Source organism: Pantoea sp. BAV 3049 (assembly GCF_009765445.1).
Taxonomy (GTDB): Bacteria; Pseudomonadota; Gammaproteobacteria; order Enterobacterales; family Enterobacteriaceae; genus Erwinia.
In genome coordinates this window covers 3620662-3674884 of the sequence record NZ_WHOY01000031.1, presented here as the reverse complement: position 1 = coordinate 3674884, position 54223 = coordinate 3620662, and the positions used below count along the sequence as shown (strand labels likewise).

Sequence of the window (54223 nt, the reverse complement as noted above, 5' to 3'; positions counted from 1 at the left end):
TTTTCCATAAATGTGAGTTCGTGGGTGAAATGACCACTTTACAGATGATGCAGCAGACTCTGTACCTTGAATGTTACGAGAAGATTGAAGACGTGCTGCGTCAGTGTATGGCCGCTGGTCAACTGCCGGAAAACCTGGATACCCGTCGTACGGCGATAGTGATACGTGGCTACATCACCGGCATCATGGAAAACTGGTTGTTTATGCCGGAAAGCTTTGACCTGGTCGCGGACACTCCGCAACTGGTGGAAGTGCTGATCGATATGCTGAAACACAGCCCTTCATTACGTATTCTCCTGGCCTGACAGGGGGAGCGCTTAACTTTTATCGGCTAATTTTTTTTCAAAATCCCTCTGTACAATAGCCAGCGCAGCCAGCACGGTATGGGGCGCAATGGCATTCTCTTCCAGCAGCATAATCAAATCTACGGCCAGCTTTACTTCTTCCGGGGCGGTTTCAAGCGACATGGCGTTCCTTAATAACTTCAGATCCGCAGTTTTCTGACCAGCAGCACCATAATCAGCGCACCGGCCAGGGCAATCAGCATCGCTCTGGGATCCATTCCGGCCAGCGTACCGTAATCAAAGAAGGCGCTGATATAGCCGCCGATCAATGCACCGACCACAGCGAGGACCAGTGTGGCGACCAGTCCGCCGGGGCGTCCGGGGAAAAAACGCCGGGTGACAAAACCCACCAGTAACCCGATGATGATCCAGGAGAGAAGTCCCATCCGTTGTCTCCAGTCAAAAATGGTATGCAGCTAGTATAGCTAGTGTTCACGTTTTTCAATGGCGCGTTCAATTCTCTTCAGCGCCTGCTGACAACGCTGTAAGCGGCCCTCCTGAGTGGCGATCTCCCGTTGCAGCGTTTGCTGCTGGGCCAGCGTCTCCTGCAGCGCCAGCTGGCTTTCCCGGTCCGCAATCATGGCGCGCAGGCGGCGCTCATAATCCTGATGTTTCGCCAGTTTTTCATAAAGGTTTTCGCTTTCCGGCTCTTCTCGCGTCTCTCCCTTGCGCAAAGTCTGGGTCGCCAGCTCCCGCTGAAGTGCGCCCATCTGCAACACCACCCGTTCAGCCATCCAGGCTACGCGCTCCGTTCGCTGGGCGCTCACACTCTGTTTCAGCTGGTTCAGACTCTGGCGTACTTCCTCCAGATAATCGCCCAGTCGGGTACTGTGGCTGTGGAACAGCTGGCTGTCGAAACGGGCCTTTGGCGTTCTTTTATTCGCATGGGGCGCCACAGCCTGTGCCAGCTCTTCCAGCTTTGCTTCTAACTGCGCCAGCAGGTGGGCACTTTTCATCTTGTTCTCTCCGGTAATCAGCCAGAATATGATACCCTTATCTGAGCTACTTTTGCTTTCCGCGGTTGCATTTACCGGCCGGTTTGCATAGATTTGGTCGTTTTCGTGCGCGGCTTCCCCCCAGATGGTCCGTCAGGCTCTGCGAATCAGTTCGCAAGAGCCTCTGAAGCTGCGCGAGTCAGATTTGTATTTACCAGGCATAACATTATGACCGCAACTGCTCAGCAGCTTGAATTCCTTAAAAACAGTATCAAAAGCATCCCGGATTATCCAAAGCCGGGCATTCTGTTCCGCGACGTGACCAGCCTGCTGGAAGATCCAAAAGCGTACGCACTCAGTATTGAACTGTTGGTTGATCGTTTCCGTGATGCTGGCATCACCAAAGTGGTGGGAACCGAAGCCCGTGGCTTCCTGTTCGGTGCTCCGGTGGCGTTAGGACTGGGCGTGGGTTTTGTTCCTGTGCGTAAGCCGGGCAAACTGCCGCGCAAAACGTTTGCCGAAAGCTATGAGCTGGAATACGGTACCGACCAGTTAGAGCTGCACTGCGATGCGATCGCGGAGGGTGATGTTGTGCTGGTGGTGGACGATTTGCTGGCAACAGGTGGAACGATCGAAGCCACAGCGAAACTGATCCGTCGTGCCGGTGGTGAAGTGAAAGATGCCGCTTTTATCATTAACCTGTTCGATTTGAGCGGGGAAGCGCGCCTGAACGCGATGGGGATTGAGTGCTTCAGCCTGGTGAATTTCCCGGGCCACTAATATCTTCTGGCAGCGAGCTGCTGAAAAAGGCTGGTTACTTTGCGTAACCAGCCTTTTTTATCATCAGAACTTCAGGTTGAATGAAGCAGAAACGGCCTGAGACGTTTCATTGGATGACTTCTGGACGCCGTAGCCCAGACCGTAAGTCATATTGCCTTTCTGCAACTGAATACCGGCGCTGGCCGCGTATGCCGAGCTGTCAGCGATACGGGATTCACTCCATGCTGAGCCGCTGACGCCTTCCATTGACACTTTGGTGCCACTGGTTGTGTCACCGCCGGTCGCGATGTAGGAGAAATCCAGTGCCGGTTTCAGCGTGTAGCCAGAGTCATTCTTGTACTCTTTGCTTAAGCTGACACCCAGCGGCACAGACCACAGAGACAGAGAGTTAGACCCGTTTTTAAACAGCGTTTTCCCTTCACTTGTGGCATTGAAACCGTCGTTTTTCAGCAGGGTATAACGAATGCCAAGGTGCGGCATAATGTCGACGTATTCGGTTTCAAACACATACTCGCGGGTCAGACCGGCGCTGATAATCGTCGATTTTGCATCCCCGGACAGGGTTGAATAACCGGTCACCGGGTCGAGCGATTGCTTCATGCTGTGGCTGACGCTGGAGAAGTTCAGGTCGCCAATCAGGTTCCAGTTCTCTTTGATCCAGCTGCCGTACAGGGAAGCGCCCCAGAAATCGATGTCGTTCTTCACCGGGTAGAGGTTGCCGCTGGCTTTGCTTTTCCCTTTACCAATGTTCAGTGATCCGCCCGTTTTCAGGATCCCACCCGCCTCGGTGATCAGTGTATCCTCACCGCCAATAAAGATGCCACCCAGCCATGTTTTGGTTTTGGCATCAAAGCCTCCAGAGTTATAGCCAGACAGGCGGCTGTTGTCATACAGCAGGGAAGTCCACAGGTTGAACCCTTCTTCAAGCGGTGTGCCTTTGAAGAAGTGTTGTCCCTCTGACAGATGCCTGGACAGGGTTTTCGCGGTGGCTGACATGACCTGGAAGCTGGTTCCGGCCACGTTGGCAATTGAGGCCATATTCACCGCTGATTCGATCAGACGTGCAGCCGTTCCGGCATCGCTGACATAACGGACATCCATCGCTTTCGACACGAATTGCTGTGCCGCATTGTCAGCATTTACATCCACCCCGATCTGGCTGCTCATTGCATTCATCAGGCTGGCCGTCCTGAATGAGAGTCTTGGGAGGCTGGTGCTGAGATCGGCATTTTCAATGGTGATCTGCGTGGCATCCGTTCCGGCGGTCTGTTTCGCGGTCAGCAACCTGCTGGTGGTACTGATGTTGGCATCCTGCCAGGCTGGAGAAACCTCCCCCTGCAGGCCAGACCCGGTTACCGCCGTGAACGTCTCTCCGGCCGTAACGCCGCCATCCGTCATCACCAGCAGGTAGGCGTTTTTATCAATCTGGCCATAACCCAGAGAGAGCGCCGCGTTGCCGGAATCGATATAGGAACGGGCATTGACCACGGTCAGGGAAGAGTCCCCCAGGCCGTAAGTGAACTCATCGCCGCCCACGCGCCAGTTCAGGTCAGGGCTGGAGAGATCCAGAGTCGTGTCGCCGCTCAGGATCAGCTTGCCGTTAAAGGTCAGTTGGCGATCCTGCTGCATCAGCGCCACGTTTTCCTGCCAGTTGTTGGCGTCCAGTTCAGTTGAGCCAAAGATGGCGGTACCGTCACCACTGACGGTCAGCGTGCCCTGATTCGCTTCCAGGGTCTGGCTGGCGTAAGTACCATTGCTGATAGTCAGGCTACCATTATTCAACACGGTGCTGCCAACCTGGAATGTGCCACCACTCTGCAGGAACTGATTTTCTGCGCTGGTCAGGGTATCTGTCAGTGCACTCCACAGATTTGCCACCCCCAGTGTCAGCGTTCCGGCGGTGAAGGTGCCACCGCGGATTTCCAGCAATCCGGCACCGCCCAGTCCCGCTGACTGTACCAGCGAACCGCTGTTCAACACGCCATCTTTGCTGCCATTCAGACCGCCGATCTGGACATCACTACCAATCTGCCCACTGCCGCTCTCAAAGATAGCAGTACCGTCGCCGCCATTGCCTGCCGCGCCGCCGTTGCCCGATCTGCCTCTGGCTCCGTTGGTAATACCACCGTCACCGGCGCTGCCACCCTGGCCCCCCAGCGTCAGCGTACCTTTGTTATTGATGACGCTGTTGGTGAAGGTCAGGGTACCGGATGCACCATCGGAACCATTGCCGCCGGTTCCGGCTGCGGAGCTGCCCTGCAGGGCGCCACCATTACCACCGTTACCGCCGACGCCACCAACCTGGATCCCGCTGGTCACATTGAGCGTACTGCTGCTGACAACCAGTGAGCCTGCACCCGCTGTGCCGCCATTGCCTGCGTTACCGCCTTTGCCGCCCGCTGCACCGGCACCTGCTGATGCAGTGACGTCAACGGCACCGGATTTTCCGTTCGTCCCGCTGTTTCCGCCGTTGCCACCGTTGGCACCATTGCCACCAAGAGCAACTGACTGCGCGGTTACGGCGCTGTTAGTCAGCGTCAGTGTACCTGCGCCGCCGTTGCCGCCGTCAGCACCCTGGCCGCCGTTGCCACCCGCTCCGGCCGTTCCGCCGTTTCCGCTGTCACCCACTTCACCGGTGATATTGGTGTCAACGTAATCCTCAGAGGTTTTACCTGCATCGCCGCCCTTACCGCCGGTCGCGCCGTTGCCGCCGTTGGAACCTGCACCGGCATTACCACCAAGTGTTAACGCACTTTTGACGGTCATCGTGGTGCTGTTCAGCGTCAGGCTGCCAGTGCCGCCTGATGCACCGTTTGCACCACTGCCGCCGTTACCGCCTTTCCCGCCGTTGCCGCCTTTCCCACCATAACCAGGCAGACCACCTGCGGCCTGAAGGCCATCCACACCAGCTTCGCCGCCGCTGTTACCTGCGCCGCCGTTTCCGCCAGCCTGGCCCGCTTCTCCGCTACTGGCATTGCCACCTGTTCCGCCAATCGTGGCCGTCGTGGTGGTAAAATTACTGGAGGTGATGGTCAGGTTGCCGTTACCGCCAGCAGCACCGACGCCGCCGTTGCCGCCATCCGCGCCATTACCGCCGTTACCGCCATTTCCTCCGTCGCCGCCATCGCCACCGGAACCTGTCGAGCCACCATTGCCACCGTTACCTCCCGCGCCGCCGGTTCCTCCGGCCGTTCCTGCTGAGGCCTGGCCTGCGGCTCCGCCTTCACCACCGGCACCGCCAATTTGCAGTGTACCGAGCTGGCCTTTTACATTGCGTAAAGCAGAGGTTGCATCCGTTCCGGCAGCACCATCATTACCGTTGATGCCTGAAGTGCCACTGGCGGCATTTCCGCCGGTTACTCCATTACTGCCGTTACCTCCGCTGCTGGCACCATTGGCATTAGCCCCGCTGCTGCCATTGCTTCCGTTCGTGGCCCCCCCTGCGCTGCTGGCTGAGCTTCCGCTGCCGCCACTTCCACCCTGAGTCCCGATGGCCACATCTTCACTGGCATAAGTGATATTCATCGTTCCAAGAAAAGGAAGACTGATAATGGCGATCGTATTGATAGCTTTAATAAAGGGATGATGGGAGCTTACAGCGAGAAGGGTGGGGCCCTTTTTGGCATTTTGTTTTTGCATTTTTATATTCCATTATCTTTTTGTTAACAAGGTATTAAGTGTATCCGTTACACTGATTATTATAAAAATCGACTATTATCATAGGGTAGTAAAAAACATTAAAATCGAAAATATACTATTCACGCTGATTTCAAAGGGTAATTTATTTTATCATTCCGATGTCTTTTTGGGTCCAAAATAAAATAACACCTTTTCTTTCTTCTTTGATTTTAATTAGGACAGTTAGAAATTGATACTGTTTATTTTAATGATTATCAGGTTATTATTGGGTTTATTTGGTTTGAATTTGTGAATCAGGTTCTGATTGTTGTTAAATGTGCTTCCTGAAAGTCTGGGGTGGTGGCCTTCATTGGCATGATTTACTCAAAGGTATAGGAATGGCATCAAACGTACTGGTACACTGTCGCGAAGTAACGAATCAAGGCTAAACTGCGGTTTAACGAGGTTTAGGTCAATTATTTATCCATCAACGATGAAGTGTTAATGAGCTATCAGGTACTGGCCCGCAAGTGGCGTCCGCAAGCGTTTACAGATGTTGTCGGTCAGGAGCACGTTCTGACCGCGCTGGCTAATGGCCTCTCCCTTGGCCGTATTCATCACGCTTATCTGTTTTCCGGTACGCGCGGCGTGGGCAAAACCACCATTGCCCGGCTGCTCGCTAAAGGGTTGAACTGTGAAACCGGCATCACTGCCACCCCCTGTGGGCAATGCGATAATTGTCGTGAGATCGAACAGGGTCGCTTCGTTGACCTGATTGAGATTGACGCCGCCTCACGTACCAAAGTTGAAGACACCCGGGACCTGCTGGACAACGTCCAGTATGCGCCTGCCCGCGGCCGCTTTAAGGTCTACCTGATCGATGAAGTTCATATGCTTTCGCGGCACAGTTTCAATGCGCTGCTAAAAACGCTGGAAGAGCCTCCGGAGCACGTGAAATTCCTGCTGGCAACCACCGATCCACAAAAACTGCCGGTTACCATTCTTTCCCGCTGTCTGCAGTTCCATCTTAAGGCACTGGATGTGGCGCAGATCCGTGGTCAGCTGGAGCACGTTCTGCAGGAGGAGAAGATTGCAGCGGAAGCTCGGGCGCTGCAACTGCTCTCCAGAGCGGCCGACGGCAGCATGCGTGATGCGCTGAGCCTGACGGATCAGGCGATTGCTATGGGGCAGGGGCAGGTGACCACGGCCACCGTAAACGATATGCTCGGCACGCTTGATGACGAACAGCCGCTGGCGATGATTGAGGCGCTGGTCAATGCTGAAGGCGAGCAGGTGATGTCACTGCTTAACCAGGCCGCTTCGCGGGGCGTGGAGTGGGAAGCGTTACTGGTGGAAATGCTGACGTTGTTGCACCGTGTGGCGATGATCCAACTGCTGCCCTCGGCGTCCGGCGACGATTTTGCCGCTGTAGAACAGCGTCTGCGCGAACTGGCCAGAGTATTACCCCCTGCGGATGTCCAGCTTTATTACCAGACTCTGCTGATGGGGCGTAAAGAGCTGCCGCTGGCACCGGATCGTCGTATGGGTGTGGAGATGACGCTGTTGCGTGCGCTGGCCTTTCATCCTAAACAGGTGATTGCCGAACCGGTGGCCCGCCCTGCAATGATCCCACAGGCCCAGCCTTCACCAGTTCAGAGCAGACCTGCCGTCGCCCCGGCCGCCGATACGCCGGCCCATACGGTGCAGGCGGCAGAGCCTCAGGCGAATTTGCCTGATACCACCAGCCAGCTACTGCAGGCGCGAACACAGTTAATGCGCCAGCAGGGAGTGACCAAACCAAAAAAGAGTGAGCCGGCAGCGCAGAATGCGCGGCCGGCAAGTTCGGCACTGGAGCGGTTGGCTTCAGTTACCGAGCGCGGTCAGAAGCGGCAGGCTGCCGCTGAGCCTGCCGTGCCGGTAAAAAAAGAAGCTTATCGCTGGAAGGCGCAAACCGCCGAAGTGAAGCCAGAACCGGTAGCCACGCCAAAGGCTTTACGCACGGCGCTGGAGCATGAAAAGACCCCGGAACTGATGGTGAAACTGGCGGCAGAATCGCAGCAGCGTGATGCCTGGGCGGCGGAAATTGCCGGGCTGACGCTGCCGAAACTGGTGCAGCAACTGGCGCTGAACGCCTGGAAAGAGCAGACAGAAAGCGGTATCACACTGCATCTTCGCTCCAGCCAGCGCCACCTGAATACCCCTTCGGCACAGAAAGTTCTTACCGAGGTGCTGAGCGAGGCGGCAGGTCAGCCGGTTGAATTAACGCTGCTTGAAGACGATAATCCCGCGGTGTTAACTCCGCTGGAGTGGCGTCAGAAAATTTATGAAGAAAAGCTGGCGCAGGCGCGTCAGTCAATTATCGCGGATAATCATATTCAGACGCTGCGTCGGTTTTTCGATGCAGATGTGGATGAAGAGAGTATACGGCCCCTTTGAAACGCTGCGCTTCCGGGCGCGGCCCGATCTGAGAGAGAAAACTATGTTTGGAAAAGGCGGACTGGGTAACCTGATGAAGCAGGCCCAGCAAATGCAGGACAAGATGGCGCAGGTGCAGGAAGAGATCGCGGCGCTTGAAGTCACCGGCGAATCAGGCGCGGGCCTGGTGAAGGTCACCATCAATGGCGCACACAACTGCCGTCGCGTGGAAGTGGATCCCAGCCTGCTGGAAGATGACAAAGACATGCTGGAAGATCTGATTGCTGCAGCCTTTAACGATGCAGCACGTCGTATTGCTGAAGCGCAGAAAGAAAAAATGGCTGGCGTATCTAACGGGATGCAGCTGCCGCCTGGCTTCAAGATGCCGTTCTGATGCAAACCAGCCCGCTCCTTGAAAGCCTGATGGAGTCGCTGCGGTGCCTGCCCGGCGTCGGGCCGAAATCGGCCCAACGCATGGCCTTCCAGCTACTGCAGCGTGACCGCAGCGGCGGGATGCGCCTGGCGCAGGCCCTGACACGTGCGATGTCTGAAATTGGCCACTGTGCTGACTGCCGGACATTTACCGAGCAGGAAATTTGCACCATCTGTGCCAATCCGCGCCGTCAGCAAAACGGCCTGATCTGCGTGGTGGAAAGTCCGGCGGACATTTATGCCATCGAGCAGACCGGGCAGTTCGCCGGTCGCTACTTTGTGCTGATGGGCCACCTTTCCCCACTCGATGGTATTGGTCCCAATGATATCGGACTGGACCGGCTGGAACAGCGGCTGGAGAAAGAGACGATTCAGGAAGTGATCCTCGCCACCAATCCCACGGTGGAAGGGGAGGCGACCGCAAACTACATCGCTGAAATATGCGGGCAGTATGGCGTTGAAGCCAGCCGCATCGCTCACGGCGTACCGGTTGGCGGCGAGCTGGAGATGGTTGATGGCACCACGCTGTCGCACTCTCTTGCCGGGCGACACAAGATTAGATTTTAGTCATTCAGCGGCACGATCCATCGTGCCGTCTTGAAATCCTGCCAACTGCCCCCATTCTTCACCTCAACCTATACCAATACGTTTCCGATGAGGTAGCAATGACCATGAAAGGACAAGAGACGCGTGGCTTCCAGTCAGAGGTAAAACAGCTTCTGCACCTGATGATCCATTCCCTCTACTCAAACAAAGAAATCTTCCTGCGAGAGCTGATCTCCAACTCCTCTGATGCCGCCGACAAGTTGCGCTTCCGCGCTCTGTCAACGCCGGATCTCTATCAGGGCGACGGCGACCTGCGCGTAAGGGTTTCTGTTGATAAGGAAAACCGGACCCTGACGCTGAGCGACAATGGCATCGGGATGACACGTGACGAAGTCATTGAAAACCTGGGCACTATAGCCAAATCCGGCACCAAATCCTTCCTGGAGTCGATGGGCTCGGATCAGGCGAAAGACAGCCAACTGATCGGTCAGTTCGGCGTCGGTTTCTACTCCGCGTTTATCGTGGCCGATAAGGTTTCCGTGCGTACCCGTGCAGCCGGTGCCAGCGCCGATGAAGGTGTGTTCTGGGAATCAGCGGGCGAGGGTGAATACACCATCGCCGATATCAGCAAAGATGAGCGGGGAACCGAGATCACCCTGCACCTGCGTGAAGGTGAGGATGAATTCCTCGATGCCTGGCGCGTGCGCAGCATCATCAGCAAGTATTCCGACCACATTGCGCTGCCGGTGGAAATCGAAACCCGCAACGAAGAAGACGACACCACCAGCTGGGAGAAGATCAACAAAGCCCAGGCGTTGTGGACCCGCAACAAGTCGGACATCAGCGAGGAGGAGTACAAAGAATTCTACAAGCACGTCTCCCATGATTTTGCCGATCCGTTGACCTGGAGCCATAATCGGGTGGAAGGGAAGCAGGAATACACCAGCCTGCTGTATATCCCGACCCAGGCTCCGTGGGATATGTGGAACCGCGACCACAAGCACGGCCTGAAACTGTACGTGCAGCGCGTGTTTATCATGGACGATGCCGAACAGTTTATGCCGAACTACCTGCGTTTCGTACGTGGCCTGATAGATTCCAGCGATCTGCCGCTGAACGTCTCCCGTGAGATCCTTCAGGACAGCCGCATTACCCAGAACCTGCGTAACGCCCTGAGCAAGCGTGCGCTGCAGATGCTGGAAAAAGTGGCGAAGGATGACGAAGAGAAGTATCAGCAGTTCTGGCAGCAGTTCGGCCTGGTGCTGAAAGAAGGCCCGGCGGAAGATGCGAATAACATCGACATCATCGCTAAACTGCTGCGTTTTGCTTCCACCAGCAGCGAAGGGGCAGTACAGACCGTGTCGCTGGAAGACTATGTCAGCCGCATGGTTGAGGGTCAGGATAAGATTTATTACATCACTGCTGACAGCTATGCGGCAGCGAAAAGCAGCCCGCACCTGGAGCTGTTCCGCAAGAAAGGCATCGAAGTGCTGCTGCTGTCCGATCGCATTGATGAGTGGATGATGAGCTACCTCACCGAGTTTGACGGCAAGTCGTTCCAGTCCGTCAGCAAAGCGGACGAGGCGCTGTCTAAGCTGGCCGATGAGGAAGAGAGCGAAGAGCAGAAAGAGGCACAGAAGGCGCTGGAGCCGTTCGTGGAGCGCGTGAAGGCGCTGCTGGGTGACCGCGTGAAGGAAGTGCGTCTGACGCATCGCCTGACCGATACTCCGGCGATTGTCACCACCGAAGCCAACGACATGAGTACCCAGATGGCGAAGCTGTTCGCTGCTGCGGGTCAGGACGTACCGGAAGTGAAGTATCTGTTCGAGCTAAACCCGGATCACGCGCTGGTTAAACGTGCTGCGGACACGCAGGATGAAACCCGCTTTGCGGAGTGGGTTGAGCTGCTGCTGGATCAGGCGATGTTTGCCGAGCGCGGCACGCTGGAAGATCCAAACCTGTTTATCCGCCGCATGAACCAGCTGCTGCTGGGCTAATTGTCGCCGGCACCTGAGTGGGCGAACAAATTCGTCCACTCAGGGAGCAATAATTGATCCACGGGCGGCGTTTATTCCGCCCGCTTTCTCAGCCGACCATCCCCGCTTCTTCCAGCAGCCAGCGCCGGAACATCTCAATTTCCGGCTCATCTTTGCGCGTCGCTTTCACCATCATCCAGGTCGCCCTGTCCACTTCAGCAAACCCCAACGGCGCAATCAGCGTACCTTCCCGGATCTCTTTCTTCACCAGAATCTGCGGCGTCATGATAATTCCCAGCCCGTTTCGCGCGGCCTGGATCCCCAGGGTCAGATTATCGAAGTGTTTTCCCGCCCAGAAATCCCCCTTTGCCCCGGTTTTCTTTGCCCATTCCGCCCAGGCATGCAGTTTGGTATCGGCATGCAACAGAGGCAAGGTGGAGAAGTCGCTGGCATAGGTGACGTGATAGCCAAAATCTGGCGAGCAGACCGGCCCGATATAATCGACGGTGATCAGCGTGGCGGCAATATCCTCCTGCACGCTCTGTTCATGGCTGAGGATCAGCACATCGGTCTGTTTGCTGCGTACTTTGTCAATCTCCACATGTGTCTGAAAGGTCAGGGCAATATTTTTGTGCCGTTCACTGAAGCGGCTGATGCGCGGGATCAGCCGTTGAGCCAGGAAGCTGGGCGCGCAGGAGACCGAGAGGCTGTTGAGATTGCTGGCGCGGATCTTCTCGCAGGTCACCTCAATTTCCCGAAAGGTCTGTATACAACACACTTTCAGGCGTTCGCCCTCTGAGGTGAGCTGCACCCGCCCGCTGGCCCTCAGAAACAGCGGCTTACCCAGCCACTCTTCCAGTTGCTTGATTTGATGGCTGACGGCGCTGTGGGTGACGTTCAGCGACTGGGCAGCCTGGCTGAAACTCTGGTGCAAAGCTGCCTGATGGAAGTAGTGCAGGGCGCGGAGTGAGGGAAGGTCGGGCATCATCGATCTCTGTGAGAAAAACTAACAGGGAGTGTCTGTTTATATCAATTTAAAGTCCAGCCTCTTTTCCTTACTCTGGCCTGCGTGACGGGGATACCTGCACGACAGCGAAACGACACCATCCGGGAAAGGGATCGCACACAGCACCCAATTTCCTGATATCTCGTCAATGACAGCCAGTTGCAGGTTGAAGGAAGGTAAAAATGAAAAAACACTATTCCGGAAAACCATGGCCCGTCATTTTTTTGGGTGGTGAAGGGAAACAGTCAGTGGCATGTTATTTGATGTTACAAGGTATCCCTGTTCACATCACGTCGGTACATCACTTTTCCCGGTTGCAGCGTAGATGAGCATTCTCGTCCGCTGTGCCGCCATCATTATTCAGAATCGCTCCCTGTTGCTGGTTCGTAAGCCAGATTCGCCGCTTTTTATGCTGCCCGGTGACCAGCCTGCTGCCGGTGAAGATCACCTCAGCTGCCTCAGGCGCGAGCTGTACGAAACGCTGAGGGGAGAGATCCAGACCTTCCGGCCCTTTGGTTTGTTTTTCAGCCGTGACGCGCAGGGATCTCTGACGATCGAAAATCACGTTTATCAGGTTGGTCTGAGTGGTCAGCCCGCGCTTGACATAAACATCCTCGCGATGGCCTGGGTCAATCACCGCCAGCCACCTTGCGAAATCCCGATCGGCCCGGTTTATCGCGACAACGTTATGCCACTACTTTATCAACAAGAGTTAATCGACTAATGGACGCTTCTTCCTTTTCTCCCCAGCTGCGTCAGCGCCACGGTGAACACTTTTACCTGCAGGCACGCATGAAAAGAGATGAGCTGCGGGAAAAGCTGTCCCGGCTCTACAAGCTGCAGGATTACGATATTTTTTTTGTTCAGTCGGTCCGGGTCGGGCTGGTGATCCTTTCACACCTGTTTCATAAGCAGGAGACTACGCTGTGCCTGGCGAAACACGCCCATTTTCAGACGGTCAGCGAGCTGTTTCACCACCCGGCTTCGCAGTTTAACGAGCCAGGTAATGCGCCAATCATCACCCATGTGAACCCTTACACCGGCACGGTGAACTCACTGAGTCACTGCAAAGGAAAGGGTGTCGTGGATGCTTCGCAAAGTTTCGCTACCAACCTGCACAGTACTCTTACTGCACACAGCTCCATTTTTGTCGCGCCGCTGCACAAGCATGCTTCACTGGCCGTCGGTCTGGCGATTATTGCGCTGCGTCCGGGAGATTTCAGTACGGTACTGCGCAGTGAGCTGAGGCTGTTTGAAGAGTCAACCGCCTCCAGCAAACCACTGGATGAAGCGCTGTGCACGATTCAGAGCGGGAGCTGGCTGCCTTATAACGTGGCCCAGGTCAGAAAAGTTCAAATGAGGGATGTGGCGGGGATGGATTTTGTCTCCATCAGCGATCCCAATCTGCCGTTCAGCTGTTTCACCGTGCCTTCACTGAGCGAGGTTTTGCAAAAGCAACTGAAAGCAGCAGGGGCCAGCTACTTTACTCACTCGCGCACGCTTCGCCTCTCCTGCTGGTCCAGAGGGGAGGGTAAAAGGCGTGTCGATATGACCGATGAGGTTGAACAAACCCTCAGCCGCTTGTGGGCGCTCTGAGCGAGCAATTTATAGCCGATTTTCCGAAAAGTGTATTTATCTCCTTTTGATCCCTTACGGGAGGACAGGTGTGGCAATCAAGCGTTGGCTATGCCTTCAGACCTGCAGAGGGGAGCATCCAGAGGCTGTCACCGTGGAGGATAACCGCCGGGTTCCTTGTGGATAAAGGGCCGAGATGGTATGTTCTTGGCCTGGATAAATTGATCATTTAAGCGATTCGCAAGGGGATTTACGCAATGCGTATTATTCTGCTCGGTGCACCGGGTGCAGGTAAGGGGACTCAGGCTCAGTTTATTATGGAGAAATACGGTATTCCGCAGATCTCTACGGGCGACATGTTGCGTGCAGCAGTCAAGGCAGGCAGCGAACTGGGTAAACAAGCCAAAGAGATCATGGACGCCGGTAAACTGGTAACCGACGAACTGGTTATCGCGCTGGTGAAAGAGCGTATCGCTCAGGATGACTGTCGGAACGGCTTCCTGCTGGACGGTTTCCCACGCACCATTCCTCAGGCCGATGCCATGAAGGAAGCCGGGATTAAAGTTGACAACGTGCTGGAATTTGCCGTGCCTGACGAACTGATCGTTGAGCGCATTGTGGGCCGCCGCGTGCATGCTCCATCTGGCCGCGTGTATCACGTCACCTTTAATCCACCAAAAGTGGAAGGCAAAGATGATGTGACCGGTGAAGAGCTGACCACCCGTAAAGACGATCAGGAAGAGACCGTGCGTAAGCGCCTGGTGGAATACCATCAGATGACTGCTCCGTTGATTGCTTACTACAGCAAAGAAGCGGCCGCCGGTAACACCGCGTATCATAAAATTGACGGTACCCGTAAAGTCTCCGAAGTCAGCGCTGAGCTGGCGAAGATCCTCGGTTAAGAGATCGGGGGCCAGGCCTGCCTGGCCCCTACTGCAGCAATTGGTTTTCCCCCCGCCGTTTTCCGCTAGAATAAGTCTCGTTTTCATCACCTGAGATGCCCAGACAAGGAAAAATAATGAGGCAAGATAAACCCGGCGTGCTGCTGGTGAACCTTGGCACACCAGATGCTCCGACCACGCCCGCCGTTAAACGCTATCTGAAACAGTTCCTCAGCGACAAGCGAGTGGTGGATACGCCACGCTGGCTGTGGTGGCCGATACTCAATGGTGCAATTCTGCCCATTCGTTCTCCGCGCGTTTCCAAACTTTATGCCTCTGTATGGATGGACGAAGGGTCGCCGCTGTTGGTTTACAGCAAGCGTCAGCGTGATGCGCTGGCGGCACGTCTGGATATGCCGGTTGAGCTGGGCATGAGCTACGGCAACCCCAGCCTGAAGTCGGCTATGGATAAACTGATGGCGCAGGGGATCACCCGGCTGATCGTGCTGCCGCTCTATCCACAGTTCTCCTGCTCGACCGTGGCGGCGGTGTGGGATGGCATTACTCAGGTTTTTGCCGGGTACCGCAGCCTGCCTTCGGTGCAGTTTATCCGTGACTATGCGGAGCACCCGACTTATATCGCGGCGCTGAAAGCCTCCGTCGAACGTTCATTCGCGAAGCACGGCAAACCGGATCTTCTGGTGATGTCCTTCCACGGCATTCCTCAGCGCTTTGCCGATGAGGGGGATGACTATCCGCAGCGCTGCCGCGATACCAGCGAGGCGCTGATAACTTCTCTGGGCCTGACCAGCCAGACCGCGATGCTGACGTTCCAGTCGCGCTTTGGCCGTGAACCCTGGCTGTCACCTTATACCGATGAGACCATGAAGTCGCTGCCCGCCAAAGGCATCAGGCACGTACAGATCATGAGTCCTGGCTTCTCGGCAGACTGCCTGGAAACGCTGGAGGAGATCAGCGAGCAGAACCGGGAGTTCTTTATGCACGCGGGCGGCACACGGTTTGAATATATTCCTGCGCTGAACGATGACGAGCTGCACATTGATATGATGGTGGATCTGGTCAACAGCCAGCACTGACTCCTGCAACAGGGATGCGCGCACTCTGCAGCATCCCTGTGATACTATTTCCCGCCTGTTCCCTTTCCTGAAGCCCGCTCTATGAAATTTCCCGGTAAACGTAAGTCCAAACACTACTTCCCTGTCAGCGCCCGCGATCCGCTGTTACAGCAGGTTCAGCCGGAAAACCCCGAAGCGGGCAGTAGCTGGATCGTAGGGATCGATCAGACGCTGGTGGATATTGAAGCCAAAGTGGACGATGAGTTTGTCGCCCGCTATGGCCTCAGCATGGGCCATTCGCTGGTGATTGAAGACGACGTGGCCGAGGCGCTGTACGCTGAGCTGGTACGGGAAAATCTGATCACCCATCAGTTTGCTGGCGGCACGATTGGCAATACCCTGCATAACTACTCGGTGCTGGCCGATGACCGCTCGGTGCTGCTTGGGGTGATGTGCAATAACGTGCAGATCGGTGGCTATGCTTACCGCTATCTTTGCAACACTTCCAGCCGTACCGACCTGAATTATCTGCAGGGCGTGGACGGGGCGATTGGGCGCTGTTTTACCCTGATTGGCGAGAATGGCGAACGGACTTTTGCCATTAGCCCGGGAATGATGAATCAGCTGCGCAAAGAGAGTATTCCTGAAGAGGTGATTGCCGGGGCTTCTGCGCTGGTGCTGACCTCCTATCTGGTGCGCTGTAAGCCAGGCGAACCGATGCCGGAAGCGACTATGCAGGCTATCGCCTGTGCCAAAAAGCACAACGTACCGGTGGTGCTGACGTTGGGCACCAAATATGTGATTGGCGATAACCCTGCTTTCTGGCGTGATTTCCTGCGCGACCATGTTTCCATTGTGGCAATGAACGAGGATGAGGCGGAAGCGCTGACCGGCCTGAGCGATCCGCTGCAGGCGGCCAATATGGCGTTGGACTGGGTGGATCTGGTGCTCTGTACTGCCGGGCCAAACGGGTTGTATATGGCCGCCTTTACCGAAGAGGATGGAAAGCGGAAAACGCAGCATCCGTTACTGCCCGGTGCGATCCCGGAATTTAACCAGTATGAGTTCAGCCGCGCCATGCGCCATCAGGACTGCCAGCAGCCGCTGCGAATATTCTCGCATATCGCGCCTTATATGGGCGGACCCGAAAAGATCATGAACACCAACGGCGCGGGGGATGGCGCACTGGCGGCGATGCTGCACGATATCACCGCAAATAATTATCACCGCCTGAACGTGCCGAACTCCAGCAAGCATGGCCGCAGCTATCTGACCTACTCTTCGCTGGCACAGGTATGCAAGTACGCCAATCGCGTCAGCTATCAGGTGCTGAATCAGCATTCACCGCGTCTGAGCCGTGGGCTGCCTGAGCGGGAAGACAGCCTCGAAGAGTCTTACTGGGAACGTTAAAGGTTTCAGGCGGGAGCAGAGGATCAGTCCCCTGAGTTGGGGACTGATCCGCAGGTATTACTCAGATCGGGCACTCTTTTGGCGCTTCAGCCATCTCCACCGCCATCAGGTTCAGCATGCTGTTAGCAATCTCACGCTCGCCCATCACCACCTGGTTGGCTCCACGTTCGGTAATGTACTCCACCTCATCGTCATAATGCGCGCGGGCAATAATCTCAATGTTCGGATGCTTTTCTCTGGCAGCCGTCACTATCTCTCCGGCCTCGTAGCCGTTAGGAATGGTCAGCAGCAGCCAGCGAGCACAGTCCAGGCGGGCCAGCTCCATAGTGTCTGCGCGGGCAGCATTGCCCAGCACCGCGCTGATCCCTTGTTCTCTCAGCGCTTCGACTCGCGGACGGCTGTTTTCCACCACGACAATCGGCACGCCGCTTTCAATCAGCTTGCGCCCCAGCAGGCTTCCCACGCGGCCAAAACCCACCACAATGGCGTGGTTGCAGATATCTACCGGGATCTGTTTCTCTTCCTCTATGGTATCGATCATCGTTTGATCATTGATGATTTCAGTTTTGTCGAGATAGCGCTGCAGAGCGGCGAAGAGAATGGGGTTAAGCATAATCGACAGGATCGCTCCTGCGAGCACCAGATTGCGGCCTTGCTCAGACACCAGATTGAGCGAAATCCCCAGGCCCGCAAGGATAAAGGCGAATTCACCAATCTGCGCCAGGCTGACAGAAATGGTCAGGGCAGTGCGGCGTGAGTGGCCAAACATGCGCACCAGCACCAGTGCCGCAAGTGATTTGCCCAGCACGATAATCGCCAGTACGCCAATCACTGCCAGCGGCTCATTAACCAGGATCATCGGGTCAAACAGCATTCCCACCGAGACAAAGAACAGGACGGCGAAGGCATCACGCAGTGGCAGGGTATCGTGTGCTGCGCGATGGCTGAGTTCGGATTCGTTCAGCACCATTCCGGCAAAGAATGCCCCGAGCGCGAAGGAGACGTCAAAGAATTCCACCGCGCCGAAAGCGATCCCCAGCGCCAGGGCCAGTACGGAGAGCGTAAACAGCTCGCGGGAGCCGGTAGCGGCACTGCGCGCCAAAATCCACGGCACCACGCGGCGGCCTACCACCATCATCAGCACCATAAAGGCCACCACTTTACCGATAGTGATCAACAGATCCAGCAGCAGCATACTGACGCTGGCGCTGCCATCCTCAAACATTCCGGCAATGGCAGGCAGCAGTACCAGCGCCAGCACCATCACTAAATCTTCCACAATCAGCCAGCCAATGGCGATTTGCCCGCGCTGGCTGTCAATCAGCTGTCGTTCCTCCAGCGCGCGCAGCAGCACCACCGTACTGGCTGTGGAGAGACAGAGTCCGAACACCAGGCCAGTCAGCCAGGACCAGCCCATCGCCCAGGAGAGACCCATTCCCAACAGGGTGGCGACTGCAATCTGCAATACCGCACCGGGAATGGCGATAGCCTTTACCGCCATTAAATCTTTCAGTGAGAAATGCAGGCCCACGCCGAACATCAGCAGGATAACCCCCAACTCGGCCAGTTCCGGTGCCAGATTGGTATCGGCAACAAAGCCTGGAGTGAAGGGGCCAGCCAGCACGCCCGCCAGCAGATAACCGACCAGAGGAGAGATGCGCAGCTTGTTGGCCAGCATACCGAGGAGGAAGGCAAGAACCAGGCCTCCTACGATGGTGGTGATTAGCGGGGTGGTGTGGTGCATGCCTCTCTCCTTAGGGTTATAAATGTGTCCGGATGTAAGAATTAAGTGTATGGCATAATGCTCGTCTGCGCTTGCACTAAATGGCGATAAGGGCAATAAAAATCAATCATTGAAGAAATGTTGATCGTGAGAGGGATTTTCCTCAGTTATCTGACGGCAGGCTTGATTTATTGCAGAAATAATACGGCGTGGATCTCAATTATCCACGCCGTGAAGGGTTATTTAGCCCGATTGTCTGGCAGGAATACGGTAAGAATGCCCAGAAGTGGCAGGTAAGCACAGATTTGGTAGACAAAATTGATGGAGGTATGGTCGGCTACCACGCCCAGCACCGCAGCGCCTAACCCACCCATACCAAAAGCAAAGCCAAAGAACAGCCCGGAAACCATGCCGATACGGCCCGGCATCAACTCCTGAGCATAAACCAGGATTGCCGAGAAAGCCGAAGCGAGGATAAAGCCAATGATCACCGACAGCACGCCGGTCCACATCAGTGAAGCATGAGGGAGCAGTAACGTGAAGGGGGCAACGCCAAGGATTGATACCCAGATAACGCGCTTACGGCCCACTTTATCGCCAATCGGTCCGCCAATCACCGTACCCGACGCGACGGCAAACAGGAACGCGAATAGATGGAACTGAGCATTCTGCACCGAAAGGCCGAACTTGTTGATCAGATAGAAGGTGTAGTAGCTGCTCAGGCTGCTGAGATAGAAATATTTGGAGAAAATCAGCAGCAGCAGGATAGTGATGGCGAAAGCCACTTTGCCGCGCGGCAGCGTGGTGATTTCTGCCGGCGCAGAGCTGGCTTTTGCCACACGATGCTGCGCCTGATACCAACGGCTGACCTGCAGAAGCACCACAATCGCCAGCAGCGCGGCCAGCGTAAACCAGGCGACATTGCCCCGGCCATAGGGTGCGATAACCAGCGCGGCCAGCAGCGGCCCCAAAGAGCTGCCAAAATTACCGCCGACCTGGAACAGTGACTGCGCCAGGCCGTGGCGGCCACCGGAAGCCATTCTCGCCACGCGGGAGGATTCAGGATGGAACACTGAAGAACCTGTGCCCACTAAGGCAGCAGCCAGCAGCACCACGTAGAAATTACCGGCCACTGCCAGCAGGATAAGGCCACAAAGCGTGAAGGTCATACCGATCGGCAGTGACCAGGGCTTGGGGTGTTTATCGGTATAATAACCAATCAGCGGCTGCAGCAGAGAAGCTGTCACCTGGAAGGTCAGGGTAATAAGGCCGATCTGAACAAAGCTGAGGGAGAATTCGCCCTGCAGCAGGGGATAGATCGCCAGGATCAGCGACTGCAACATATCGTTCAGCAGATGCGCGACGCTGATGGCGCCAAGAATGCCAAAAGAAGTGCGCCGCACAGGCGCGGAGGAGGAGGGAAGAGTCTGTTCGCTTGCCATTAAGTTAACCTGTCGTTAATTTTGTTTATCACTTTACGCTAAATGCTTTCGATGTTGTTTAACAAGGAGAATCGTTATGCCGGTTATGAAAAAAAAGGCACTGGCCCTGTTGACGCTGGTCATTCTTAGTACACCGCTGGTGGCTCAGGCCTGGGTAAAAGACCGGGTTTATAAATTTACCGTATTGCATACCAACGATCACCACGGGCGCTTCTGGCCGAACGACCATGACGAATACGGTCTGGCGGCGCAAAAAACGATGATGGATCAGATTCGCTATGACGTGCAGGCGCATGGTGGCGCAGTGTTGATCCTGTCCGGAGGCGATATTAATACCGGCGTGCCGGAGTCTGACCTGCAGGATGCTGAACCTGACTTTCGCGGCATGAATTTGATCGGCTACGATGCGATGGCCATCGGTAACCACGAGTTCGACAATTCCCTTTCCGTATTACGCCAGCAGCAAAAGTGGGCCAAATTCCCGCTGCTTTCCGCCAATATCTACCAGAAAAGCACCGGAAAATGGCTGTTTCAGCCTTACGCGCTGTTTAACCGGATGGGGCTGAAAATTGCGGTGATCGGGCTGACGACTGACGACACGGCAAAGATAGGTAACCCGGAATACTTCACCGATATGGAGTTTCGCAAACCGGCAACCGAGGCCAAAGCGGTGGTGGAACAGCTGAGGAAAAAAGAGAAGCCGGATGTGATTATCGCTGCGACTCATATGGGGCATTACGACAACGGCAATCATGGTTCTAACGCGCCGGGCGATGTGGAGATGGCGCGTGAACTGCCCGCTGGCTATCTCAGTATGATCGTTGGCGGCCATTCACAGGATCCGGTCTGCATGGCGAAAGAGAACCTTAAACAGGCGAATTACGTCCCGGGCACTCCGTGCCAGCCAGACCGCCAGAATGGCACCTGGATTGTTCAGGCCCACGAATGGGGCAAGTACATTGGCCGGGCTGATTTTACCTTCCTCAACGGTAAGCTGACGCTGGTGCATTACGAGCTGGTGCCCATCAACCTGCGGCATAAGGTGAAAAATGCAGATGGCAGCTCGACCTGGGTGAACTACACCAGGGAGATAGTAAAAAACCCGGCAATGATGAAGCTGTTGACGCCATTCCAGAAAAAAGGCGAAGCCCAGCTGGGAGTAAAAATTGGCAGCGTGAAGGGAGAACTGCAGGGCGACCGCAGTCAGGTGCGTTTTGAGCAGACCAATATGGCGAGGCTGATCCTGGCAGCGCAGATGGAGCGTACAGGGGCTGATTTTGCGGTGATGAGCGGCGGTGGCGTACGGGACTCCATCGAGTCCGGTAAAATCACCTATAAAGATGTGCTGAAGGTGCAGCCATTCGGCAACACGCTGACTTATGTCGACATGAAAGGCAGCGAAGTGGAGAAGTATCTGGCGGTAGTGGCGAACAAGCAGGTGGATTCGGGGGCCTATGCGCAGTTTGCCAACATCAGCCTGGTGGCCGACGGGAAGGGGGTGAGCGAGGTTAAAATAAAAGGTGAGCCAGTACAGGCGGACAAAACCTACCGCATGGCAACGCTGAGTTTCAATGCCACCGGCGGAGATGGTTATCCGGTGGTAAATACGTTGCCTGGCTATGTGAACACCGGCTTTGTCGATGCGGAAGTGCTTAAGCAGTATATTCAGAAGCATTCCCCACTTGATGCGGCGGCCTATGCGCCGAAAGGCGAGATCGTCTATCAGCAGAAAGTGGCTGAGCAGGCAAAACCGGTTGAAGAAGCGGCCTCGCCGCCGGAAAAACCCGCGGATACCACTCAACAGCAGACAAAACCGGAGGATAAAGCTGCTCCACAGCAGGCCAAACCAAAGGATGAAGCTGCTCCTGCGGCACCAGCGCAGCAGGCACCGGCAAAGCCTGAGAAACCGAAAAAGTGGCGTCAGGCAAGGATCGAGACTGCGATGCTTTAAAAATGTAATGGACCGGCAGCAGGGTCTGGTGCTTCTGCCTGGAGTTGTGACGTTGCTGGCGGGGTCGCTGTTGACTGTGCCTTTGCCGGAGGGGTTATTAAAGTTGCTGGCAGGGGCGCTGTTGACTGTGTGTCTGCTGAAGGGGTTGTCCGGAACATGGAAATGCCGTAAATACGTCCATGTAGGCTTGATTGCCGCGTCCCTTCGCTCAACAGCCCGTTTATCCGGATAACCCTCCAGCCAGAGGCAGTAGAGTTGCTGTTTACTTATCAACAACTCAGATGCCAGAGGGGGATTTGACTGACACCGATCACCGGAGTCGGTTTTGACCCTACCGATGCGAAACACAGAGGCAGATTTTGATCCCGTCAAACCTATGCCCGGCACTCCCGGCGCTGAACCAGCTTCTCGCGCAGCCAGTCATACAGCCAGTTATAGGCCACCGTGTAGGGCAGGAAGAACAGGAAGAAGGCCACTTCCACCATAAATGCCTGCCACAGCGTAATGCCCAGCATTTTGGCTGCAATCGGCAGGCCGATGACGATAAACCCCCCTTCAAACCCCAGCGCATGCAGAATGCGTAGCGGCCAGCCGCGCACCACTTTGTCTCGCGGAAAAAGGCGATCAAACAGCGTGTTGTATAACATGTTCCAGAACATCGCCACGGTAGACAGCATGATGGCTAAAGCGCCCACCTGAAACAGCGGCTTCGCCATAATCCAGGCCGCCAGAGGAGAGACCAGCAGGATCGCCAGCACCTCAAAGCCTGCAGCATGATAAAAACGTTCTTTCAGTGTACGGGTACGCATAAATGCTCCTTAGTGATTTCAGGGCGCTATTTTCCGCTGAAATACTGCTAAGATAAAATGAGCACCTATCGAGAAAAGCGATACTTAAATGCGTTACTCACCGGAATCATTGCTGGCATTTGTGCAGACCGTGGAAAGTGGTTCATTTTCCGCTGCTGCCCGTGCGCTGCGAAAAAGTCAGTCCACCATCAGTACCGCCGTGGCAAATCTCGAAACTGACCTCGGCTTTGCGCTGTTCAGCCGCAACTCCCGCTCGCCAGTGCTGACCGAAAATGGCAGGAGGGCGCTGGCACAGGTCAGGGAGATCCTGACTGCCAGCGCCCAGCTCGATGAACTGGCCGTCAGACTGGCGGGTGAGGTGGAACCCTGCCTGAGCCTGGCGATCTCCGACTTCTGGCAGGCGGATTATCATGAATCCCTGTTGAAACGTTTTGCCGCCCGCTATCCGGATATCGAATTTGAGTGCATGATCGCCGAAGATGCTGATGTGATCGATCTGCTGCAGGCGGGCAGGGCACATATCGGAGTGATGAGGGTGCAGCCTGAGTATCCACAGGATATTGCCACTTCGCGGCTGCAGGTTGAGGCACAAATGGCAATTTACCTGCATCAGGATCACCCGCTGGCGCAGCAGCCGGAAATCAGCGAAGCAGAGTTAAAAGCGGTGCGGCAGCTGTGTCTCAATACCTGGATTGAAAACGAGCGCTATCCGTCGGGCAAAGGCATCTGGTCAGCCCCATCCTACTTACTGTTGCTTGAGATGGCAGAACAGGGATTCGGCTGGAGCATACTGCCGCGCTGGCTGGTGGAGCAGTTTGGTCATCAGGTGTTGTGCGAACTGCCGGTCAGCGGCTGGCCGCAGCGGATATCGGTGGATGCCGCCTGGTCCCGCAGTACCCCACCGGGACCAGCAGGGCGCTGGATGATTGACCAGCTACTGGCTCAGACGCCGGATTAATCCCGGCGGGAAATATCCGCGAAGGTGGCGTTAAGTTGCTGCACCAGATCCTGTGCGGCCAGTTCAATCTCCAGCCCGCGCTTGCCGCCGGACACAAAAATGGTCGGGAATTGCTGAGCCGACTGATCGACTACGGTAGGCAGACGCTTTTTCTGGCCGAGCGGGCTGATGCCGCCCAGCAGATAACCGGTGGTGCGCTGGGCAATCTGCGGATCGGCCATCTCCACTTTCTTTGCTCCCAGCGCCTTTGCCACGTTTTTCAGATCCAGCTGCCCGGCAACCGGCGTGACCGCCACCGCCAGGGTTTTATTGTCGCCATTCAGGGCCACCAGCAGCGTTTTATACACCCGGTTGGCATCCTGATTCAGCCTGGACACCGCCTCTTCACCGAAATGGGTATCGCTGCTGTCATGCTCGTATGAGTGTAACCGGAAGCTGACCTTTTGTTTTTCGAGGTGTTTTACTGCAGGGGTCATTGGATCTGTCCTTCTGAAATAAATATGCGATTAACCGTCTGTCGCTGATGAAGAAAAATAGTGGCGAAAATCCAGGCTTTAGGCGACAATCTGCCCCCCGTCAGCAACCCGATTGCTGACGGATAACTAAAATCATAAAAAAATTCCTCTTTGACGGGCCGATAGAGATATTGGCCTTTTTTTTATCTGCTTTTCAGCAGATCGGGCAAATTCCCCTCGCCATAAAGGTGCAGAGCGCCTACCGCCACCACATATTTCCCTGGTGGCAGCGCATGCAGAGACTGGCACCAGCGCTGGTTACGCTGCAGCATCAGGATATCATTCAGCGCGCTGTTAAAGGTGCTGGGCAGTGCAGTCTGATTGCTGGTCGGGGGGCTTTCCAGCCACCAACTGACCATGGTCTGCAACAGCCGCGCGTTGGTATGCCAGTGAGTTAAGGTATCTTCCAGCAGCGTGATGCCGTTATCCGGCAGCGCTCTCAGTAAGGCCAGTTGAGTTTCCGGCCCTTCCAGCTCAATCACCTCTTTCTGCTGCGCCCGGGCGGCTTTCAGCAGTTGAAAATCGATACCGTAATCCGCGCGCAGTCCCAGCCGCTGTGCCTGCTGCGCCTGTAGCATCAGCGCCACCTGCCAGGCAGGCAGCGTATCAATGACCTCGCTGTCCACCGCCACTTCTTCACACAGGCGATGCAGACGGGTCATTTGCTCAGCAGACAACCGTTCCGCCAGCGGTGCGCAGACCTCACTCTCACTGAACGGAGAAGCACCTGAAGTTATATCTGCTTCAACAATCAGCGCATCCGCACGATCCAGCTGCGACTGCAGCGCGGCAGGCAGTGGCATCATCGTCTGCGTACCCATATGAATGCTGCCGACCAGATGCAGCTGGCTGTGACCGAGCGTGACGTCCTGTGCCGGATAGGCATAGCGTGCCGGCGAAAATTTTCGCCACAGGGACGCCACCTTATGCATTAGTTTTCCCATAAGCACCGCCTTATCTGTTATCGCCCCATGCTAACGCTTTAAGTCGCTGAGGAACAGGGAAAAACGGGCCTTACGCCTGGGCCAGGCAAGGCTTACTCGCTGGCGGGAGGCTGATAGCGGATCAGCCGGTTGGCGTTGCTCACCACAGTGATTGATGAGAGCGCCATGGCGGCACCCGCGACCACCGGACTGAGTAATGTGCCGGTCAGCGGATAGAGCACACCAGCCGCAATCGGGATGCCACAGGCGTTGTAAATAAACGCGCCCAGCAGGTTCTGCTTCATATTACGCAGTGTGGCTTGAGCAATAGCCAGCCCGTCGGCCAGCGCTGTCAGATCGTGTCGCATCAGCGTGATACCCGCGGTTTCAATCGCCACATCGCTGCCGCTTCCCATTGCAATCCCCACATCGGCCTGGGCCAGTGCCGGAGCATCATTAATGCCATCGCCAATCATCGCCACCTGCTGACCCTGCTGTTGCAGGCTACGGATGGCGTCCGCTTTGCCTTCCGGCAGAACACCGGCTACCACCTTATCCAGCCCTGCTTCATCCGCAATGGCTCTGGCAGTGATCTCGTTGTCGCCGGTCAGCATCACCAACTGATAGCCGCGTTTCCGCAGCCGCTTCAGCGTCTGTATGCTCTCAGCCCGCAGCGGATCGCGCACTGAAAAAATCGCCTGAATTTTACCGTTGGCGGCGAGCAACACAGGCGTGATGCCTTTCGCGGACTGCGCGGCAATCTGGGCATCAGCTTCAGCGGTGGCGATGTTTTGCTGTGCCAGCAACGTGCTGTTGCCCAGCCACACCGTCATGCCGTTTACATTACCGCTGATGCCCAGCCCGCGTATTGTACGAAATTGCGCAATGCCAGGAAGACTCAGCGTACCGGCGCGCTCAAGGATGGCATGGGCCAGAGGATGCTGTGAACCCTGTTCCAGCGCGGCTGCCAGTCTGAGCACCTGCTCTTCACTGGCCCCGTTGAACAGGGCAATTTCGACTACGCGGGGTTTGCCTTCGGTCAGCGTACCAGTTTTGTCGAACACCAGAATGGAAAGGGTACTGGCACGCTGAAGGGCATCGGCATCGCGAACCAGTACGCCGAACTCCGCAGCCCGACCAACACCGGCAATAATCGACATGGGCGTTGCCAGTCCCAGCGCACAAGGGCAGGCGATAATCAGCACGGTGGTAGCGATAACCAGGGTGTAAACGATTTGCGGAGCAGGACCGACGAAATACCAGATTGCAGCACTGAGCACGGCGACAGCCACCACCGCAGGCACAAATACTGCTGAAATGCGATCTGCCAGCTGGCCGATTTCCGGCTTGCTGCTTTGTGCCTGGCGAACCAGATTGATAATGCGCGACAGCGTGGTGTTTTTACCCACTGCGCTGGCGGTGAACAGTACGCTGCCATCCTGCATCACCGTACCAGCATGTACTTTATCCCCTTCGTCTTTCTCCTGTGGCAGCGCCTCGCCGGTCAGCATCGCCTCATCCAGCCAGGCCTCGCCCTGAGCAATGATGCCATCCACCGGCACGCGATCGCCGGTGGTCAGGCGCAGCGTCATGCCCGGCTGCACCTCTCTTAAATCGACAATTTTCTCTCCGGTTTCTGTGACCACTCGTGCGGTGGGCGGCGTCAAATCCAGCAGCCGCTCCAGTGCCTGCGAGGAGCGCTGGCGTGCCCGCTGCTCCAGCATATGGCCGAGGTTAATCAGCCCGATAATCATCGCGCTGGCTTCGTAATAAAGATGGCGGGCCTCGTGCGGGAAGGCATCAGGCCACACATTCACGGTGATTGAATAGAGCCAGGCCGCAGCGGTCCCCAGTGCGACCAGCGTATCCATGGTTGCTGTGCCTTTCAGCAGGCTGCGCCATGCACTACGGTAAAAATGGCCGCCCGCAACGATCATCACCAGCAGAGTCAGCACGCCAGCCGTCAGCCAGCCGCTACGGTTGCTCTCAGTGAGCATCATGTTGTCGCCGATCGTTCCCCAGATCATCAGCGGAATGCCCAGCGTCAGCGCCATTACAGCCTGCCAGCGGAAGCGGCGCATCGCCTGATCTGCTGTTTGCTGCTGTTTCTCACGGCGCTCGTTATCGTCTTCGATAATTTCCGCACCGTAACCGGCATCCGATACCGCCTGGATCAGCGCATCCGGTGCTGCTTCACCCAGTACCAGCGCACTGCGTTCTGCAAGATTGACGCGGGCCTGGCTGACACCCGGCACTTTCTGCAGGGCGCTCTGCACCCGGCTGACACAGCTGGCGCAGCTCATGCCGTCAATCAGCAGGTGGAAACTTTCTGTCTCCTGAGCCGGAAGCTGAGTAGGTTCCGCTGTCAGCGCTTCCGGCTGGGTTTCTGATACTGTCAGCGGATCAGGCTTTGGGTGAGCAGCACCCTGTGCCAGCGTGGCGTGGTAGCCCGCTTGTTCAACTGCGGCGATCAGTTCATCTGCGCCAGCAGTGCCGCTGATGCGCGCTTCGGTGATTGTCACTTCAGCCTGATCCACATCGGCGCGTTGCTCCAGCGTCTCTTTCACCCGTTTAACGCAGTGGACGCAGGACAAACCTTCCAGCGCCAGTAATGTAGTCTGTGACATGGTATTAACTCCTGATATTGCGGTTTGACCCCAGGGGCCTTTTACAGTAGTTATGAAGGTTAAACCCTCCATCAAGGGGAAGGTCAAGGAGACAGCATGAATATCAGCGATGTGGCCCGTAAAACCGGGCTGACCAGCAAAGCGATCCGTTTTTACGAGGAGAAAGGGCTGGTCACCGCGCCGTTACGCAGTGAAAACGGCTACCGCAACTACACGGCCAGACACCTCGAAGAACTGACTTTATTGCGCCAGGCGCGGCAGGTTGGTTTCAATCTGGAGGAGTGTCGGGAAATGGTGTCGCTGTTCAATAATCCTCAGCGCCACAGTGCAGATGTCAAAGCGCGGACGCTGGCTAAAGTGGCCGAGATTGAATCGCATATCCGTGAGTTGTCGCTGATGCGTGAACGCCTGCTGACGCTGGCCGAAAGCTGTCCTGGCGATGACAGCGCCGACTGCCCGATTATCAATAATCTGGCGGGATGCTGCCACAACAAAAACACTGTCTGAATCAGCTCAGGCGCACCAGCCACGGCGGCAGACTCGGCACCGGCAACACTGACAGCACTCTAAGTTTTTGCAGCGTCCGGACCTGGGAACGTTCAGGATGCTCCCGCAGCCCCAGGGCGGCCAGCTCCCTTTCAGCAGCATGTCATACACCAGTTTGTGTTCATCGACGATGGCCGCGTCCAGCGGGATTGCCTGTATCTCATAAAAAATTCGCGTAACGATCAGCGGCGACTGACCCTGGCGCAGGATCTCCATCATCGTGCGGTTACCGGCAGGTTTCAGGCAGTGCAGATGCAGATCGTCTTCGATCTGTTCCAGCATCGCCGGGCTGATATGCCAGTCAGCAATCAGCTCCAGCCTGCCGGGCGGATCAGCATGCTGCCATTGACCCATAACGCCAACAGTTTTGCCTGTCACGCCGATTGCTTACCGCCAGCTTTAAGCCGTGAAGAGGAGAGCTGGGGCTGGCTGTTGCATCCGGCTTTTGCCGGTAGGGCCGCGTTGCAGGACGATGCGGCGATGGGCGCGCTGGATGAGGTACTCGCCGTGCAGGGAGCCGGATTGGTGAATTCAGCAATGTGGGAAATCTGAGCCTGTGGGCGCCCACTTACTTCCGCAACCATTTCCGCCAGAGCGGTTACAAGCTGGCGACCCCACGAGAAGGTTATCGCGCCTGGTACGTTGGTTTGTCTCTTTCACGCTGTGCTACAGGGAAAATCTGCGATGCAGCTTATGCCTGTCTTAACTGGTGGCAGTCGGGCTGGCCGGGCGCGATTATGGCCCGTCAGGGATACTACATCTCCAATCCGGAGAGAACGCGGGCACGTCTTTCGCCTGCCGAGTGGGATTTCTGGTAGGGCGGAAAACCGGCCAGCGTAGTGTTGCCGGATGCCGCCGGAAACCTCCTGATTACCAAAGGGGAGATCCGTGATGGCGGCAGTTACGAACAGCGGATGAGCCACATCGGCGTATGGAACTCAGTGATGAATGACTACAACTATCTGGTCAGACGCTGGCAGGATTTTCTGTAAGCCTGATAATCCGCAGGGTAATTCCTTCAACGGCCACCACGGTGACGTGCGTGCCAGCCGGGAAATCATCCGTAGCCTGCACACGCCAGCTGCTGTCGCCAATTCTGACATGACCAAAGCCGTCCACCAGCGCTTCATCCAGCGTCAACTTACGGCCAATCATCTGATGGCCGCGCTGATTAAGTGAGGAGGGCGGTTCGCTGCGATCGCGGCCTTTCAGCCAGCGGTACCAGCCCAGCGCGGAGAGCACCGTCAGCACCGCAAAACTGATGCACTGCCATTCCCACGACAGCGGCACCAGCCACACCAGCAGGCTGACCAGCAGCGCGGCCACGCCGCTCCACAACAGATAACCGCTGGTGCCCAGCATTTCTGCCGCCAGTAATACGCCCCCGATCGTCAGCCATAACCACCAGGGGTTTGCGATCAGTTCGGCGACCATCAGGCACCCCGGTCTTTTTTAGTTTCGCTCAGCAGTTCGGAGATCCCGGCGATGGAGCCCATCAGGCTGGTGGCATCCAGCGGCATCATCACCATTTTGCTGTTATTGGCGGTGCCAATTTTCTGCAGGGCATCGGTGTATTTCTGCGCCACAAAGTAGTTAATGGCCTGGATATCACCGGCAGCGATGGCTTCTGACACCATTTTGGTCGCCGCGGCTTCTGCTTCCGCGCTACGTTCACGCGCTTCCGCCTGTAAGAATGCTGACTGTCTTTCCCCTTCGGCTTTCAGGATCTGAGACTGCTTCTCCCCTTCGGCACGCAGGATAGCGGCCTGACGTACCCCTTCCGCTTCCAGAATATCGGCGCGTTTGGTCCGCTCCGCCTTCATCTGTGCGTTCATTGAGGCAATCAGCTCGGCCGGTGGGCGCACGTCGCGGATCTCGATTCGGGTGATTTTAATCCCCCAGGGGTTGGTTGCCTCATCCACAATACGCAGCAGCCGGGTATTGATATTGTCACGTTGCGACAGCATCTCATCCAGCTCCATCGAGCCAAGCACGGTGCGCATATTGGTCATGGTCAGATTGATAATCGCCAGTTCCAGGTTGCTGACTTCATAGGCTGCACGGGCAGGATCAACGGCCTGGATAAAACACACCGCATCAATGGTGACGCTGGCGTTGTCTTTGGAGATGATCTCCTGCGAGGGGATGTCCAGTACCTGTTCCATCATGCTGATCTTGCGGCCCACACGATCCATAAACGGCACCAGCAGATTAAGGCCAGGCTGCAGGGTTTTGGTATAGCGGCCAAAGCGCTCAACCGTCCACTGATAACCCTGAGGGACAATTTTGATGCCGGACCAGACGACGATCAGCGCCAGAATGATAATGACAGGAATAACAGTCAGCATATAACCTCCGGATTGTTGTTTTTGGGCTGAGTCATTCAGCCATCCGCTGTAGTGTTCGTGTTGCAGCCGCGTACTGCAACACGAATGTTAAGCGGATCAGATAACTCTTTGAAATCAGTAGAGCAAAGAGTAGAGCTGACGGCGGTATTTCGCCGCCAGCGCATCGCCGGTTCCCAGCGCGGCCAGGATCTCCTGCAGCATTTTACGCACCTGGCCGTCCGCTGCACTCAAATCTTTCTTCAGATAGCCGAACAGCAGTTCCAGCGCTTCTTCATTACGGCCAACCTGATGCAGTTGCAGGGCCAGCTTGGTCGCCAGCTCTGCATTGGTTGGGTCCGCTTCAATCTGCTGCTGCAACTGCTGAATTTCCGGCGTATCGGCCGCCTGTTTCAGCAGGTCGATCTGCGCAATCAGCCCCTGATAGCGTGTATCCTTATCCTGCAGCGGCACCACGTCCAGCACCGCCTGCGCTTCATCGCTGCGGTTGAGGTTGATCAGCGCTTCAGCCAGCAGGAAGCCTATCTCGCTGTTCTGGTTGCTCAACTGCCAGGCCTCTTTCAGCAGCGGCAGCGCTTCCAGTACTTTGCCTTCTTCCATCAGTTGCCTGGCCTGCTGAGCTTTCAGCTCTTCTTCTTTCGGCAGCACCTTGTGCAGCAGCGCGCGGATCGCTTCTTCCGGCTGCGGGCCCTGGAAGCCGTCGACCGGCTGGCCGTTCTGGAACAGATACACGGTCGGGATGGAACGCAGGCCAAACTGCTGGGCCACGGCCGGTTCAGCATCACAATCCAGCTCAGCCAGAATAAACTGACCGGCGTACTCCTGTGCCAGACGCTCCAGCACCGGGGTCAGCTCCTGACAGTGCTGGCTGCGACCAGACCAGAAATAGAACAGGACCGGGATCTGCATCGACTGCTCGAGCGTCTGTTGCAGGTTGGTTTCGTTAATACTAATGATGGCAGCTTGTGGTGACATGAATTCGTCTCTTTTACAGGGTTTCTTACTCTATTGGGGCAGCAGCCCGTGCTTCAAGGTTTATTACCGTTATCCGTTTATTTACCTCGCAAAATGCGATCCAGTATCCAGCCCGGAAGTAAACGTCGCAACAGCCCCATCGTATGGGCGACCAGGGTCACGGGGTAACGCAGGCGTGGCCTTTTACTCTCCAGCGCATGATGAAGTTTAGGCAAAATGGCTTCCGGTGGCAGGGTAAAACGGGCAGCGATGCCGGGATTTTTTACCGGTTTATCCTGCTGCGCCTGATTGACGTTGTCGGTGAAACGGGTCTTGATCGGGCCTGGCTCGATCAGGCTGACGCGAATGCCACTGCCATGCAATTCCATGCGTAATGCGTCTGACCATGCCTCCAGAGCATATTTGCTGGCGGCGTAAATGCCCCGGCCCGGTGTGGAGATCAGCCCCAGTACCGAGCTGGTATTCACAACCCGCGCATCGCCGCTGGCCCGCAGCGCAGGCAGGAGTAACATGGTCAACTGGTGGGTGCCGAATACATTGGTGGCAAACTGCTGTTCCATCTGTTCCCGGCTGATTGATTCCAGTGGGCCGTAAACGCCATAGCCACCGTTGTTAAACAAGGCGAACAGGCGATTATCACATAATTCAAGGATCTCAGCCGCTGCACGGGCCACGCTGTCACGATCGTTAAGATCCAGCTCAATGCCGGTAAAGCCGAGTTCGCCCATGCGTTGAACGTCTTCCTGTTTGCGGCACGCGGCGAAAATACGGTAGCCGCGACGCAGCAAATCGTTGGCGGCAACCAGACCAATACCACTGGAACATCCGGTTATTACTACTGTTTTTTGCATAACTTTACCTGTCAAAGGTCTTCAAATCCGGTCACTCATGCTTAACTAATGGGGCCAGCTCTTTGGCCATCAGTCCGGCAATAAACGGCTGAGCATCGGGATTGGGATGGATCCCATCCTGTTGCATCCACTCGGGTTTGAGGTAAACCTGTTCCATGAAAAAAGGCACCAGCGGGACAGAAAACTCTTTTGCCAGTCTGGGGTACATCCCGCTGAAAGATTCAGTATAACGGCGGCCATAGTTGGCTGGCAGACGGATTTGCATCAGCAGCGGCTGAGCGTTCGCAGCTTTCACCTGGGTAATGATTTTACTGAGATCCTGCTCGATATTCTGCGGTGGGAAGCCGCGTAAACCGTCATTACCCCCCAGTTCAATCAGTACCCAGCGCGGTTGATGCTGCTTCAGCAACGCGGGCAGGCGAGCCAGTCCCTGCGTCGCGGTATCTCCGCTTATGCTACCGTTAATAATGGCGGGGGTTTTCTGCCATTTATCATTGAGTAACGCAGGCCACGCTGCGGTTGCGGACATCCGGTAACCGGCGCTCAGGCTGTCGCCGAGCACCAGCAGGGTGTCTGCCGCCGTCGCGCGGAGCGTCATCAGCGCCAATAATAACAGGACAGGGTAATGCCAGCGGAAAACATTCTTGAAGTTCATCGTCTTAGTAAGTCCGTCGGTCAGGGTGAGCATCAGCTTTCCATCCTTACCGGAGTTGAGCTGGTTGTCAAACCGGCCGAAACCATCGCCCTGATCGGCGAGTCGGGTTCCGGTAAGTCGACGCTGTTGGGGATTCTGGCAGGTCTGGATGACGGCAGCGACGGGGAAGTGTTTATGCTCGGCTCTCCGTTACACCAGTTGAATGAAGAGCAGAGGGCAGAGCTGCGGGCAAAGAGCGTTGGCTTTGTCTTCCAGTCTTTTATGCTGGTCCCCACCCTTAATGCTATCGAGAATGTTCAGCTACCTGCGCTGCTGCGGGGCGAGAGCGATCGCCAGAGTCGTGAACAGGCCCGCACTCTGCTGGCACAGCTTGGTCTGGCAGAACGTCTGACCCATTTACCCTCCCAGCTGTCCGGCGGTGAGCAGCAGCGCGTGGCGCTGGCAAGGGCGTTTAATGGCCGCCCGGCGCTGCTTTTTGCCGATGAGCCAACCGGCAATCTTGACCGAAACACCGGCGAGCGCATTGCCGACCTGCTGTTCTCCCTGAACCGTGATTTTGCCACCACGCTGATTCTGGTTACTCATGACGAGCAGCTGGCAGCCCGCTGCGACCGCCGTCTGCGGGTTCGCGACGGTAAGTTGTGGGAGGAAGCATGATCTGGCGCTGGTTCTGGCGGGAGTGGAAATCTCCCTCGCTGCTGATTGTCTGGCTGGCGCTGACCCTGGCGGTGGCCTGCGTGCTGGCGCTGGGCTCGCTCAGCGACAGAATGGAAAAGGGGCTGACCCAACAGAGTCGTGACTTTATGGCGGGCGACAGAACGCTGCAAAGCTCGCGCGAGGTACCGCAGGAGTGGCTGGATGAAGCCCGCCGCGACGGATTACAGATCGGCCGCCAGCTGACGTTTATGACCATGACCTTTGCCGGAGAGACACCGCAGCTGGCCTCGGTGAAGGCGGTGGATGACCTCTATCCGATGTTTGGCGCGCTGGCGACCGAACCAGCAGGGCTGAAACCGGCAGCCGGAACGGTACTGGCCGCGCCACGCCTGCTGGCATTGCTCAATCTGAAAGCTGGCAGCAATCTGGATGTGGGCGATACCACGCTTCGCATTGCTGGTGAGGTGATTCAGGAGCCGGATTCCGGCTTTAACCCTTTCCAGACTGCACCCCGGCTACTGATGAACCTGACGGACGTGCAGAAAACCGGCGCAATTCAGCCCGGCAGCCGCGTGACCTGGCGCTATAAATTTGCCGGGACGCCAGAGCAGCTCGCACGCTATGACAGCTATATCGGGTTCCATATCAAACCGGATCAGCGCTGGATCAGCGTGGAAAACTCTGAAGATGCGCTCGGCAAATCGATGCAGCGTGCCCGGCAGTTCTTGCTGCTCTCCGCGCTGCTGACGTTGATGCTGGCGATTGCTGCGGTGGCGGTGGCGATGAGCCACTATTGCAGCAGTCGTTACGATCTGGTGGCGGTGCTGAAAACGCTGGGCGCTAACCGTGCTGCTTTGCGCAAACTGATTGTCGGGCAGTGGCTGGCAGTGCTGTTGTTGGCAGCGGTGTGTGGCAGCATTATTGGCGTGGGTTTTGAGGTACTGCTACTGAGAATGTTGAAGCCGGTGCTGCCTGGTGAACTGCCCGCTGCCAGCGCCTGGCCGTGGCTGTGGGCGGTAGGGTCGCTGGTTATTATCTCGCTGCTGGTGGGACTCAGACCTTATCGCCTGCTGCTGGCGACCCAGCCGCTGCGGGTTCTGCGACGGGATGCCGTGGCGAACATATGGCCGCTGAAATATTACCTTCCGGCGATGGCGCTGGTGGTGGTGATCCTGCTGGCGCTGCTGGTGGGCGGCAGCAAGCTGCTCTGGGCGCTGATCGGCGGCATTGTGCTGCTTTCGCTGTTGCTGAGCGGCATTGGCTGGCTGGCGCTGATGATGTTGCGTCGTCTGACCGTACGCAGTCTGGCTTTCCGGCTGGCGGTCAACCGGCTGCTGCGCCAGCCGTGGACCACGCTAAGCCAGCTGGCGGCTTTCTCGCTCTCCTTTATGCTGCTGGCGCTGCTGCTGGTGATGCGCGGCGATCTGCTGGATCGCTGGCAACAGCAGCTTCCTCCGGGAAGCCCGAACTACTTCCTGCTTAACCTGACTCAGGATCAGGTACCGCAGGTGAAAAACTTCCTGCAACAGCATCAGGTCGAACCGCAGACTTTCTATCCGATAGCCAGAGTGCGGTTGACCGGAATCGATAATAAACCGGCCGATCCCTCGCTGGATAATTCGCTTAACCGCGAACTTAATCTGACCTGGCTGGAACAATTGCCGGATCATAACCCACTCACTGCAGGGAGCTGGCCGCCGAAGAAGGGCGAAGTTTCCATGGAGGAGGCTCTGGCGGGGCGACTGGGGGTGAAGCTGGGCGATACGCTGACCTTTACTGGCGACACTCAGGCGTTTTCGGCAAAAATCACCAGCTTCCGCAAAGTGGACTGGGAGAGCCTGAAACCGAACTTCTTCTTTATCTTCCCGCCTGGCGCGCTGGACGATCAGCCACAGACCTGGCTTACCAGCTTCCGGCTGGATAACAACAATGCGCTGCTGGCTCAGCTGAACCGGGAGTTTCCGACGCTAAGCCTGCTGGATATCGGCAGCATTCTGCGGCAGATCGGCCAGGTGCTGGCGCAGGTCAGCCAGGCGCTGGAGATTATGGTGGTGCTGGTAACGGCGTGTGGCGTGTTATTGCTGCTGGCACAGGTACAGGTCGGCATGCGCCAGCGCAGGCAGGAACTGGTGGTGTACCGCACGCTGGGAGCCAGTAAAAAGCTGCTGCGTGGGACATTGTGGTGCGAGTTTGCGCTACTGGGGGCCGTTTCCGGCATTGCCGCCGCCATCGGGGCTGAAGCCGCGCTGTGGGGTCTGCAGCGTAAGGTTTTTGACTTCCCGTGGGAGCCCGATTTCCTGCTGTGGCTGGCGTTACCGTTAACCGGAGCGGTGCTGCTGTCGGTTTGCGGTGGCTGGCTGGGCATCAGGCTTCTCAGAGGTAAAGCCCTGTTCAGAAGCTATAACGCCGCGTAATATAGAGGCCGGTAGAGACCGGCCTCAGTCATTATCGTCCTTTTCTTAATCAGCCTTCGGAAACCGCTCCGCCAGGAAACTTTTGGGTGCACCGAAGGCGTTACTTATTACGAAAAGGAGAGAATGGGGATGTGTATATTAAAATCAGGGAATAATAACAATGTTGGATTTGCTTGATGTCAGTTACCCGCTCCTCTCGGAAGTCAGAAGCAGGGAGTTGTTTACTCTGAGAAAAGAAGTCTTCAAGGACAGACTTAACTGGATGGTGAGCAGCGAGAATAATATGGAGTCTGATGAGTATGATAATCAACAGACTACTTATATCTTCGGTGTGTATAATAATGTTTGTGTGTGCAGTCTGCGTTTCATCGAAATTAAATACCCCAATATGATTACGGGAACATTTAAATCCTGGTTTAAAAATATCGAACTGCCTGAAGGTAATTATGTTGAGGCGAGTCGGCTATTTATAGATAAGAATCGGGTTCAGGCGCTGGAGCTTCGTCAGCAGCCCATCAGTGCGCTGCTGTTCCTGTCGATGATTAACTACGCCAGACATAATCAGTACGAAGGGATTTATGCCATTGTCAGCCACCCAATGTACCTGATTTTCAAAAAATCAGGCTGGGAGATCTCGGTGGTTGAGCAGGGATTCTCTGAGAAGAAGCAGAATATCTATCTGATTTTTATGCCAGTAGATAAACCGAACCAGCAGCGGCTGATTGATAATTTGCACGCAAAGGCACCCGAACTGGAGTGCCAACTGGATGGCTGGCCGCTGTCATTCCCCGTCAGAAAGAACGGGCCTGATAAGTTGTAGTTCAATTCCCAGCCTGATCGCGTGTTTTGCATTGGTAACGCCCAGCTTTTTGACGGCGTTGCCGATGTGATATTTTACGGTCGTGAGTTTGATGCCCAGGATCAGGGCAATCTCCTGATAGGATTTACCGACGCTGGCCCAGTAGATAATCTCATTTTCCCTTTTTGAGAAAATTTCCCGGTTGTTCATCTGATCAAAATCTTTTTTACTGGTCAGCTCCTGATAAAGTAAGGTCAGCTTTTCATGGGTCTTGATCAACAACATCTGAATTTTGTGTTTATTATCTTTGATCAGCTCTTCAGTATTATCGTCACAATGCTTATCCAGCATAATCGAGAGCACGACGAGATTATTATTGTGATCGTGAAGGACAAACGTATAGCCGTTAACGATGTTGTGGTTCTTCGCCATATCAAACAGCTTGGGAACCTTAACACCTTTATTCAACATGATGTTTTCATCCCAGGAAAATGGGGTGATACGGTAAAGCGCTGTGATTAAAACCGGGTCGATAAACTGAAAATTATTTTTGGTATAAACTTCGAACCACTCTTTACGATTGGAGATAATCGAAAAGTCTGCCGGGTTCCGTTTGCTCATGATGGCATAGGCATACTTGATGTTGTTGTACTGGCTGAGTTTTCTTTCCAGATAATCCTGAATAGATGAATTAATGGCCGGGTTACCAAAGAATAGTTTCGTCATATTACTGTCTCCCTGGGAAAGTAAATCCTCCGTAGTTGAGAAATGTTAACATATATTTAATTTTCCAGCCACGTTAATGGTACGGGAGTGGGTGAGAGAAGCTGAAGCAACGGACAGGAGAGGTAAGGTGAACCAAAGCATATCAGGCTAAATATAGTTGTAAGGAAAACTAATATTTAAAATGCAAGAACTGATAGCAATGGTTCCCTTGGTGTTGGCAAAAAAATAACTAACTAGCTGAAATTACTTTGTATTTGTTTTAACTGCTGGGTAATACAATACGAAATTTTAGGGATGAAAAAAAGCCATACTTAAGTACAGTTAAGCACTGTCCTTTTTGACCGACCGGATCCGCAGGCGAGGCGTTGCGGGGGAGAGGGAGTGTTCAGATAATGAAAAAGAGGCAAATTAGCTTGCCTCTTATGATTTGCATTTACCCTGGTTATTTATCGATCACTGCCGGGATGGTGCAGAACAGCACATTTCTTAGCTGAGTCGCTCTACTGCCCAGGCAATTCCGCTGGCGTACTCTTCAGGAAGTTGAGGGACCAGCGCGTTCAGCGCCTGTTGCAGAGAGCTGGCGCTGACATCAGACAGGTTCAGGTGGCCAACTTTGCGGCCAGGGCGGACTTCTTTCTCATACCAGTGCAGATGAACCAGCGATTCGTTCAGCCAGGCTGTGTTTACCGCAGTGCCGATCAAGTTGACCATTACGGAAGGGGCACTGACAACCGGCTTCGGCAGCGGCAGGCCCAGAATGGCACGCAGATGCAGCTCGAACTGACTGATCGAGGCACCGTTTTGCGTCCAGTGTCCGCTGTTGTGCACGCGCGGGGCCAGTTCATTGATCAGCAGGCCTTCCGGCACTACAAAGCACTCCATCGCCATAACGCCGACATAGTTAAGTTCGTTCATGATGGCAGACAGCATTGACTCAGCCTGCTGCTGGCGGACCGCATCCGGCTCTGGCAGTGCCACGCTGGTGCGCAGAATGCCGTCCTGATGCAGGTTATGGGTCAGCGGGTAAAACACGGTGTTGCCATCGTGCCCACGGGCTCCTACCAGCGACACTTCGCCAGAGAAGTTGATCCCCTGCTCGACGATACATTCGCCATAGCAGTCGGCTGGAAGCGCATCAGTCTCACCGTCGCGAAGGCGCCACTGACCACGGCCATCATAGCCACCCGTGCGGCGCTTAACGATGGCCAGTTCACCCAGCGAGGCAAACACCTGCGGCCATTCGCTGACATCTGCCAGCAGCTGCCAGGGGGCGGTAGCCAGACCCAACTGATCCAGTAACTGCTTCTGCGTCAGTCGATCAGCCAGGCGCGGGAAGATATCGCGGTTAACAAATGCAGTGTGGTCAGCCAGCTCGCGCGTCAGTGCCGTTTCCGGCCAGCGCTCGATTTCTGCGGTAATCACGCTCTGATGGATCGGCAGCGCTTCAGGCTCGGCATCCAGCCCGACAGGGTAAACCGCGATGCCCAGCGGCTCACCGGCCTGGCGCAGCATACGGCCCAGTTGACCGTTTCCTAATACGCAAACTGGCTTCATGCTTCCTCCCGCGGATCCGGATTGTTCAGCACTTCATCGGTCTGAGTCTGACGCCAGTTGGCGAGCCGTGAAGCCAGATCCGCATCGTGCAGCGCCAGAATCTGGGCTGCCAGCAGCGCCGCATTAGCAGCACCCGCTTTGCCAATCGCCAGCGTTCCGACAGGAATACCGCGCGGCATCTGCACGATGGAGTAGAGGCTGTCGACGCCGCTCAGCGCTGCGCTCTGCACCGGCACACCCAGTACTGGCACCAGCGTTTTGGCCGCCAGCATACCCGGAAGATGAGCCGCTCCGCCTGCACCCGCAATGATCACCTGAAAACCGTTCTCTGCGGCCTGTTCGGCAAAGCTGAACAGTTTGTCCGGCGTGCGGTGCGCTGAAACCACTTCGCTATGGAAAGGAACGGCCAGGCTGGTGAGGATCTCCGCGGCAAATTGCATGGTTGCCCAGTCACTTTTGGAACCCATAACAATAGCAATGCGGGCCGGTGCGGCGTTGGATGACATGCGGGTCTGACTCCTGTGATTGTACAAACGTCATCTGAAGGCCGGTTGGGCAGTCAGATGGGAAGGGCAGAGAGAATACCATGACTCCACGGTGAGGAAAACGGTTGCGTGGGCGTCAGCAGGAGCTAAGCGGCACTTTTTAGCCGCTGAACGGAAAGGAAATGAGCGCAGTTTCGCTGTCACTCACCCGGATCATTGAGCCTTCAGTATGCCAGGCTCCCAGAACCAGACGTTCTGCGGGTTTGCCCTCAACGGTCAGTTGATGGACGGCAGGACGGTGAGTGTGACCATGGATCAGGCAGTGAACATGATGGCGCGACATCGTCTGGTTCACGGCATCCGCGTTGACGTCCATGATGGCGATATCTTTGCTGCTGTTGGCCTGCTTGCTGCCCGCACGCATATTTGCTGCTATACGTTTGCGGATAAACAGCGGCAGGGCGAGAAACAACGTTTGCAACCAGGGTTGATGCACTTTGCGACGGAAGCGCTGATAACCTTCATCATCCGTACATAGCGTATCGCCATGCATAATAAGGAGACGTTTTCCGTATAGCTCCAGCACTTTCTCTTCCGGCAGCAGAGTCATGCCGCTGGCACGGGCAAAGCGCTTGCCAACCAGAAAATCACGGTTGCCGTGGATAAAATAGCAGGGGATACCCGAACGGGTTAAGGCCAGCAGTTCTGCGGCAATTTCAGCGTGCAGGAGCACCGGGTCATCATCGCCAATCCAGGCTTCAAACAGGTCACCCAGGATATATAACGCTTCGGCCTGTCGTGCATCACGCCTTAAAAAAGCAAGAAAACCGGCAGTGATTGCCGGTTCTTCTTCGCACAGATGTAAATCTGCGATAAACAGCGTGTGTGGCATTATTCGCTGACGGTGACTTTCTGGATCACAACGTCATCTTTCGGTACGTCCTGGTGCATACCGCTGCGACCGGTAGAGACGGCTTTGATTTTCTCAACCACATCCATGCCTTCGACCACTTCAGCAAACACGCAGTAACCCCAGCCCTGCAGGCTTTCGTCGCGGAAGTTCAGGAAGTCGTTGTCAGCTACGTTGATAAAGAATTGCGCAGTCGCCGAGTGAGGGGCCTGAGTACGAGCCATTGCCAGCGTACCTTTGGTGTTCTTCAGGCCGTTGTTAGCTTCGTTACGGATTTCGTCTTTGGTGCCTTTCTGCAGCATGCCAGGTTCAAAACCGCCGCCCTGGATCATAAAGCCGTTGATAACACGGTGGAAAATGGTGTTGTCGTAAAAACCTTCACGGCAGTAATCCAGGAAGTTTTTAACGGTTGCCGGCGCTTTGTCATCGAAGGTTTTGATAACGATATCGCCATGATTAGTCTGGAAAGTGACCATATTCTCATCCTGTAAAGGTTGAAGTGGTAAACGTAAGCCGGTGCTGTCAGCCCGCAGGCGTCAGCACGCTTTTGACAGACCGTTCTTATATCACAAAATGTGATGACGAGTCAGCACTGCCGCATAAACACAGACCTGCATAACCTTGCTTTGCGTGGCGCTTACGTTAACAATACGTCAGAATAAGAGTTTCACTGGTAATCCCCCGCACACGCTAAAAAACGGAATGTCTCAATGCTTAAGATTTTCAACACCCTGAGTCGTCAAAAAGAGGAATTTAAACCTGTTCGTGCCGGGCAAATCGGTATGTACGTGTGCGGCATTACCGTTTACGACCTGTGTCATATTGGTCATGGCAGAACGTTCGTGGCCTTCGACGTGGTGGCCCGCTATCTGCGATACCTGGGATATTCGCTGAAATACGTGCGGAATATTACGGATATTGATGACAAAATCATCAAACGAGCCAATGAAAACGGTGAAACGGTGGAAGCACTGACTAACCGGATGATTGGCGAGATGCATGCTGATTTTGCTGCGCTGAACATCCTGCCACCGGATCTGGAGCCGCGTGCCACACGCCATATCTCTGAGATTATCGAACTGGTTGAAAAATTGATTAACCGCGACCATGCCTATGTAGCCAGCAATGGCGACGTGATGTTTTCAGTTGCGAGCGATCCGGATTACGGCCTGCTCTCTCGCCAGGATCTGGAGCAGCTGCAGGCCGGTGCCCGCGTGGAAGTCGCAGCGGACGTGAAGCGCAATCCGATGGATTTTGTGCTGTGGAAAATGTCGAAAGCCGATGAGCCAAGCTGGCCTTCACCGTGGGGCGCAGGGCGTCCGGGCTGGCACATTGAATGTTCCGCAATGAACTGCAAGCAGCTGGGTGAGCACTTCGATATCCACGGTGGTGGTTCCGACCTGATGTTCCCGCATCACGAAAATGAAATTGCCCAGTCCTCTTGTGCGCACGACGGTCCCTACGTGAACTACTGGATGCACTCCGGGATGGTAATGGTTGACCGTGAGAAGATGTCTAAATCGCTGGATAACTTCTTTACCGTGCGTGACGTGCTGGAGCACTACGATGCGGAGACGGTGCGTTACTTCCTGATGTCGGGCCATTATCGCAGCCAGCTGAATTATGGCGAGGATAACCTGAAACAGGCTCGTGCGGCGCTGGAGCGTCTTTATACTGCGCTGCGCAACACTGATGCTGCAGTGGTAGCGGCAGGCGGCGAGGTCTTCGAGACCCGCTTCCGCGAGGCAATGGACGACGACTTCAACACGCCGGAAGCCTACTCGGTATTGTTTGATATGGCACGCGAAGTCAACCGGCTGAAAGCAGAAGACGGGGTCGCGGCCAATGGCCTGGCAGCTAAGTTGCGTCAGCTGGCTTCCGTGCTTGGTCTGCTGGAACAGGATCCGGAACAGTTCCTGCAGAGCGGTGCGCAGGGTAACGATGATGAGGTCGCTGAAATTGAAGCGCTAATCAGAATGCGGCTGGATGCCCGTAAAGATAAGAACTGGGCACAGGCCGATCTGGCGCGCGACAAACTGGTGGCGATGGGTATCGTGCTGGAAGATGGCCCACAGGGAACCAGCTGGCGTCGCAAGTAATCTCAGCCTGATCCAACGGTAATCAAAAACAGGGGCGAAAGCCCCTGTCTGCTTTCTGCAGGAGACGACGATGTCCATTCAGCAACTCTCTCTGGCCGGTTTTCGCTCCATCCGTGATGTCACGCTGGAGTTATCGCAGCTCAACGTGATCAGTGGCCCAAACGGCTGCGGAAAATCCAACCTTTATAAAGCTGTACGGCTGATGCATGAGGCTGCCAGCGGTCGCCTCTCCTCTGCGCTGGCGGAAGAAGGCGGCATTCAGAAAACCATGTGGGCGGGAGCGGCCAGACCGGGTGAAACCCGGCGCAACGGTAAACGCATGGTGCTGGGCGTGGAGATGGACGACTATGACTATCAGCTGGAAATCGGCTTTCCCGAGCCGTTGATCAGCCTGTTCAATCTTGATCCGCTGGTCAAGACGGAGAAAGTCTGGCTGAGCGGGCAGCGTCGTCGCCCGTCATCGCTGCTGCTGGAACGCCAGAATCAGGTGGCTTATCTTAACAATATTCATGGAGAGCGGATTGCCTATCCCTCCACGCTGCATGAAGAAGAGTCGGTGTTTTCTCAGCTTTCCGATCCTCACCTCTACCCTGAAGTTTCTCAGGTCCGCGAAAACCTCCGTAAGTGGCGCTTTTACCATGAGTTTGCCGTCTGGCCCGGCTCGCCGATCCGTGCGCCGCAGGTGGGGATTCGTGCGCCAGTGTTGGCTCATGACGGGCATAATCTGGCTGCAGCTTTTGAAACCATCCGCGAACGCGGTCATACCGGGTTACTGAAGTCAGTGCTGGCAGAAGCGTTTCCGGGCAGTAGGTTTTTTGTTGAGGCACAGGGCGGGCGTTTTCAGATGCTGATGCAGCGTGAAGGGATCCTCAGACCGCTGGAAGCCGCTGAACTTTCTGACGGGACGCTGCGTTTTCTCTGCCTGGTGGTGGCGCTGCTCAGCCCAAGACCGCCAACGTTTATGGCGATTAATGAACCCGAGAACAGTCTGCATCCGGATCTGCTTCCTGCACTGGCGCTGCTGATTGCCGAAGCCAGTCGCTACAGCCAGATTTGGGTGACCAGCCATTCGCCACGCCTGGCAGAACAGATTGGGCGGCACTGTGAGCTTCGCCATTATCAACTGGCGCAGAAGGATGGAGAGACGGTAGTGGTGTAAAAGCCCTACCCGGACGGGCAGGGCTGACAGGAGGATCAGGCGGTAACTTTGATACTGTTACCCGCGAAGGCGACAGTCTGGCCGTCAACGATTTTGCAGCGTTTGCGGGTTTCCACTTTGCCGTCAACTTTAACCTGGCCATCAGCGATCGCATCTTTGGCCATGCCGCCGCTTTCCACCCAGCCTTCCAGCTTGAGTAAATCGCACAGATCAACGTGTGGGTGTTTGCCCAGTGAGAATGTTGCCACTATTTTGCCGCTCCATTGTGAAATTCTTCGCAAGCCTGCAGGGTGTTCTGGATCAGCGTCGCCACGGTCATCGGGCCAACGCCGCCGGGAACCGGAGTGATGTAAGAAGCCCGCCCTGAAGCCGCTTCGAAATCAACATCACCCACAACTTTGCCGCTTTCCAGACGGTTGATACCCACATCAACCACAATAGCGCCTGGCTTGATCCAGTCGCCAGGAATAAAGCCCGGTTTACCGACAGCCACCACCAGCAGATCGGCATGCTCAACGTGATGACGCAGATCTTTGGTGAAGCGGTGGGTCACGGTAGTGGTGCAGCCAGCCAGCAACAGTTCCATGCTCATCGGGCGGCCAACAATGTTGGAAGCCCCCACCACCACGGCATTCAGGCCGAAGGTATCGATGTTATAACGCTCCAGCAGGGTGACGATGCCGCGTGGAGTGCAGGGACGCAGTTTAGGCGCGCGCTGGCAGAGGCGACCGACGTTATAAGGATGAAAGCCATCAACGTCTTTCGACGGGGAGATGCGCTCCAGCACTTTCACGTTGTCGATGCCTGCCGGTAACGGCAGCTGAACCAGGATCCCGTCGATTTCACCGTCGTTATTCAGCTGGTCAATCAGTTCCAGCAGCTCTGCCTCACTGGTTGAAGCAGGCAGGTCGTAAGAGCGGGAAATGAAGCCCACTTCCTCGCAGGCACGGCGTTTGCTGCCGACATAAATTTGCGAAGCCGGGTTTTCACCGACCAGCACAACTGCCAGTCCAGGGGCACGTTTGCCGGCGGTCAGACGCTGCTGTACTTTTTCAGCAACCTCTTGTCGCACCTGCTGCGCAATCGTTTTACCGTCAATAATCTTTGCTGCCATCAGAGAGGGGATCCATCTGTGTTGAGTTGAAACGGGGATTGGTGCCTATTTTGTCAGAAGCGGGCGCTGCTGTCAGGCACAGTTTCGATTGTTACTGTTCAATAGTGCAGCAACAGACGGATCCAGCCCGATAAATCGTTGACTCAGGCCGATCGCACCGTATAATTCGACCCACGCAGTCCCCAGTGCGCCCTTAGCTCAGTTGGATAGAGCACCGGCCTTCTAAGCCGTAGGTCACAGGTTCGAATCCTGTAGGGCGTGCCATTTCAAATCAATGAGTTACCTGCTTTCTCCAGTCTTCAAATTTTCTATGTGGGACAGATTTGGGACAGACACCCCGAAAATTGCGTCAATGTGGCGTACGTGTTCGGTCAAATGGTTCGGTGCCAGGTGAGCGTAACGCTGTACCATCTCAATGCTTTCCCAGCCTCCCATTTCCTGCAGCGCCGACAATGGCCTCCGGCCTGAATCAGCCAGCTCGCCCAGGTGTGCCCACATAAACGGGCATAGCGTTCGGTCTGGTCGCGATGGTCATCCACACTCAGATTTTCCACGCAGCGGCCAGACTGTCCGTACGGTGTTTCGCGGGTACACCACCAATTCCCGCCAGCAGTATGAGCAGGCAGGCTGGAGGGAGCCTTTGACCCGGTTGACGCTGAAGTGCTGATTGAAAACGTTTACGGACCTTACCAGGATATCTATTGTGACTATATGTTTAAAAAGCGGGAGAAATTCACGTTCACCGGCGTGATGCCCGAGCCACATACCCTGTCAGACGTGATACGTGAAATCCACTACTGGGACTGGCTGTATCAGATGCGCAGCGCCGCTTATAAGGAGCTCAATCCTGACAGTTACCCTTACGGAGATACGCATCTGTGGGATCGGGGCAATTATCTTAACGGCTTACTGGAAACCATGAGGCCGGTGACCCGCAGCGAGGCGCTGGACGTTCTGGAGTAGTATCTGGACTGGCCCCGTTATCAGGACATGAATGCGGACAGCGACGGGGTGTATCTGAACCTGATTGGTGACCATACGGGAAGCTGACTTTGTTTCATTTATTGCAATAATGTGGATTTGCATTGCGCAAAATGGGGTAATTGCTATATCCGGTCACAGCAAAGATAAAGCCTATGAAACTTGAATCCGCGGTGAAATACTTCAGCCCGAAAAGCCAGAAATATGACGGTACCTCCCCGGCCACCGGCGGTGATTCACTGACCGGCACCGATCTGATGGGGGCGATAGGCTACTGCCAGTCAAAAGCCGGGTTCGGGATGTCGGCGTTTCTGGCAAAAAGCGGCGTCAGCAATGACGATCGCTACCGCACCATCGAGCAACTGCTGAGTTACGCACATCGCACAGTGCCGAAACTGGTGATCCGGGCCGCTGGTGGAAAGCTGGGTAAATGCCTTGTGGTATTGTAAAAGCTGGCATTCGAAGAGTATTCCCGTTCGACGGGCACAACCAGCGAATGCCAGCACTGCAGCGGCACCGGTTTTAATCAGGTTGAGAGTGAGGTGGTGAAGTATGCCGGTTACATAAACCTTTCAGGTGAAGAGGTGATCCCGCCGCGCACCGAAACCGAGCTGGTGAAAGAGCGCTGCCAGCACTGCAATGGTAAAGGGCAGATAACCGCCCGCTGCAGGTGTAACGGCACGGGCCGGGTGCGCGACCTGGCAGAATCAGCGCGACGGGGTGCTCCGGTAGAGCGGGAATGTGAACGGTGTTCAGGTCGGGGATTCCGGCGCATGCCCTCGAGCAGGGCTTTTCAGGCGGTAACTTTGCTGCTGCCGGATCTGACGCAATCATCCTGGTCCCGGAACTGGAAGCCGTTTTTCGAAAAGCTGGTGGCAAAGTGCGAGATTGAAGAGAGCCACGCTGATGCGGAGTTCAGAAAGGTCACAGGATAAATCTGGCCCACAAGGACGTGGGCCATATCTTGCTGCTAAGCGGTATAGTTTTCCCGCTTCTTCTTAAGAGTCAATGAAAGCCACTCCAGAAAGTCGAGAAGAGTGGGGGTATAATATCTGGTATCACCAGCTGATCTGTTAGTCAGCTCATTCAAGGCTATTGCAGCAGATTCATTGTCAGTGTAAGTCTGGCGAAAATCATCAATATTGCGGATCAGGTTATCAAGATAATTCCCTCCGTCTGCAACGTAGATTTTGAAAGCAGAGTCGACGATATCGGGATAACTTTCGCCATATTCATCGCTATCCTGTCCGAAAAAGACCACGAAGAAATTACTAATATTGGTGAAGTCTTTCATATCTCAAAGCACCGGGTAAGCTGTGGCGATATAGTAGGGTTTATTGTTGTATTGTTTTTTCTTCATAACAACTTCGATCATAGTCGCGTTTTTCGCCTGAGTTGAATCATATTTAACAACGATCCCCAGATTAGATTTTGCGTCGTATCTGAAAACAAGGTAATTATCGCTTTCAGCGCCAGTACCTTTCGCCCATTGCCGAATTTTGCTTCGGTTGGCTTTAACTGCTTTGCTAACGGCCTTTTCTGCAATTTCTAAAGAAGTGAATGAGCTTGCAGAATGTCCGGGTTTGAATGAACCAGACTGTTTACCCCTCATTACCTTTTCCAGTAATTCCTGTGCGGTTTTGCCTACATGCTTTTTAATTGTGTGTCCGCCACCCATGACGCCTTTTACAGCCTCATGATTCATCAGCTTGACCTGTCCCATTCTCACGGAAGCAACTCGTGCAGCTCCGGCCACAGCAAATGGGATCACCATATCGACAGCGATCCCGATCTGCTCAGCAGTTTCACTCGAAGCGCCCAGTTCGCTGGCGATTCCCGCCGTGGCACGTGCTGTCATTGATGCGGTTTGTTTGCCGGTATAGACCTGATAAGCAGAAGAACTGATGCCGTCCAGGCTGTGGGCACCGACAACGATACATCCCGCTTTAGTTAATCCGGTAGGCTCTGGCACCAGACAAAGGGCCGTTGCGCTTGCAAGCTCCAACACGCTACCAAGGAAGCCCACTCCGCCCCAGATGCGATTGCTGACTGAATCCCCTGTAGCTGTTTGATCTTCCATAACGGCGGCGAGCTGTACCGGCGTCATTGCAATACTAAAACCGTTATCCATAACGTTTCCTTGTATGATTATTATCCATTGCTGATAGTAAGGAATTGGCCTCGCACGGCAAAGTGCTCTGGTGATGATTGTCATTCTGCGTATTTGATTTTTTTTTTGCATAGAAATGGCATAATATCTTTCCAAAGTGGGAAATCTACGCACGTAACACTTACATATTTCTGAACCTCACCATCTGGCGGGGTTTTTTGCTTTCTGGGTTCTGCTAATATTACGGCGTTGCGGTGAACCCTCTGAGCAGTGGGGCTAACTGTCAGGCGCAATGAAGCGTTGTAGTTCTGCAGCGGATCACGGTAGGGCAGCCAACGATTCACCTGGAGGCACCAGGCACCGCAATACCTTACTTTTCTCATGGATTAATGCATGATGCTCTTTCGAATAACTCCGAAAGAGAGTGCAATATGCAGGCTAAATATTACTATGTGGTTGCAGGATTGGGTGGTAATTTTTCAATACACACAAAAGGTTGCTGTATCTTACATCCACACATTGAGAAAAGATTTATTGGAACGTTTTATTCTGCTCTGGGGGCATTAGTGCATACCCGTTCCATGGGCCTCAAATCCAAATTATGTCCGCAGTGCTGTATGTTGACAGAAGTTAAGTCATGTTGTAGAAAATAGTCACCTTCCGTTATCTGTTGTTAATCGAGAAAGTCCAATCCGTTGAATGTCGGAAGGTAGCCCCGGCCCTCTACCGGGGCTTTTTTATACTAATAAAAAAATTTTTGCATGTGCTCTTGAAGAGCTTCCTGCTGACACTATATAAGTTTCGGGTAGGCAGAGCTGTACCCGTTTGAACTTTTGAATATACAGGATAATTCAGGAGGTTAATCATGGCTCTAAGACACTTATCTTTAGTACCAAACTTCATTGATACAGGCACCGCCGAACGTTTTAACCGCTTTGATCGCTTAATCAGTCAGATGACTGCGGACGAAAAACGTACTTCTCCACCTTCTTATGATTTTTACAGGAAGGATGAAACCAACTATGAGTTAACGGTTTCCATTCCAGGCTGGACTCAAGAGGAGCTTGAGGTTGAGATGGTAGGAAGCCAGCTTACAATCAATGGCAGAAAACACACTGAGGAAACCGAGCCAAAAGAAGGAAAGGGTAACTGGATACACCGTGGAATTAATCATTCCGATTTTCAGTTAAGTTATTCTCTGCCGGAAAAGGTTAAGGTGACGGGAGCAAAACTGGAACATGGTTTGCTGTCAGTCCAGCTTTACCAGGAAATTCCTGAGAGTGAGAAACCCAGGAAAATCAGCATTAATTCCGGCAGCGGTTCTCCTTCAGAGGGAGAACGGGAGGTTATTGAGCATAACCCAGATTGAATAATCTTTACTCCAATATCCATGCCTGACAACAAAACCCCGGCTCAGGCCGGGGTTAAATGTTTTAAATTAGCCTCGGGTTGACGAGCCAGTTAACTATCGCGACGATGCTTCGGGGCAACTAATAACACGCTAACACAGCGGGGTAGCGCCCGCACCAATTCAGAGGCTGCCAACAGGCGGCCTTTTTCATTTCAAACAGCAAGCCGCCATCATCCCGGTGGCGGGAACAGGCGTATGTCTCCAGAACAAGACCCAGGCTTTTGGGCCAACGTATTGCTATGGCTCTACAGCCACAAAACTGAATGGGGATATGCCGGAGTAGCGGGTATGTGTTCATTCTTAAGAAGTGCCTATGCAAAAAGCCCCTGGAGTAAGTGCGTACTGGATGCTGTGTCATGCAGCGCCCTGGCCTTTTTTGCCGCGCCAACGCTTCAGGTAATTGGTGCTCTCATGAACTGGAATATACCGGACGCAGCCGCCCAGGTCTTCGCGGTATACATCGGCTATATGGGCAATGACTGCATCAGCGCAAAATTGAAAGGCTGGATTGGCCGCAAAGCAGGAGAAACAGATGACGGGCAGTAATAAAACTCGCGGTATCCGCAATAACAACCCTGGCAACATCCGCTGGGGTGATGACTGGAAAGGGCTGGTTCCTCAGGCACAACGGACAGTCAAATCATTCTGCCAGTTTACCGGGCCCAGAATATGGTATCCGCGCGATGATTATTATTCTGCGCAACTATCAGCGTAAATACGGCCTGAATACCATTGACGGCATTACCCGGCACTGGCCACCGCCCAATGAGAATGACACTCAGGCATACATCAAAAGCGTGGCGACGGCGACGGGCACTGATTCAGATAAGCCGATCGACCTGACCGATTCACGAAAACTCTTTCCGCCCGGAAGTAACGGAACAATTCGCTATGACTGCACAGCAAAACAGGAAGCTTCAGAATGAAATCAAGCGTTATCTCGCGGCGGATAAGTGCGCTGTTGCTCCTGTTCCCGCTGATGCTGTTGACCGGCTGCGTGACGCAGCAAAAGCCGCTGGTGGAATACCGGACAGTAAAGCAGCCTCAGCTAAATCTTCCGGCTGAACTGACCAATCAGATTGACGTGCCAACGCCACCAGAACAAATGACTTTCGGTGACAGTGTGTCAATGAACGCAGAACTTTACACCATAATTACCCAATGCAATATTGATAGGGCTGCAGCTCGAAAAATTGAGCTAATCAGAAAAGATAATGCAGCAGTGCAGTAGAAATAAAAAATTCTTAATCCATCATCCAAAAGGAAGATTGTATGTCACATACCGATCAGGAATTTGAAGACCTGCAAGACCTTAATTCTCTTTATCGCTCTGCGATTCTGGATACCACTGAAATTGTAGGTTTGGGTATCGAGATTCTGACCAAAGTAGTGGCGGCAAGTGAAGCCGGCACGCCGGGCTCACTCACACCGGATGCTCAGTATCAGGCTAAACAGACTTTGATGTACCTGAAGGAGCGTAAAAGCCAGAACGATCAGTTCCGCAAAGCTGGCGACCCGGTACCACGTACGTTTGAGCAGTACGACCACCCGTAACGGATGGTCAGGTCAGATAGCTGATTTCATCACAAGGCGCATTTGCGAGTGCGCCTGATGATGAATAATGAGGTATGGCATGATAATTACCCCGAACTCCACAATCATCGGTGGCGAACAAACAGGGCTGATCATTCCGGGCGCGTTAGTGCTGGGCGACAAGAAGACAGCGGCAATGCAATACATTTTTATTCAGAACGACACATACTTTATCTCCATCCAACTACCTGCTATGGAACTGGTCAGCAAATAATTCTTTGGATAGAATTTTGCAGTTTTTAGCTAAAGGAGAAAACAATGAACATTACAGGGATGCATAAGGGAGACATGGTTTTGAATGGTGACATCAGCATCACCGGGATGGTCTGTGGGCGGGTGACCGTCAAAAAAAAGGCTAAGGTTGAGGTTTCTGGAGTGATAACCGGCCATCTTTGGGTGGAAGAAGATGGTTCCCTGGTTCTGACTGGAATGGCAACGGATGGTCTGACAAACAACGGCGGTAACGTGGATATCTATGGAACGGTCACAGGCGGTCTGAAGGAGCTGTCAGGGGTTACCAATAAACATGATGGATCATTAATAAAATGAAGCCACGACCCGCTACGGCGGGTTTTTCTTTATGAGGAACTCATGGTCGACTTCAGATTAACTGACGGTAAAATCTCGTTTACAGATGGCCTTGTCCAGTATGTAGACGGAGCCGAGCGCATCAGGCAACAGATTGAATTCCGTCTTTCCCTGTTCCGTGGTGAATGGTTCCCGGATGGGGAATTTGGCACCCCTTATTTTCAGTCAATTCTCGCTAAGCAGGCAACAATAAACGGTGCTATCAGTGCCATTAAAACGCAGATTCTTGAGGTCGACGGCGTCACAACGCTCAATGATTTCACCTGGTCACTGTCAGTCGAAAGCCGGGTTCGGGATGTCGGCATTCCTGGCTAAAACTGGCGTCAGCAACGGTGACCGTTATCGCACCATTGAGCAGTTGCTGAGCTACGCGAACCGGACAGCGCCAAAACTGGTGATCCGGGCTGCTGATGGAAAGCTGGGTAAGTGCCTTGTGGTATTGTCAAAGCTGGCATTCGAAGAGTATTCCCGTTCGGCGGCCACAACCAGCGCCTGCCAGCACTGCAACGGTAAGGGGCAGATAACAGCCCGCTGCCGGTGTAACGGTACGGGCCGGGTGTGTGACCTGGCAGAATCAGCACGGTAGGGTGCGCCGTGTGCGCTGTTCAGGTCGGGGTTACAGGCGTATGCCATCGAGCAGGGCATTCCAGGCAGTGACCCTGCTGCTGCCGGATCTGACGCAATCATCCTGGTCCCGGAACTGCAAGCCATTCTTTGAAAGGCTGGTGGCGAAGTGTGAGATTGAAGAGAGCCACGCTGACGCTGAGTTCAGGAAAGTTACCAGGTGAAGAGGCCCACACGGACGTGGGCCACTTTAAGTTATTTCGTCATGAGCGCGGCGTTAGCCTGAGCAGAGATAATCTGAAGAAATTCTGCCGCAGTCAGACCCCATCTATCAGGCTTAAAATCGTACCTGTATAACTCCTCAAACCGACGTTCAACTTCTGGATGATCCAAAAACTCTGCACAATTTTTTATCAGGTCATTTACGGTCTGAGGAGATTTACTATCCAGATAGTCTTGCATGACTTCTTCAATAGTTTCACCCGACAGATAGTAGTCCTGGTTGAAATATGCCCCCATCAGATGATCTAAAGCGTCATTATTCATATTGTTTACCTGAACATTGGGAACGCAGTTAAAATGTAGTAAGGCTTGCCATTAAAATCTTCAAGCCTCAAAACAACACGCACTTTCTGTGATTTGATTACAGGTCCGGCAACATGCTCAATCCCAAAGCCAATATTTTTACCAACAAAATAATCAATCTCCAGTTTATCACCTTTACGGGCATTACTCGCCCAATGGGAAATTAATGACTTATTGGATTTAAAAGCACCCGTAACTGCGTCCTCAGCCATTCGAAGATTTGTGAAGGTGCTTATTGCTGCCATCGTTGGCCGGTTTGCCATTCGCGTTCTAAGCTGAGACTCACTTAATCCAACGTGCAGCGACAACGTATGCCCACCCGGCTTCATTCCAGTAGATGATTCATGTCCAGCCAGCCTGATCCGGCCCGCCCTGACAGAAGCAACCCTGACAGCACCAAGTGCAGCAGCGAAACCCACCGGAACCGCTATATCTACAGCCAGGCCAATGTTGAATGCTGTTTTCTCATCAGCACCGAACTTTTTAGCTACTTCTGCCACCGATCTGAGTGTGGCTGAGCGGGTATCCTGGTTGGTAATGATTTTATCGGCGGCGGTCTTAATGGTGTCCATGCTGTGAGCACCAACGACAACACAACCTGCTTTCGTGAGCCCTGTCGGTTCAGGAGCAATACACAAAACCGCAGCCCCAGCCATTTCAACTGCACCCATAATCAGTTCAAGACCGCCCCAAAGGCGGTTGCTCATGCCGTCAGATTCAGTGAGTGTGTAATCAGAAACCACCGCAGCCAGCTGAACGGGGGTAATAGCAATACTGATACCGTTATCCATAACGTTTCCTTGTATGGTAAATATCCACTGCCAATAGTAGGGAATTGGGTGCGCCCGGAAAAGTGCTTTCTGTGAGCGACTGTCATCCTGCGAATTTAATTTGCTTTTGCATAAAAATGGCGTAATATCTTTTCAAAGTGGGGAATTTATGCACGTAACACTTTGACAATTCTGAACCTCGCCATCTGGCGGGGTTTTTTGCTTTCTGGACTGGTGATAATATTTTGCCGTTGCGGTGAATCCCCCTGAGCGGTGGGGCTAAGTGTCAGGCGCAATGAAGCGTTGTAGTTCTGCAGCGGATCACGGTGGGACAGCCAACGATTCACCTGGAGGCACCAGGCACCGTAACACCCTTACTTTTTGCGCGTC

The 54223-nt window shown here is 54.6% G+C and carries 62 protein-coding genes, 1 tRNA gene, 2 pseudogenes and 1 other annotated feature (1 of these 66 cut by a window edge); of the genes and pseudogenes, 36 read left to right on the top strand and 29 right to left on the bottom strand.

Annotated features, from left to right (window positions below; all coding sequences use genetic code 11):
• Positions 1-305, top strand: the 3' portion of a protein-coding gene (gene acrR / locus GSQ70_RS18225; protein WP_158783855.1) for a multidrug efflux transporter transcriptional repressor AcrR. The gene continues 337 nt to the left of window position 1, outside the view; only the last 305 of its 642 coding nucleotides appear in the window; its start codon lies beyond the left edge, outside the window; the stop codon is at positions 303-305.
• Between the two features lie 12 nt (positions 306-317).
• Here acrR and rsmS read toward each other — a convergent pair whose 3' ends face one another.
• From rsmS to priC, 3 genes are read right to left on the bottom strand one after another with little or no spacing between them, the layout of a single operon-like run.
• On the bottom strand, positions 318-467 hold the full coding sequence (gene rsmS / locus GSQ70_RS18220) for a pleiotropic regulatory protein RsmS (protein ID WP_158783854.1): 150 nt from the start codon (positions 465-467) through the stop codon (positions 318-320).
• Between the two features lie 17 nt (positions 468-484).
• A complete protein-coding gene (locus tag GSQ70_RS18215; protein WP_158783853.1) occupies positions 485-730 on the bottom strand; it encodes a GlsB/YeaQ/YmgE family stress response membrane protein in 246 nt (81 codons plus the stop codon).
• A gap of 39 nt (positions 731-769) precedes the next feature.
• Positions 770-1300: a primosomal replication protein PriC gene (gene priC, locus GSQ70_RS18210; protein ID WP_158783852.1), complete on the bottom strand. Its 531-nt coding sequence runs from the start codon at positions 1298-1300 to the stop codon at positions 770-772.
• A 207-nt stretch (positions 1301-1507) separates the two neighbouring features.
• On the opposite strand from priC, the gene apt reads away from it, so the two are divergent.
• Positions 1508-2059 (top strand): adenine phosphoribosyltransferase, encoded by a 552-nt coding sequence (apt, locus tag GSQ70_RS18205; protein ID WP_158783851.1) that lies wholly within the window; start codon positions 1508-1510, stop codon positions 2057-2059.
• 63 nt (positions 2060-2122) lie between these two features.
• Here apt and GSQ70_RS18200 read toward each other — a convergent pair whose 3' ends face one another.
• Positions 2123-5698, bottom strand: a complete 3576-nt coding sequence (locus tag GSQ70_RS18200; protein ID WP_158783850.1) for an autotransporter outer membrane beta-barrel domain-containing protein — start codon at positions 5696-5698, stop codon at positions 2123-2125.
• A 483-nt stretch (positions 5699-6181) separates the two neighbouring features.
• On the opposite strand from GSQ70_RS18200, the gene dnaX reads away from it, so the two are divergent.
• The 4 genes from dnaX (at position 6182) to htpG (ending at position 11067) form a co-directional block, all read left to right on the top strand.
• Positions 6182-8113: a DNA polymerase III subunit gamma/tau gene (dnaX, locus tag GSQ70_RS18195; RefSeq protein ID WP_158783849.1), complete on the top strand. Its 1932-nt coding sequence runs from the start codon at positions 6182-6184 to the stop codon at positions 8111-8113.
• Positions 7458-7519, top strand: a sequence feature (DnaX frameshifting element). It overlaps the preceding gene by 62 nt.
• Positions 8114-8156: 43 nt before the next feature.
• The gene (locus GSQ70_RS18190; RefSeq protein WP_158785365.1) at positions 8157-8486 is read left to right on the top strand and encodes a YbaB/EbfC family nucleoid-associated protein; all 330 of its coding nucleotides are present in this window, start codon (positions 8157-8159) and stop codon (positions 8484-8486) included.
• Positions 8486-9091 carry a recombination mediator RecR gene (recR, locus tag GSQ70_RS18185; RefSeq protein WP_158783848.1) on the top strand — a complete coding sequence of 202 codons (606 nt, stop codon included), beginning with the start codon at positions 8486-8488 and terminating at the stop codon, positions 9089-9091. Before GSQ70_RS18190 ends, recR begins: the two co-directional genes overlap by 1 nt.
• Before the next feature lie 98 nt (positions 9092-9189).
• Entirely contained in the window at positions 9190-11067 is a 1878-nt protein-coding gene (gene htpG / locus GSQ70_RS18180) for a molecular chaperone HtpG (protein ID WP_158783847.1), read from the top strand.
• An 88-nt stretch (positions 11068-11155) separates the two neighbouring features.
• Here htpG and GSQ70_RS18175 read toward each other — a convergent pair whose 3' ends face one another.
• Entirely contained in the window at positions 11156-12031 is an 876-nt protein-coding gene (locus GSQ70_RS18175; protein WP_158785364.1) for a LysR family transcriptional regulator, read from the bottom strand.
• Positions 12032-12377: 346 nt separating this feature from the next.
• Between GSQ70_RS18175 and GSQ70_RS18170 the strand changes: the two genes are divergently transcribed.
• The 5 genes from GSQ70_RS18170 (at position 12378) to GSQ70_RS18150 (ending at position 16994) form a co-directional block, all read left to right on the top strand.
• Positions 12378-12776 (top strand): NUDIX domain-containing protein, encoded by a 399-nt coding sequence (locus GSQ70_RS18170; RefSeq protein ID WP_158783846.1) that lies wholly within the window; start codon positions 12378-12380, stop codon positions 12774-12776.
• Positions 12776-13648: a DUF6024 family protein gene (locus tag GSQ70_RS18165; RefSeq protein ID WP_158783845.1), complete on the top strand. Its 873-nt coding sequence runs from the start codon at positions 12776-12778 to the stop codon at positions 13646-13648. The genes GSQ70_RS18170 and GSQ70_RS18165 overlap by 1 nt, the downstream gene beginning before the upstream one ends.
• A gap of 236 nt (positions 13649-13884) precedes the next feature.
• The gene (adk, locus tag GSQ70_RS18160) at positions 13885-14529 is read left to right on the top strand and encodes an adenylate kinase (protein WP_158783844.1); all 645 of its coding nucleotides are present in this window, start codon (positions 13885-13887) and stop codon (positions 14527-14529) included.
• 116 nt (positions 14530-14645) lie between these two features.
• The gene (gene hemH, locus GSQ70_RS18155) at positions 14646-15605 is read left to right on the top strand and encodes a ferrochelatase (RefSeq protein ID WP_158783843.1); all 960 of its coding nucleotides are present in this window, start codon (positions 14646-14648) and stop codon (positions 15603-15605) included.
• Between the two features lie 81 nt (positions 15606-15686).
• Positions 15687-16994 carry an inosine/guanosine kinase gene (locus GSQ70_RS18150; protein ID WP_158783842.1) on the top strand — a complete coding sequence of 436 codons (1308 nt, stop codon included), beginning with the start codon at positions 15687-15689 and terminating at the stop codon, positions 16992-16994.
• Between the two features lie 61 nt (positions 16995-17055).
• On the opposite strand, the gene ybaL is transcribed toward GSQ70_RS18150, so the two are convergent.
• Both ybaL and GSQ70_RS18140 read right to left on the bottom strand, forming a co-directional pair.
• Positions 17056-18738 (bottom strand): YbaL family putative K(+) efflux transporter, encoded by a 1683-nt coding sequence (ybaL, locus tag GSQ70_RS18145; protein WP_158783841.1) that lies wholly within the window; start codon positions 18736-18738, stop codon positions 17056-17058.
• Between the two features lie 218 nt (positions 18739-18956).
• Positions 18957-20159: an MFS transporter gene (locus tag GSQ70_RS18140; RefSeq protein ID WP_158783840.1), complete on the bottom strand. Its 1203-nt coding sequence runs from the start codon at positions 20157-20159 to the stop codon at positions 18957-18959.
• An 85-nt stretch (positions 20160-20244) separates the two neighbouring features.
• Here GSQ70_RS18140 and ushA point away from each other — a divergent pair.
• Positions 20245-21885: pseudogene (gene ushA, locus GSQ70_RS18135) on the top strand (bifunctional UDP-sugar hydrolase/5'-nucleotidase UshA); the annotation flags it as partial.
• A 599-nt stretch (positions 21886-22484) separates the two neighbouring features.
• On the opposite strand, the gene GSQ70_RS18130 reads toward ushA, so the two are convergent.
• Complete coding sequence (locus tag GSQ70_RS18130; protein ID WP_158783839.1) at positions 22485-22919, bottom strand: multidrug/biocide efflux PACE transporter; 435 nt, start codon at positions 22917-22919, stop codon at positions 22485-22487.
• A gap of 88 nt (positions 22920-23007) precedes the next feature.
• On the opposite strand from GSQ70_RS18130, the gene GSQ70_RS18125 reads away from it, so the two are divergent.
• Complete coding sequence (locus GSQ70_RS18125) at positions 23008-23877, top strand: LysR family transcriptional regulator (protein ID WP_158783838.1); 870 nt, start codon at positions 23008-23010, stop codon at positions 23875-23877.
• On the opposite strand, the gene ybaK is transcribed toward GSQ70_RS18125, so the two are convergent.
• The 3 genes from ybaK to copA form a co-directional block, all read right to left on the bottom strand.
• Positions 23874-24353, bottom strand: a complete 480-nt coding sequence (gene ybaK / locus GSQ70_RS18120; protein WP_158783837.1) for a Cys-tRNA(Pro)/Cys-tRNA(Cys) deacylase YbaK — start codon at positions 24351-24353, stop codon at positions 23874-23876. The two genes, GSQ70_RS18125 and ybaK, sit on opposite strands and share 4 nt — an antisense overlap.
• 182 nt (positions 24354-24535) lie before the next feature.
• Positions 24536-25336: a TraB/GumN family protein gene (locus GSQ70_RS18115; protein WP_158783836.1), complete on the bottom strand. Its 801-nt coding sequence runs from the start codon at positions 25334-25336 to the stop codon at positions 24536-24538.
• 92 nt (positions 25337-25428) lie between these two features.
• On the bottom strand, positions 25429-27942 hold the full coding sequence (gene copA, locus GSQ70_RS18110) for a copper-exporting P-type ATPase CopA (RefSeq protein WP_158783835.1): 2514 nt from the start codon (positions 27940-27942) through the stop codon (positions 25429-25431).
• A gap of 96 nt (positions 27943-28038) precedes the next feature.
• Here copA and cueR point away from each other — a divergent pair, with 96 nt between their 5' ends.
• Entirely contained in the window at positions 28039-28449 is a 411-nt protein-coding gene (cueR, locus tag GSQ70_RS18105) for a Cu(I)-responsive transcriptional regulator (RefSeq protein ID WP_158783834.1), read from the top strand.
• A gap of 6 nt (positions 28450-28455) precedes the next feature.
• Here the strand turns inward: cueR and GSQ70_RS18100 are convergent, their stop codons facing one another.
• Entirely contained in the window at positions 28456-28842 is a 387-nt protein-coding gene (locus tag GSQ70_RS18100) for a hypothetical protein (protein WP_199257356.1), read from the bottom strand.
• On the opposite strand from GSQ70_RS18100, the gene GSQ70_RS26085 reads away from it, so the two are divergent.
• The 3 genes from GSQ70_RS26085 to GSQ70_RS26075 are packed head-to-tail and all read left to right on the top strand — an operon-like array spanning position 28825 to position 29480.
• Positions 28825-29040 carry a hypothetical protein gene (locus GSQ70_RS26085; RefSeq protein WP_233268352.1) on the top strand — a complete coding sequence of 72 codons (216 nt, stop codon included), beginning with the start codon at positions 28825-28827 and terminating at the stop codon, positions 29038-29040. The two genes, GSQ70_RS18100 and GSQ70_RS26085, sit on opposite strands and share 18 nt — an antisense overlap.
• Entirely contained in the window at positions 29028-29306 is a 279-nt protein-coding gene (locus GSQ70_RS26080) for a hypothetical protein (RefSeq protein WP_233268350.1), read from the top strand. The genes GSQ70_RS26085 and GSQ70_RS26080 overlap by 13 nt, the downstream gene beginning before the upstream one ends.
• Before the next feature lie 21 nt (positions 29307-29327).
• Positions 29328-29480 (top strand): hypothetical protein, encoded by a 153-nt coding sequence (locus GSQ70_RS26075; RefSeq protein ID WP_233268348.1) that lies wholly within the window; start codon positions 29328-29330, stop codon positions 29478-29480.
• Here GSQ70_RS26075 and GSQ70_RS18090 read toward each other — a convergent pair.
• From GSQ70_RS18090 to tesA, 5 genes are all read right to left on the bottom strand, one after another.
• Entirely contained in the window at positions 29455-29922 is a 468-nt protein-coding gene (locus tag GSQ70_RS18090) for an NfeD family protein (protein ID WP_158783833.1), read from the bottom strand. The genes GSQ70_RS26075 and GSQ70_RS18090 overlap by 26 nt on opposite strands.
• A complete protein-coding gene (locus GSQ70_RS18085; RefSeq protein WP_158783832.1) occupies positions 29922-30836 on the bottom strand; it encodes an SPFH domain-containing protein in 915 nt (304 codons plus the stop codon). The genes GSQ70_RS18090 and GSQ70_RS18085 overlap by 1 nt, the downstream gene beginning before the upstream one ends.
• 114 nt (positions 30837-30950) lie before the next feature.
• Positions 30951-31808 carry a co-chaperone YbbN gene (locus GSQ70_RS18080; protein WP_158783831.1) on the bottom strand — a complete coding sequence of 286 codons (858 nt, stop codon included), beginning with the start codon at positions 31806-31808 and terminating at the stop codon, positions 30951-30953.
• Between the two features lie 77 nt (positions 31809-31885).
• Positions 31886-32659, bottom strand: coding sequence for an SDR family oxidoreductase (locus tag GSQ70_RS18075; protein WP_158783830.1), 774 nt, complete (start codon positions 32657-32659; stop codon positions 31886-31888).
• 31 nt (positions 32660-32690) lie between these two features.
• Complete coding sequence (tesA, locus tag GSQ70_RS18070) at positions 32691-33314, bottom strand: multifunctional acyl-CoA thioesterase I/protease I/lysophospholipase L1 (protein ID WP_158783829.1); 624 nt, start codon at positions 33312-33314, stop codon at positions 32691-32693.
• Between tesA and ybbA the strand changes: the two genes are divergently transcribed.
• The 3 genes from ybbA (at position 33285) to GSQ70_RS18055 (ending at position 37205) form a co-directional block, all read left to right on the top strand.
• Positions 33285-33971, top strand: coding sequence for a putative ABC transporter ATP-binding protein YbbA (ybbA, locus tag GSQ70_RS18065; RefSeq protein WP_158783828.1), 687 nt, complete (start codon positions 33285-33287; stop codon positions 33969-33971). The genes tesA and ybbA overlap by 30 nt on opposite strands.
• The gene (gene ybbP, locus GSQ70_RS18060) at positions 33968-36385 is read left to right on the top strand and encodes a putative ABC transporter permease subunit YbbP (RefSeq protein ID WP_158783827.1); all 2418 of its coding nucleotides are present in this window, start codon (positions 33968-33970) and stop codon (positions 36383-36385) included. Before ybbA ends, ybbP begins: the two co-directional genes overlap by 4 nt.
• Before the next feature lie 160 nt (positions 36386-36545).
• Positions 36546-37205 (top strand): acyl-homoserine-lactone synthase, encoded by a 660-nt coding sequence (locus GSQ70_RS18055; protein ID WP_158783826.1) that lies wholly within the window; start codon positions 36546-36548, stop codon positions 37203-37205.
• Here GSQ70_RS18055 and GSQ70_RS18050 read toward each other — a convergent pair.
• The 5 genes from GSQ70_RS18050 to ppiB form a co-directional block, all read right to left on the bottom strand.
• Complete coding sequence (locus tag GSQ70_RS18050) at positions 37167-37910, bottom strand: LuxR family transcriptional regulator (RefSeq protein ID WP_158783825.1); 744 nt, start codon at positions 37908-37910, stop codon at positions 37167-37169. The genes GSQ70_RS18055 and GSQ70_RS18050 overlap by 39 nt on opposite strands.
• A 486-nt stretch (positions 37911-38396) precedes the next feature.
• Positions 38397-39464, bottom strand: coding sequence for a 5-(carboxyamino)imidazole ribonucleotide synthase (gene purK, locus GSQ70_RS18045; protein ID WP_158783824.1), 1068 nt, complete (start codon positions 39462-39464; stop codon positions 38397-38399).
• The gene (gene purE, locus GSQ70_RS18040) at positions 39461-39970 is read right to left on the bottom strand and encodes a 5-(carboxyamino)imidazole ribonucleotide mutase (RefSeq protein WP_158783823.1); all 510 of its coding nucleotides are present in this window, start codon (positions 39968-39970) and stop codon (positions 39461-39463) included. The genes purK and purE overlap by 4 nt, the downstream gene beginning before the upstream one ends.
• A 139-nt stretch (positions 39971-40109) precedes the next feature.
• A complete protein-coding gene (lpxH, locus tag GSQ70_RS18035) occupies positions 40110-40841 on the bottom strand; it encodes a UDP-2,3-diacylglucosamine diphosphatase (RefSeq protein WP_158783822.1) in 732 nt (243 codons plus the stop codon).
• A complete protein-coding gene (ppiB, locus tag GSQ70_RS18030; RefSeq protein ID WP_158783821.1) occupies positions 40841-41335 on the bottom strand; it encodes a peptidylprolyl isomerase B in 495 nt (164 codons plus the stop codon). The genes lpxH and ppiB overlap by 1 nt, the downstream gene beginning before the upstream one ends.
• Before the next feature lie 234 nt (positions 41336-41569).
• Here ppiB and cysS point away from each other — a divergent pair, with 234 nt between their 5' ends.
• A complete protein-coding gene (gene cysS, locus GSQ70_RS18025; protein WP_158783820.1) occupies positions 41570-42958 on the top strand; it encodes a cysteine--tRNA ligase in 1389 nt (462 codons plus the stop codon).
• A 70-nt stretch (positions 42959-43028) separates the two neighbouring features.
• A complete protein-coding gene (locus GSQ70_RS18020) occupies positions 43029-44117 on the top strand; it encodes an AAA family ATPase (RefSeq protein ID WP_158783819.1) in 1089 nt (362 codons plus the stop codon).
• A 35-nt stretch (positions 44118-44152) separates the two neighbouring features.
• On the opposite strand, the gene ybcJ is transcribed toward GSQ70_RS18020, so the two are convergent.
• Together ybcJ and folD are read right to left on the bottom strand one after the other, a co-directional pair.
• The gene (ybcJ, locus tag GSQ70_RS18015) at positions 44153-44365 is read right to left on the bottom strand and encodes a ribosome-associated protein YbcJ (protein ID WP_158783818.1); all 213 of its coding nucleotides are present in this window, start codon (positions 44363-44365) and stop codon (positions 44153-44155) included.
• Complete coding sequence (folD, locus tag GSQ70_RS18010) at positions 44365-45231, bottom strand: bifunctional methylenetetrahydrofolate dehydrogenase/methenyltetrahydrofolate cyclohydrolase FolD (RefSeq protein WP_158783817.1); 867 nt, start codon at positions 45229-45231, stop codon at positions 44365-44367. The genes ybcJ and folD overlap by 1 nt, the downstream gene beginning before the upstream one ends.
• A 187-nt stretch (positions 45232-45418) precedes the next feature.
• Here folD and GSQ70_RS18005 point away from each other — a divergent pair.
• Positions 45419-45495: transfer RNA gene (locus GSQ70_RS18005), tRNA-Arg, on the top strand.
• 15 nt (positions 45496-45510) lie between these two features.
• Here the strand turns inward: GSQ70_RS18005 and GSQ70_RS18000 are convergent.
• Positions 45511-45722: pseudogene (locus tag GSQ70_RS18000) on the bottom strand (tyrosine-type recombinase/integrase); the annotation flags it as partial.
• A 169-nt stretch (positions 45723-45891) separates the two neighbouring features.
• Between GSQ70_RS18000 and GSQ70_RS17995 the strand changes: the two are divergent.
• The 3 genes from GSQ70_RS17995 (at position 45892) to GSQ70_RS26435 (ending at position 47147) form a co-directional block, all read left to right on the top strand.
• Positions 45892-46194, top strand: a complete 303-nt coding sequence (locus GSQ70_RS17995) for a hypothetical protein (protein WP_158783816.1) — start codon at positions 45892-45894, stop codon at positions 46192-46194.
• 173 nt (positions 46195-46367) lie between these two features.
• Complete coding sequence (locus GSQ70_RS26440) at positions 46368-46661, top strand: antitermination protein (RefSeq protein ID WP_370521084.1); 294 nt, start codon at positions 46368-46370, stop codon at positions 46659-46661.
• A gap of 93 nt (positions 46662-46754) precedes the next feature.
• Positions 46755-47147: an antitermination protein gene (locus GSQ70_RS26435; RefSeq protein WP_370521083.1), complete on the top strand. Its 393-nt coding sequence runs from the start codon at positions 46755-46757 to the stop codon at positions 47145-47147.
• A 35-nt stretch (positions 47148-47182) separates the two neighbouring features.
• Here the strand turns inward: GSQ70_RS26435 and GSQ70_RS17985 are convergent, their stop codons facing one another.
• A complete protein-coding gene (locus GSQ70_RS17985; RefSeq protein ID WP_158783815.1) occupies positions 47183-47506 on the bottom strand; it encodes a hypothetical protein in 324 nt (107 codons plus the stop codon).
• A gap of 3 nt (positions 47507-47509) precedes the next feature.
• The gene (locus GSQ70_RS17980) at positions 47510-48343 is read right to left on the bottom strand and encodes an RNase A-like domain-containing protein (protein ID WP_158783814.1); all 834 of its coding nucleotides are present in this window, start codon (positions 48341-48343) and stop codon (positions 47510-47512) included.
• An 844-nt stretch (positions 48344-49187) separates the two neighbouring features.
• Here GSQ70_RS17980 and GSQ70_RS17975 point away from each other — a divergent pair.
• The 10 genes from GSQ70_RS17975 (at position 49188) to GSQ70_RS26065 (ending at position 52702) form a co-directional block, all read left to right on the top strand.
• A complete protein-coding gene (locus GSQ70_RS17975; RefSeq protein WP_158783813.1) occupies positions 49188-49691 on the top strand; it encodes an Hsp20 family protein in 504 nt (167 codons plus the stop codon).
• A 237-nt stretch (positions 49692-49928) separates the two neighbouring features.
• Positions 49929-50279 carry a phage holin, lambda family gene (locus GSQ70_RS17970; RefSeq protein WP_158783812.1) on the top strand — a complete coding sequence of 117 codons (351 nt, stop codon included), beginning with the start codon at positions 49929-49931 and terminating at the stop codon, positions 50277-50279.
• A gap of 137 nt (positions 50280-50416) precedes the next feature.
• Positions 50417-50659: a hypothetical protein gene (locus GSQ70_RS26430; protein ID WP_370521081.1), complete on the top strand. Its 243-nt coding sequence runs from the start codon at positions 50417-50419 to the stop codon at positions 50657-50659.
• On the top strand, positions 50656-50964 hold the full coding sequence (locus GSQ70_RS17960) for a peptidase (RefSeq protein ID WP_158783811.1): 309 nt from the start codon (positions 50656-50658) through the stop codon (positions 50962-50964). The genes GSQ70_RS26430 and GSQ70_RS17960 overlap by 4 nt, the downstream gene beginning before the upstream one ends.
• Before the next feature lie 41 nt (positions 50965-51005).
• Entirely contained in the window at positions 51006-51287 is a 282-nt protein-coding gene (locus GSQ70_RS17955) for a hypothetical protein (RefSeq protein WP_158783810.1), read from the top strand.
• 79 nt (positions 51288-51366) lie between these two features.
• Positions 51367-51540 (top strand): hypothetical protein, encoded by a 174-nt coding sequence (locus GSQ70_RS17950; protein WP_158783809.1) that lies wholly within the window; start codon positions 51367-51369, stop codon positions 51538-51540.
• Positions 51541-51584: 44 nt separating this feature from the next.
• Positions 51585-51875, top strand: a complete 291-nt coding sequence (locus tag GSQ70_RS17945; protein WP_158783808.1) for a hypothetical protein — start codon at positions 51585-51587, stop codon at positions 51873-51875.
• Between the two features lie 42 nt (positions 51876-51917).
• Positions 51918-52229 (top strand): hypothetical protein, encoded by a 312-nt coding sequence (locus GSQ70_RS17940; protein ID WP_158783807.1) that lies wholly within the window; start codon positions 51918-51920, stop codon positions 52227-52229.
• Positions 52210-52500, top strand: coding sequence for an antitermination protein (locus tag GSQ70_RS26070; protein ID WP_233268346.1), 291 nt, complete (start codon positions 52210-52212; stop codon positions 52498-52500). Before GSQ70_RS17940 ends, GSQ70_RS26070 begins: the two co-directional genes overlap by 20 nt.
• 40 nt (positions 52501-52540) lie before the next feature.
• The gene (locus GSQ70_RS26065) at positions 52541-52702 is read left to right on the top strand and encodes an antitermination protein (protein ID WP_233268345.1); all 162 of its coding nucleotides are present in this window, start codon (positions 52541-52543) and stop codon (positions 52700-52702) included.
• A gap of 31 nt (positions 52703-52733) precedes the next feature.
• Here GSQ70_RS26065 and GSQ70_RS17930 read toward each other — a convergent pair whose 3' ends face one another.
• Complete coding sequence (locus tag GSQ70_RS17930) at positions 52734-53024, bottom strand: contact-dependent growth inhibition system immunity protein (RefSeq protein ID WP_158783806.1); 291 nt, start codon at positions 53022-53024, stop codon at positions 52734-52736.
• A gap of 5 nt (positions 53025-53029) precedes the next feature.
• Positions 53030-53854, bottom strand: a complete 825-nt coding sequence (locus GSQ70_RS17925; RefSeq protein ID WP_158783805.1) for an RNase A-like domain-containing protein — start codon at positions 53852-53854, stop codon at positions 53030-53032.
• Positions 53855-54223 lie beyond the last annotated feature (369 nt).

Bases quoted from the DNA above. Each gene is read 5' to 3' on its own strand.
- purE (WP_158783823.1), bottom strand. From the start codon at position 39,970: ATGTCATCCAACGCCGCACCGGCCCGCATTGCTATTGTTATGGGTTCC.
- rsmS (WP_158783854.1), bottom strand. From the start codon at position 467: ATGTCGCTTGAAACCGCCCCGGAAGAAGTAAAGCTGGCCGTAGATTTG.
- GSQ70_RS18055 (WP_158783826.1), top strand. From the start codon at position 36,546: ATGTTGGATTTGCTTGATGTCAGTTACCCGCTCCTCTCGGAAGTCAGA.
- GSQ70_RS26085 (WP_233268352.1), top strand. From the start codon at position 28,825: ATGCTGCCATTGACCCATAACGCCAACAGTTTTGCCTGTCACGCCGAT.
- recR (WP_158783848.1), top strand. From the start codon at position 8,486: ATGCAAACCAGCCCGCTCCTTGAAAGCCTGATGGAGTCGCTGCGGTGC.
- GSQ70_RS17945 (WP_158783808.1), top strand. From the start codon at position 51,585: ATGAACATTACAGGGATGCATAAGGGAGACATGGTTTTGAATGGTGAC.
- GSQ70_RS18175 (WP_158785364.1), bottom strand. From the start codon at position 12,031: ATGCCCGACCTTCCCTCACTCCGCGCCCTGCACTACTTCCATCAGGCA.
- GSQ70_RS17970 (WP_158783812.1), top strand. From the start codon at position 49,929: ATGTCTCCAGAACAAGACCCAGGCTTTTGGGCCAACGTATTGCTATGG.
- GSQ70_RS18190 (WP_158785365.1), top strand. From the start codon at position 8,157: ATGTTTGGAAAAGGCGGACTGGGTAACCTGATGAAGCAGGCCCAGCAA.
- GSQ70_RS26430 (WP_370521081.1), top strand. From the start codon at position 50,417: ATGATTATTATTCTGCGCAACTATCAGCGTAAATACGGCCTGAATACC.
- GSQ70_RS18050 (WP_158783825.1), bottom strand. From the start codon at position 37,910: ATGACGAAACTATTCTTTGGTAACCCGGCCATTAATTCATCTATTCAG.
- GSQ70_RS26070 (WP_233268346.1), top strand. From the start codon at position 52,210: ATGTCGGCATTCCTGGCTAAAACTGGCGTCAGCAACGGTGACCGTTAT.
- GSQ70_RS17925 (WP_158783805.1), bottom strand. From the start codon at position 53,854: ATGGATAACGGTATCAGTATTGCTATTACCCCCGTTCAGCTGGCTGCG.
- ybaL (WP_158783841.1), bottom strand. From the start codon at position 18,738: ATGCACCACACCACCCCGCTAATCACCACCATCGTAGGAGGCCTGGTT.
- GSQ70_RS18080 (WP_158783831.1), bottom strand. From the start codon at position 31,808: ATGTCACCACAAGCTGCCATCATTAGTATTAACGAAACCAACCTGCAA.
- GSQ70_RS18020 (WP_158783819.1), top strand. From the start codon at position 43,029: ATGTCCATTCAGCAACTCTCTCTGGCCGGTTTTCGCTCCATCCGTGAT.
- tesA (WP_158783829.1), bottom strand. From the start codon at position 33,314: ATGAACTTCAAGAATGTTTTCCGCTGGCATTACCCTGTCCTGTTATTA.
- GSQ70_RS18215 (WP_158783853.1), bottom strand. From the start codon at position 730: ATGGGACTTCTCTCCTGGATCATCATCGGGTTACTGGTGGGTTTTGTC.
- GSQ70_RS18090 (WP_158783833.1), bottom strand. From the start codon at position 29,922: ATGGTCGCCGAACTGATCGCAAACCCCTGGTGGTTATGGCTGACGATC.
- htpG (WP_158783847.1), top strand. From the start codon at position 9,190: ATGACCATGAAAGGACAAGAGACGCGTGGCTTCCAGTCAGAGGTAAAA.
- GSQ70_RS26440 (WP_370521084.1), top strand. From the start codon at position 46,368: ATGAAACTTGAATCCGCGGTGAAATACTTCAGCCCGAAAAGCCAGAAA.
- GSQ70_RS18100 (WP_199257356.1), bottom strand. From the start codon at position 28,842: ATGGGTCAATGGCAGCATGCTGATCCGCCCGGCAGGCTGGAGCTGATT.
- GSQ70_RS26065 (WP_233268345.1), top strand. From the start codon at position 52,541: ATGCCATCGAGCAGGGCATTCCAGGCAGTGACCCTGCTGCTGCCGGAT.
- dnaX (WP_158783849.1), top strand. From the start codon at position 6,182: ATGAGCTATCAGGTACTGGCCCGCAAGTGGCGTCCGCAAGCGTTTACA.
- GSQ70_RS17955 (WP_158783810.1), top strand. From the start codon at position 51,006: ATGTCACATACCGATCAGGAATTTGAAGACCTGCAAGACCTTAATTCT.
- cysS (WP_158783820.1), top strand. From the start codon at position 41,570: ATGCTTAAGATTTTCAACACCCTGAGTCGTCAAAAAGAGGAATTTAAA.
- folD (WP_158783817.1), bottom strand. From the start codon at position 45,231: ATGGCAGCAAAGATTATTGACGGTAAAACGATTGCGCAGCAGGTGCGA.
- GSQ70_RS18170 (WP_158783846.1), top strand. From the start codon at position 12,378: ATGAGCATTCTCGTCCGCTGTGCCGCCATCATTATTCAGAATCGCTCC.
- apt (WP_158783851.1), top strand. From the start codon at position 1,508: ATGACCGCAACTGCTCAGCAGCTTGAATTCCTTAAAAACAGTATCAAA.
- GSQ70_RS18140 (WP_158783840.1), bottom strand. From the start codon at position 20,159: ATGGCAAGCGAACAGACTCTTCCCTCCTCCTCCGCGCCTGTGCGGCGC.
- adk (WP_158783844.1), top strand. From the start codon at position 13,885: ATGCGTATTATTCTGCTCGGTGCACCGGGTGCAGGTAAGGGGACTCAG.
- GSQ70_RS18200 (WP_158783850.1), bottom strand. From the start codon at position 5,698: ATGCAAAAACAAAATGCCAAAAAGGGCCCCACCCTTCTCGCTGTAAGC.
- GSQ70_RS18165 (WP_158783845.1), top strand. From the start codon at position 12,776: ATGGACGCTTCTTCCTTTTCTCCCCAGCTGCGTCAGCGCCACGGTGAA.
- ybbA (WP_158783828.1), top strand. From the start codon at position 33,285: ATGCCAGCGGAAAACATTCTTGAAGTTCATCGTCTTAGTAAGTCCGTC.
- GSQ70_RS17980 (WP_158783814.1), bottom strand. From the start codon at position 48,343: ATGGATAACGGTTTTAGTATTGCAATGACGCCGGTACAGCTCGCCGCC.
- GSQ70_RS18085 (WP_158783832.1), bottom strand. From the start codon at position 30,836: ATGCTGACTGTTATTCCTGTCATTATCATTCTGGCGCTGATCGTCGTC.
- GSQ70_RS18125 (WP_158783838.1), top strand. From the start codon at position 23,008: ATGCGTTACTCACCGGAATCATTGCTGGCATTTGTGCAGACCGTGGAA.
- GSQ70_RS17940 (WP_158783807.1), top strand. From the start codon at position 51,918: ATGGTCGACTTCAGATTAACTGACGGTAAAATCTCGTTTACAGATGGC.
- GSQ70_RS17985 (WP_158783815.1), bottom strand. From the start codon at position 47,506: ATGAAAGACTTCACCAATATTAGTAATTTCTTCGTGGTCTTTTTCGGA.
- cueR (WP_158783834.1), top strand. From the start codon at position 28,039: ATGAATATCAGCGATGTGGCCCGTAAAACCGGGCTGACCAGCAAAGCG.
- ybaK (WP_158783837.1), bottom strand. From the start codon at position 24,353: ATGACCCCTGCAGTAAAACACCTCGAAAAACAAAAGGTCAGCTTCCGG.
- GSQ70_RS17950 (WP_158783809.1), top strand. From the start codon at position 51,367: ATGATAATTACCCCGAACTCCACAATCATCGGTGGCGAACAAACAGGG.
- priC (WP_158783852.1), bottom strand. From the start codon at position 1,300: ATGAAAAGTGCCCACCTGCTGGCGCAGTTAGAAGCAAAGCTGGAAGAG.
- GSQ70_RS17960 (WP_158783811.1), top strand. From the start codon at position 50,656: ATGAAATCAAGCGTTATCTCGCGGCGGATAAGTGCGCTGTTGCTCCTG.
- lpxH (WP_158783822.1), bottom strand. From the start codon at position 40,841: ATGCCACACACGCTGTTTATCGCAGATTTACATCTGTGCGAAGAAGAA.
- purK (WP_158783824.1), bottom strand. From the start codon at position 39,464: ATGAAGCCAGTTTGCGTATTAGGAAACGGTCAACTGGGCCGTATGCTG.
- GSQ70_RS18130 (WP_158783839.1), bottom strand. From the start codon at position 22,919: ATGCGTACCCGTACACTGAAAGAACGTTTTTATCATGCTGCAGGCTTT.
- copA (WP_158783835.1), bottom strand. From the start codon at position 27,942: ATGTCACAGACTACATTACTGGCGCTGGAAGGTTTGTCCTGCGTCCAC.
- GSQ70_RS18075 (WP_158783830.1), bottom strand. From the start codon at position 32,659: ATGCAAAAAACAGTAGTAATAACCGGATGTTCCAGTGGTATTGGTCTG.
- GSQ70_RS17930 (WP_158783806.1), bottom strand. From the start codon at position 53,024: ATGAATAATGACGCTTTAGATCATCTGATGGGGGCATATTTCAACCAG.
- GSQ70_RS18115 (WP_158783836.1), bottom strand. From the start codon at position 25,336: ATGGGAAAACTAATGCATAAGGTGGCGTCCCTGTGGCGAAAATTTTCG.
- ppiB (WP_158783821.1), bottom strand. From the start codon at position 41,335: ATGGTCACTTTCCAGACTAATCATGGCGATATCGTTATCAAAACCTTC.
- GSQ70_RS17975 (WP_158783813.1), top strand. From the start codon at position 49,188: ATGGCTCTAAGACACTTATCTTTAGTACCAAACTTCATTGATACAGGC.
- hemH (WP_158783843.1), top strand. From the start codon at position 14,646: ATGAGGCAAGATAAACCCGGCGTGCTGCTGGTGAACCTTGGCACACCA.
- ybbP (WP_158783827.1), top strand. From the start codon at position 33,968: ATGATCTGGCGCTGGTTCTGGCGGGAGTGGAAATCTCCCTCGCTGCTG.
- GSQ70_RS18150 (WP_158783842.1), top strand. From the start codon at position 15,687: ATGAAATTTCCCGGTAAACGTAAGTCCAAACACTACTTCCCTGTCAGC.